The sequence below is a fragment of the Mesorhizobium sp. M0496 genome (assembly GCF_040321205.1).
In the GTDB taxonomy this organism is placed as follows: domain Bacteria; phylum Pseudomonadota; class Alphaproteobacteria; order Rhizobiales; family Rhizobiaceae; genus Mesorhizobium.
The window spans coordinates 56,951-112,857 of record NZ_JAMYRC010000004.1; the positions used below are offsets into that span (position 1 = coordinate 56,951).

At 61.8% G+C, this 55,907-nt stretch carries 55 protein-coding genes and 2 tRNA genes; 37 read left to right on the forward strand and 20 right to left on the reverse strand.

Annotated elements, in window-relative coordinates; all coding sequences use genetic code 11:
* Positions 1–217 precede the first annotated feature (217 nt).
* The 3 genes from NKI73_RS06280 (at position 218) to NKI73_RS06290 (ending at position 2,900) form a co-directional block, all read left to right on the forward strand.
* Complete coding sequence (locus tag NKI73_RS06280) at positions 218–598, forward strand: c-type cytochrome (RefSeq protein WP_352627986.1); 381 nt, start codon at positions 218–220, stop codon at positions 596–598.
* 81 nt (positions 599–679) lie between these two features.
* Positions 680–1,615, forward strand: coding sequence for a heme o synthase (locus tag NKI73_RS06285; RefSeq protein WP_352627987.1), 936 nt, complete (start codon positions 680–682; stop codon positions 1,613–1,615).
* A 472-nt stretch (positions 1,616–2,087) separates the two neighbouring features.
* Positions 2,088–2,900: a DUF2189 domain-containing protein gene (locus NKI73_RS06290; protein ID WP_352628139.1), complete on the forward strand. Its 813-nt coding sequence runs from the start codon at positions 2,088–2,090 to the stop codon at positions 2,898–2,900.
* 56 nt (positions 2,901–2,956) lie between these two features.
* On the opposite strand, the gene NKI73_RS06295 is transcribed toward NKI73_RS06290, so the two are convergent.
* From NKI73_RS06295 to NKI73_RS06325, 7 genes are all read right to left on the reverse strand, one after another.
* Positions 2,957–3,430 carry an aminoacyl-tRNA deacylase gene (locus tag NKI73_RS06295; RefSeq protein ID WP_352627988.1) on the reverse strand — a complete coding sequence of 158 codons (474 nt, stop codon included), beginning with the start codon at positions 3,428–3,430 and terminating at the stop codon, positions 2,957–2,959.
* Between the two features lie 196 nt (positions 3,431–3,626).
* Positions 3,627–4,022: a cytochrome C oxidase subunit IV family protein gene (locus NKI73_RS06300; protein WP_352627989.1), complete on the reverse strand. Its 396-nt coding sequence runs from the start codon at positions 4,020–4,022 to the stop codon at positions 3,627–3,629.
* A 9-nt stretch (positions 4,023–4,031) separates the two neighbouring features.
* Positions 4,032–4,751, reverse strand: a complete 720-nt coding sequence (locus NKI73_RS06305; RefSeq protein WP_352627990.1) for a heme-copper oxidase subunit III family protein — start codon at positions 4,749–4,751, stop codon at positions 4,032–4,034.
* A 13-nt stretch (positions 4,752–4,764) separates the two neighbouring features.
* Complete coding sequence (locus NKI73_RS06310; RefSeq protein ID WP_352627991.1) at positions 4,765–5,469, reverse strand: cytochrome c oxidase subunit 3; 705 nt, start codon at positions 5,467–5,469, stop codon at positions 4,765–4,767.
* Complete coding sequence (gene ctaD / locus NKI73_RS06315) at positions 5,466–7,235, reverse strand: cytochrome c oxidase subunit I (RefSeq protein WP_352627992.1); 1,770 nt, start codon at positions 7,233–7,235, stop codon at positions 5,466–5,468. The genes NKI73_RS06310 and ctaD overlap by 4 nt, the downstream gene beginning before the upstream one ends.
* A 21-nt stretch (positions 7,236–7,256) precedes the next feature.
* Complete coding sequence (locus tag NKI73_RS06320) at positions 7,257–8,159, reverse strand: cytochrome c oxidase subunit II (RefSeq protein WP_352627993.1); 903 nt, start codon at positions 8,157–8,159, stop codon at positions 7,257–7,259.
* A 526-nt stretch (positions 8,160–8,685) separates the two neighbouring features.
* On the reverse strand, positions 8,686–9,330 hold the full coding sequence (locus tag NKI73_RS06325) for a hydrolase (protein ID WP_352628140.1): 645 nt from the start codon (positions 9,328–9,330) through the stop codon (positions 8,686–8,688).
* A 156-nt stretch (positions 9,331–9,486) separates the two neighbouring features.
* On the opposite strand from NKI73_RS06325, the gene NKI73_RS06330 reads away from it, so the two are divergent.
* The 3 genes from NKI73_RS06330 to NKI73_RS06340 all read left to right on the forward strand — a co-directional run bounded on the left by NKI73_RS06330 (position 9,487) and on the right by NKI73_RS06340 (position 11,409).
* Positions 9,487–10,380, forward strand: coding sequence for a LysR family transcriptional regulator (locus NKI73_RS06330; RefSeq protein ID WP_352627994.1), 894 nt, complete (start codon positions 9,487–9,489; stop codon positions 10,378–10,380).
* A gap of 358 nt (positions 10,381–10,738) precedes the next feature.
* Positions 10,739–10,960 (forward strand): hypothetical protein, encoded by a 222-nt coding sequence (locus NKI73_RS06335; protein WP_352627995.1) that lies wholly within the window; start codon positions 10,739–10,741, stop codon positions 10,958–10,960.
* Positions 10,961–11,097: 137 nt separating this feature from the next.
* Positions 11,098–11,409 carry a hypothetical protein gene (locus tag NKI73_RS06340; protein WP_352627996.1) on the forward strand — a complete coding sequence of 104 codons (312 nt, stop codon included), beginning with the start codon at positions 11,098–11,100 and terminating at the stop codon, positions 11,407–11,409.
* Positions 11,410–11,779: 370 nt separating this feature from the next.
* Here NKI73_RS06340 and NKI73_RS06345 read toward each other — a convergent pair.
* Positions 11,780–11,854: transfer RNA gene (locus tag NKI73_RS06345), tRNA-Asn, on the reverse strand.
* A gap of 223 nt (positions 11,855–12,077) precedes the next feature.
* On the opposite strand from NKI73_RS06345, the gene NKI73_RS06350 reads away from it, so the two are divergent.
* The 9 genes from NKI73_RS06350 to NKI73_RS06390 all read left to right on the forward strand — a co-directional run bounded on the left by NKI73_RS06350 (position 12,078) and on the right by NKI73_RS06390 (position 23,688).
* Complete coding sequence (locus NKI73_RS06350; RefSeq protein ID WP_352627997.1) at positions 12,078–12,335, forward strand: hypothetical protein; 258 nt, start codon at positions 12,078–12,080, stop codon at positions 12,333–12,335.
* 305 nt (positions 12,336–12,640) lie between these two features.
* Positions 12,641–12,714: transfer RNA gene (locus tag NKI73_RS06355), tRNA-Cys, on the forward strand.
* A 90-nt stretch (positions 12,715–12,804) separates the two neighbouring features.
* Positions 12,805–13,473, forward strand: coding sequence for a protein-L-isoaspartate O-methyltransferase family protein (locus NKI73_RS06360; protein WP_352627998.1), 669 nt, complete (start codon positions 12,805–12,807; stop codon positions 13,471–13,473).
* 184 nt (positions 13,474–13,657) lie between these two features.
* Positions 13,658–15,046: a TolC family outer membrane protein gene (locus tag NKI73_RS06365; RefSeq protein WP_352627999.1), complete on the forward strand. Its 1,389-nt coding sequence runs from the start codon at positions 13,658–13,660 to the stop codon at positions 15,044–15,046.
* Between the two features lie 210 nt (positions 15,047–15,256).
* Entirely contained in the window at positions 15,257–16,063 is an 807-nt protein-coding gene (locus tag NKI73_RS06370; RefSeq protein ID WP_352628000.1) for a PopZ family protein, read from the forward strand.
* Between the two features lie 367 nt (positions 16,064–16,430).
* On the forward strand, positions 16,431–19,214 hold the full coding sequence (locus tag NKI73_RS06375) for a valine--tRNA ligase (RefSeq protein ID WP_352628001.1): 2,784 nt from the start codon (positions 16,431–16,433) through the stop codon (positions 19,212–19,214).
* Between the two features lie 357 nt (positions 19,215–19,571).
* The gene (locus NKI73_RS06380) at positions 19,572–20,819 is read left to right on the forward strand and encodes an outer membrane protein transport protein (RefSeq protein WP_352628002.1); all 1,248 of its coding nucleotides are present in this window, start codon (positions 19,572–19,574) and stop codon (positions 20,817–20,819) included.
* A 318-nt stretch (positions 20,820–21,137) separates the two neighbouring features.
* On the forward strand, positions 21,138–22,862 hold the full coding sequence (ilvD, locus tag NKI73_RS06385) for a dihydroxy-acid dehydratase (RefSeq protein WP_352628003.1): 1,725 nt from the start codon (positions 21,138–21,140) through the stop codon (positions 22,860–22,862).
* Positions 22,849–23,688 (forward strand): tetratricopeptide repeat protein, encoded by an 840-nt coding sequence (locus NKI73_RS06390; RefSeq protein ID WP_352628004.1) that lies wholly within the window; start codon positions 22,849–22,851, stop codon positions 23,686–23,688. Before ilvD ends, NKI73_RS06390 begins: the two co-directional genes overlap by 14 nt.
* Before the next feature lie 125 nt (positions 23,689–23,813).
* On the opposite strand, the gene NKI73_RS06395 is transcribed toward NKI73_RS06390, so the two are convergent.
* The 5 genes from NKI73_RS06395 to erpA form a co-directional block, all read right to left on the reverse strand.
* On the reverse strand, positions 23,814–24,188 hold the full coding sequence (locus NKI73_RS06395; protein ID WP_502905616.1) for an endonuclease domain-containing protein: 375 nt from the start codon (positions 24,186–24,188) through the stop codon (positions 23,814–23,816).
* A gap of 89 nt (positions 24,189–24,277) precedes the next feature.
* On the reverse strand, positions 24,278–24,595 hold the full coding sequence (locus tag NKI73_RS06400) for a hypothetical protein (protein WP_352628006.1): 318 nt from the start codon (positions 24,593–24,595) through the stop codon (positions 24,278–24,280).
* Positions 24,596–24,673: 78 nt separating this feature from the next.
* Entirely contained in the window at positions 24,674–25,468 is a 795-nt protein-coding gene (gene xth, locus NKI73_RS06405; RefSeq protein WP_352628007.1) for an exodeoxyribonuclease III, read from the reverse strand.
* A 17-nt stretch (positions 25,469–25,485) separates the two neighbouring features.
* Entirely contained in the window at positions 25,486–25,881 is a 396-nt protein-coding gene (locus tag NKI73_RS06410; protein ID WP_352628008.1) for a VOC family protein, read from the reverse strand.
* 1 nt (position 25,882) lies between these two features.
* Positions 25,883–26,230 carry an iron-sulfur cluster insertion protein ErpA gene (gene erpA, locus NKI73_RS06415; RefSeq protein WP_352628009.1) on the reverse strand — a complete coding sequence of 116 codons (348 nt, stop codon included), beginning with the start codon at positions 26,228–26,230 and terminating at the stop codon, positions 25,883–25,885.
* A gap of 105 nt (positions 26,231–26,335) precedes the next feature.
* Here erpA and NKI73_RS06420 point away from each other — a divergent pair, with 105 nt between their 5' ends.
* The 13 genes from NKI73_RS06420 to NKI73_RS06480 all read left to right on the forward strand — a co-directional run bounded on the left by NKI73_RS06420 (position 26,336) and on the right by NKI73_RS06480 (position 42,298).
* The gene (locus NKI73_RS06420; protein ID WP_352628010.1) at positions 26,336–27,550 is read left to right on the forward strand and encodes a deoxyguanosinetriphosphate triphosphohydrolase; all 1,215 of its coding nucleotides are present in this window, start codon (positions 26,336–26,338) and stop codon (positions 27,548–27,550) included.
* Positions 27,551–27,612: 62 nt separating this feature from the next.
* Positions 27,613–29,370 (forward strand): arginine--tRNA ligase, encoded by a 1,758-nt coding sequence (gene argS / locus NKI73_RS06425; protein WP_352628011.1) that lies wholly within the window; start codon positions 27,613–27,615, stop codon positions 29,368–29,370.
* A 102-nt stretch (positions 29,371–29,472) separates the two neighbouring features.
* Entirely contained in the window at positions 29,473–32,922 is a 3,450-nt protein-coding gene (locus NKI73_RS06430; protein ID WP_352628012.1) for an SPOR domain-containing protein, read from the forward strand.
* A 133-nt stretch (positions 32,923–33,055) separates the two neighbouring features.
* Positions 33,056–34,075 (forward strand): beta-N-acetylhexosaminidase, encoded by a 1,020-nt coding sequence (gene nagZ / locus NKI73_RS06435; RefSeq protein WP_352628013.1) that lies wholly within the window; start codon positions 33,056–33,058, stop codon positions 34,073–34,075.
* A 61-nt stretch (positions 34,076–34,136) separates the two neighbouring features.
* Complete coding sequence (locus NKI73_RS06440; RefSeq protein ID WP_352628141.1) at positions 34,137–34,937, forward strand: segregation and condensation protein A; 801 nt, start codon at positions 34,137–34,139, stop codon at positions 34,935–34,937.
* Positions 34,934–35,701: an SMC-Scp complex subunit ScpB gene (gene scpB / locus NKI73_RS06445; protein WP_352628014.1), complete on the forward strand. Its 768-nt coding sequence runs from the start codon at positions 34,934–34,936 to the stop codon at positions 35,699–35,701. The genes NKI73_RS06440 and scpB overlap by 4 nt, the downstream gene beginning before the upstream one ends.
* Before the next feature lie 169 nt (positions 35,702–35,870).
* Complete coding sequence (locus NKI73_RS06450) at positions 35,871–36,092, forward strand: twin-arginine translocase TatA/TatE family subunit (protein ID WP_352628015.1); 222 nt, start codon at positions 35,871–35,873, stop codon at positions 36,090–36,092.
* Between the two features lie 29 nt (positions 36,093–36,121).
* Entirely contained in the window at positions 36,122–36,874 is a 753-nt protein-coding gene (gene tatB / locus NKI73_RS06455; protein ID WP_352628016.1) for a Sec-independent protein translocase protein TatB, read from the forward strand.
* Positions 36,871–37,746, forward strand: a complete 876-nt coding sequence (gene tatC, locus NKI73_RS06460) for a twin-arginine translocase subunit TatC (RefSeq protein ID WP_352628017.1) — start codon at positions 36,871–36,873, stop codon at positions 37,744–37,746. The genes tatB and tatC overlap by 4 nt, the downstream gene beginning before the upstream one ends.
* A gap of 110 nt (positions 37,747–37,856) precedes the next feature.
* Positions 37,857–39,161: a serine--tRNA ligase gene (serS, locus tag NKI73_RS06465; RefSeq protein WP_352628018.1), complete on the forward strand. Its 1,305-nt coding sequence runs from the start codon at positions 37,857–37,859 to the stop codon at positions 39,159–39,161.
* A complete protein-coding gene (surE, locus tag NKI73_RS06470) occupies positions 39,161–39,919 on the forward strand; it encodes a 5'/3'-nucleotidase SurE (protein ID WP_352628019.1) in 759 nt (252 codons plus the stop codon). The genes serS and surE overlap by 1 nt, the downstream gene beginning before the upstream one ends.
* Positions 39,916–40,569, forward strand: coding sequence for a protein-L-isoaspartate(D-aspartate) O-methyltransferase (locus NKI73_RS06475; protein ID WP_352628020.1), 654 nt, complete (start codon positions 39,916–39,918; stop codon positions 40,567–40,569). The genes surE and NKI73_RS06475 overlap by 4 nt, the downstream gene beginning before the upstream one ends.
* 208 nt (positions 40,570–40,777) lie before the next feature.
* Positions 40,778–42,298 carry a peptidoglycan DD-metalloendopeptidase family protein gene (locus NKI73_RS06480; RefSeq protein WP_352628021.1) on the forward strand — a complete coding sequence of 507 codons (1,521 nt, stop codon included), beginning with the start codon at positions 40,778–40,780 and terminating at the stop codon, positions 42,296–42,298.
* Between the two features lie 132 nt (positions 42,299–42,430).
* On the opposite strand, the gene NKI73_RS06485 is transcribed toward NKI73_RS06480, so the two are convergent.
* Entirely contained in the window at positions 42,431–43,321 is an 891-nt protein-coding gene (locus NKI73_RS06485; RefSeq protein ID WP_352628022.1) for an NAD-dependent epimerase/dehydratase family protein, read from the reverse strand.
* Between the two features lie 96 nt (positions 43,322–43,417).
* On the opposite strand from NKI73_RS06485, the gene NKI73_RS06490 reads away from it, so the two are divergent.
* Positions 43,418–44,254: a helix-turn-helix domain-containing protein gene (locus NKI73_RS06490; protein ID WP_502905644.1), complete on the forward strand. Its 837-nt coding sequence runs from the start codon at positions 43,418–43,420 to the stop codon at positions 44,252–44,254.
* 39 nt (positions 44,255–44,293) lie between these two features.
* Here NKI73_RS06490 and NKI73_RS06495 read toward each other — a convergent pair whose 3' ends face one another.
* Positions 44,294–45,169, reverse strand: coding sequence for an ATP-binding protein (locus NKI73_RS06495; protein WP_352628023.1), 876 nt, complete (start codon positions 45,167–45,169; stop codon positions 44,294–44,296).
* Between the two features lie 284 nt (positions 45,170–45,453).
* Between NKI73_RS06495 and yajC the strand changes: the two genes are divergently transcribed.
* The 6 genes from yajC (at position 45,454) to NKI73_RS06525 (ending at position 51,123) form a co-directional block, all read left to right on the forward strand.
* Complete coding sequence (yajC, locus tag NKI73_RS06500) at positions 45,454–45,792, forward strand: preprotein translocase subunit YajC (protein ID WP_027024896.1); 339 nt, start codon at positions 45,454–45,456, stop codon at positions 45,790–45,792.
* 51 nt (positions 45,793–45,843) lie between these two features.
* Complete coding sequence (secDF, locus tag NKI73_RS06505) at positions 45,844–48,393, forward strand: protein translocase subunit SecDF (RefSeq protein WP_352628024.1); 2,550 nt, start codon at positions 45,844–45,846, stop codon at positions 48,391–48,393.
* Positions 48,394–48,421: 28 nt separating this feature from the next.
* Positions 48,422–48,814, forward strand: coding sequence for an Mth938-like domain-containing protein (locus tag NKI73_RS06510; protein WP_352628025.1), 393 nt, complete (start codon positions 48,422–48,424; stop codon positions 48,812–48,814).
* Position 48,815: 1 nt separating this feature from the next.
* On the forward strand, positions 48,816–49,658 hold the full coding sequence (locus tag NKI73_RS06515) for a phytoene/squalene synthase family protein (RefSeq protein ID WP_352628026.1): 843 nt from the start codon (positions 48,816–48,818) through the stop codon (positions 49,656–49,658).
* A gap of 95 nt (positions 49,659–49,753) precedes the next feature.
* Positions 49,754–50,173 carry a hypothetical protein gene (locus NKI73_RS06520; protein ID WP_352628027.1) on the forward strand — a complete coding sequence of 140 codons (420 nt, stop codon included), beginning with the start codon at positions 49,754–49,756 and terminating at the stop codon, positions 50,171–50,173.
* On the forward strand, positions 50,173–51,123 hold the full coding sequence (locus NKI73_RS06525) for a sterol desaturase family protein (RefSeq protein WP_352628143.1): 951 nt from the start codon (positions 50,173–50,175) through the stop codon (positions 51,121–51,123). Before NKI73_RS06520 ends, NKI73_RS06525 begins: the two co-directional genes overlap by 1 nt.
* An 8-nt stretch (positions 51,124–51,131) precedes the next feature.
* Here the strand turns inward: NKI73_RS06525 and NKI73_RS06530 are convergent, their stop codons facing one another.
* From NKI73_RS06530 to NKI73_RS06550, 5 genes are all read right to left on the reverse strand, one after another.
* Positions 51,132–51,464, reverse strand: coding sequence for a type II toxin-antitoxin system RelE/ParE family toxin (locus NKI73_RS06530; protein WP_352628028.1), 333 nt, complete (start codon positions 51,462–51,464; stop codon positions 51,132–51,134).
* A complete protein-coding gene (locus NKI73_RS06535) occupies positions 51,448–51,738 on the reverse strand; it encodes a type II toxin-antitoxin system ParD family antitoxin (protein WP_352628029.1) in 291 nt (96 codons plus the stop codon). Before NKI73_RS06535 ends, NKI73_RS06530 begins: the two co-directional genes overlap by 17 nt.
* 73 nt (positions 51,739–51,811) lie before the next feature.
* Positions 51,812–53,230, reverse strand: a complete 1,419-nt coding sequence (gene trmFO / locus NKI73_RS06540) for a methylenetetrahydrofolate--tRNA-(uracil(54)-C(5))-methyltransferase (FADH(2)-oxidizing) TrmFO (protein ID WP_352628030.1) — start codon at positions 53,228–53,230, stop codon at positions 51,812–51,814.
* 392 nt (positions 53,231–53,622) lie between these two features.
* The gene (locus NKI73_RS06545; protein ID WP_013895120.1) at positions 53,623–53,763 is read right to left on the reverse strand and encodes a DUF1127 domain-containing protein; all 141 of its coding nucleotides are present in this window, start codon (positions 53,761–53,763) and stop codon (positions 53,623–53,625) included.
* A gap of 49 nt (positions 53,764–53,812) precedes the next feature.
* Entirely contained in the window at positions 53,813–53,953 is a 141-nt protein-coding gene (locus tag NKI73_RS06550; protein ID WP_013531315.1) for a DUF1127 domain-containing protein, read from the reverse strand.
* 236 nt (positions 53,954–54,189) lie between these two features.
* On the opposite strand from NKI73_RS06550, the gene NKI73_RS06555 reads away from it, so the two are divergent.
* Positions 54,190–55,308, forward strand: a complete 1,119-nt coding sequence (locus NKI73_RS06555; protein WP_352628031.1) for a DUF2157 domain-containing protein — start codon at positions 54,190–54,192, stop codon at positions 55,306–55,308.
* On the forward strand, positions 55,305–55,889 hold the full coding sequence (locus tag NKI73_RS06560; protein WP_352628032.1) for a GDYXXLXY domain-containing protein: 585 nt from the start codon (positions 55,305–55,307) through the stop codon (positions 55,887–55,889). The genes NKI73_RS06555 and NKI73_RS06560 overlap by 4 nt, the downstream gene beginning before the upstream one ends.
* Positions 55,890–55,907 lie beyond the last annotated feature (18 nt).

Genomic DNA, 55,907 nt, shown 5'->3' on the forward strand with positions numbered 1-55,907 from the left:
TGAAAACGCGGCCGTCCGGCGTCGCGACATCATCTACAAATGCGCTGGATCAGCCCGAGGCCTCTTCTACCTACCGGTCAGATTCTGTGGTATATAGGTGCCGCAATTCCATGTGGGGAGAAGTGAATAATCTGTTCTGCCGTACAAGGCGCATCGCTGGTGGTACCGGCATGCGCAGATCATCTCAGGCACATTTGACGATCAGGGAGGAAATGCCATGCGCTTGGCCGCGTTTTTCGCCGTCGTGTCTGTTGCAACCTTCGCCGCCAATCCGTCGCAGGCTCAGGATGCTGCGGCTGGCGAGAAGGTCTTCACCAAATGCAAGGTCTGCCACATCGCAGACGAGGATAAGAACAAGATCGGCCCATCACTGCACGGTGTCATCGGCCGGACGGCCGGTACGCATCCGGATTTCAAATATTCCGATGCCATGATTGCCGCCGGCAAATCCGGCGTCAAATGGGACGAACCAACACTGACGACCTACCTTCACGATCCCAAGGCCATGGTCAAAGGGACCAAGATGGCGTTTGCCGGCCTCAAGAACGATGCAGACGTGGCCAACGTCATTGCCTACCTGAAAACGTTCTCCAAGTGACCTGGCTCCCCCGCCATACGTCTCAAAACCGGACCAATTTTGAGCGACACGCATTAGGTCGCCTGCTTCCATCGGCCTGAGATGTCGACTAGGGAAAGCCGCCTCAAGGATACCGGCATCCGCCTGTCGGAAGCGACGGCGGGTGATTTCTTCGCGCTTTTGAAGCCGCGGGTCATGGCGCTTGCCGTATTCACTGCTTTCGTTGGCCTGATGGCGGCGCCTGGCGCGATGAATCCGGTCATCGCCGTGATCGCAATCGGTGCGATTGCGATCGGAGCCGGAGCGGCCGGGGCCCTCAACATGTGGTACGACGCCGATATCGACGCGCTGATGTCTCGCACATCAAAGCGGCCAGTTCCGTCGGGCCGCGTCACGCCGGGTGAAGCTCTCGGCTTTGGCCTGGTGCTTTCCGCCCTTTCGGTCATGACGCTCGGCGTGCTGGTGGGCTGGCTTGCCGCATCGCTGCTGGCCTTCACCATCTTCTTCTACGTCGTCATCTATACGATGTGGCTGAAGCGATCGACGCCGCAGAACATCGTCATCGGCGGCGCGGCGGGTGCCCTTCCTCCTGTCATTGGCTGGGCGGCCGCCACGGGCGCGATCGGCATCGAAAGCGTCATCCTGTTCCTGATCATCTTTCTGTGGACGCCGCCGCATTTCTGGGCGCTCGCGCTGTTCAAGGTCGGCGACTACGCAGCTGCCGGCATCCCGATGATGCCGAACGTGGCTGGCCAGGCTTCGACCAGAAGACAGATACTCGCCTATTCACTGCTCTTGGCGCCAATCGGCGTGCTGCCCTGGGCGTTCGGATTCGCGAGCGGGTTCTATGGACTTGTTTCGGCCGCTTTGGGCGCGGGTTTCATCTGGCACGCCTGGAAGGTCCTGGTCGCTCCAGACCGAGAGATGAAGCCTGAAAAGGCGCTGTTCGCCTTCTCGATTTTCTATCTTTTCGCGATCTTTGCCATGCTGCTTGCCGACACCATCGCAGTGCGAGCGTTCACGTCAGTCGGAGGTTGATGGCATGACCACTGTTCTTGGACGGGCCGAGAGGGCTGATCGGTAATTGTTGCATTGAAGACATTGCACGCCGGGACAGGCTCGAACATCACGATGGTATTGCACAGAATCCCAGGATCAGCAGCGCGACTATGCCAAGGCCGAGTATGAGAAGCGTCCTTCCATCCATGACCTTCACCTTTGACCCCGCGCACGACCCCGAAAATCGGGATCGATTTTCGGAAAGGATCATGCGCCGATCAACGTGGCCCAGCGTCCTTTGCGCACCCAAGAAGGGCGCGTGGAGCTGTACGAGACTACCGAAAAAAGACCACCAGAGCTAGCCGCCGGAGTTCTTCCGACAAAGGGCGACAAGTCCTTGGCAAAAGAGTATGTTGGTTGTGGTGCAGGTCGCGGTTTTGCGTGGCCAGTCATGCAGAACGGCAGCACCGTGAAACCGCGACCTTACCGGACCCGATCTGGAGGAACGGTCATGGCAAGTTTTCATGTTGTAGCAGGCGCCAGCGAGACGCTGGAACATACCAAAATTCGAAAAATCGGTGTTTCCGACCTTTTCGACGCGCTCAAGCGGGGCGTCGAAGATTTCATGGTCAAACCGTCGCACATCGTCTTTCTCTGCCTGCTCTATCCGCTCGTGGGCGTCGTGCTCGCCGCCTGGACTTCGGGCGCCAACGCCTTGCCGTTGTTGTTTCCGCTGGTCTCTGGTTTTGCGCTGATCGGCCCATTCGCGGCGATAGGCCTCTATGAAATCAGCCGCAGACGGGAAGCCGGACTCGACACCTCCTGGAGGCACGCTTTCGAGGTCAGGAATTCTCCGGCGCTGCCAGCCATCGCGGCGGTCGGGATCATGCTGCTGGCAATCTTCATCAGTTGGCTTCTGACCGCTCAGCTATTTTACCAGTATCTCTTCGGCCCGGCGCCGCCGGAATCGATATCCGGCTTCATCAATGAAATATTCGCCACCGGACGCGGCTGGACGCTTATTATCCTGGGTCACGCCATCGGCTTCGCCTTCGCTGTGGTGGTGCTGTGCACAACGGTCGTCGCCTTCCCATTGTTGCTCGACCGCGACGTCGGCGCCTACGAAGCCATCCACACCTCGGTGCGTGCGGTGCTGGCGAACCCGATCACCATGGCTGTCTGGGGACTGATTGTCGCCGTCGCCCTGATCATCGGCTCGCTGCCGGTGTTCGCCGGGCTGGCCGTCGTGTTGCCGATCCTCGGTCATGCCACCTGGCATGTCTACCGCAAGGTCGTGGAGCCGCCCGCCAGATCGGCGAGTTGAGGACGTTCTGCCTCACCGCACCAGCGAGGGTGCCGTTGCGGGTTTGATCGAAGCCGTCAGTAAGCCGGATGGCTGAAGCGGGCCTGGTATGCGCCCATGGTCAGGTTGCGGAAATCCTTGCCGCTGACATGCACCAGCGTTTTATGATCGCCGCCTTCGAAGTAGACGTCGGTGGCGTCGCCAAGGCTTTCATCGACGATCACCGGTACATTGTAGGCCGCGCCGATGGGCGGGATGGCGCCAGTGTCGCAATCACCGAAGAGCGAAATCATCTCGTCTTCGGAGGCGAGTCCGAGACGTTTGTCCATGACGTCTTGCAATGTGCCGAGCTCGATCCTGTGGGTGCTCGGAACCACGGCCACTGCATAGCCAAGTTCGTGGTGAACGACCACGGATTTCGCCATGATACTGCCGGGCACATGCGCGGCTATTGCCGCCTGCCGGCTTGTCGAAGTGCGATGATGAGCGACGGTGTCGTAGGGAATTCCCTTGCCGTCGATGAAGTCCTTCAGTCTGTTTGCGATCGTCATCTTGGCCTCCCTTGTTTGAGCATGATCTTTCCGAATCGAAGGTCAGCGCAGCAAAAACCGGATCCGCTTTTCGGGATCATGCTTTAACAAAAATGGACCAGCTGCCGATTGTTTCAAGGCGCCGGCAACGGAACTGGACGCACGCCGCATGTGTGGGTCCCGACCGGAAATGTCCTAGGCAAATCCGGTTTGCGCTTCAGGGTCCGGATCCGAAAAACGCCAGCCGGGTGAAAAGCGTGTAATCCGCTTCGAGGACCATCATCGTCACGAACACCAGCACCAATATCGGCGGCAGGATGATCGCGTAGGTCAGCGCCAGCCGTTCCCAGGCCATGTGCATGAAGACAGCGACGATCAGCCCTGCCTTGAGGATCATGAAGATCAGGATCAGCGACCATCTGAGATAGCCGTGAAGGCCGAAATAATCGACCAGGTAGGAGCATGTGCTGAGAATGAACAGCCATGCCCAGACCACCAGATAGAGCTTGATCGGATGTTCCTGATGCGCGTCGGCATGGGCCACGGCCGCCGGCGCTTCATGCGCAGCGTGAAGTGCGTGTTGTCCGAGGCCGTTTGCGGTTGCTTCACCCATGTCTGCCTCTCACCAAAGATAGAAGAATGCGAAGATGAACACCCAGACCAAATCGACGAAGTGCCAGTACAGCCCCATGATCTCGACATTCTCATAGCGCCCCGTGCGGCTGGTGAAGAAGCCGCGCCGTCCGGTGTCGAAATCTCCGCGCCATACCTTGCGCGCCACGATGATCAGGAAGATCACCCCGATCGTCACATGGGTGCCGTGGAAACCGGTGATCATGAAGAAAGTCGAACCGAATTGTGCGGCGCCCCAGGGGTTGCCCCAGGGCCGCACGCCTTCGGTGATCAGCTTGGTCCATTCGAAGGCCTGCATGCCGACAAAGGTCGCGCCGAGTGCCGCGGTCAGAAGCATGAGGATTGCCGTCTTGCGGCGGTCGCGGCGATAGCCGAAATTGACCGCCATGGCCATTGTTCCACTGCTTGAGATCAGCACGAAGGTCATGATGGCAATAAGGATCAGCGGGATATCCGAGCCGCCGATGCGAAGCGCAAAGACCTCGCTCGGATTGGGCCACGGCACGCGTGTAGAAATGCGCGCGGTCATGTAGGAGAGCAGGAAGCAGCCGAAGATGAAGGTATCGCTGAGCAGGAAGATCCACATCATGGCCTTGCCCCAGGACACGTTCTTGAACGCCCGCTGATCCGAGGACCAGTCGGCGGCTATGCCTTGCCAGCCCACGGGTCGTGGCTCCGTCTGGCCGATATGCGTGACTGTCTCTGCCATCCGCTTGATCCCCTTAGGTCAGCAACTGTCGGCAAATGTCGATGAACGTCGCGGCCCAACCCGCCAGCAATGCGAAGATGGCGAGCCACACGAAGAGCAGGAAATGCCAATACATGGCGCACAGTTCGATGCCGAGTCGAAGCCGCTCCGGCCGCGCTCCATTCCAGGCGCCGGCGGTCGTTCTGCCGAGGCCCACCAGCCCGCCCAATATGTGCAGGCCATGCATGCCGGTAATCAGGTAGAAAAAACTGTTGGCCGGATTGGAACTCAGCAGATAGCCATCTTCGGTCAGCTGCCGCCATGCCATGAACTGACCGACCAGGAAGGCGAGCGCCGTGAGCCCGGCCGTGGCGAGGCCGAGCCTGACCATGTCGATCTGCCGCTTGCGCGCGGCGACGACGGCGCATTGCAGCGCGACGCTGCTCAAGACCAGCACGCCGGTGTTGAGCCAGAGCAGCCGCGGCAGCGGCAGCGGCTGCCAGTCCGACACCGCCATCCGCATGAAATACGCGCTGGTGAAGAGCGCGAACAGGCAGCCGACGACGGCGAGGAAGACACCTAGGCCGATTTTGGCGGTGGGTAGCGCCGACCGGTCGAGGGCGACAAAATCCCCGGCCAGACCTTGCTCGAGCCATGGCTTCGACATCAGCCCCTGGTGGGAAAGCCACCATCCGGCAAAGCCGACGATGACGAGCAGGAAGACTATGATGACGCTCATGCCGGCTCCCTCGAGGGGCCGAAGGAGCCAGGCATGTTCTGCGGGATGAAGTCCTCCTTGGCACCTGGAACGCTGTAATCATAAGCCCAGCGATAGACGATCGGCAGGTCCTTGCCGAAATTGCCGTGGGCCGGCGGTGTTTGCGGCGTCTGCCATTCGAGGGTCGTGGCTCGCCACGGGTTGCCGCCGGCCTCGCGGCCATGGCGGATGCTCCAGATCAGATTGAACAGGAACACCATCTGGGCAAAGCCGACGATGAACGCCATGACGCTGATGAACGAGTTCAGGTGGTGGGCCGACTCCGTCATGACAGTCATATCGGTCAGTTCAGCATAGCGCCTCGGCACGCCCATCAGGCCGAGATAGTGCATGGGGAAGAAAATCAGGTAAGCGCCGAGGAAGGTGACCCAGAAATGGAACCGGCCCAGCGTTTCGTTGAGCATCCGGCCTGTGACCTTCGGGTACCAATGATAGATCGCGCCAAAAACCACGAGGATCGGGGCGACACCCATGACCATGTGGAAGTGGGCGACGACGAACATCGTGTCGGACAGCGGAACATCGACGACGACATTGCCGAGAAACAACCCGGTCAGCCCACCGTTGACGAAGGTGACGATGAAGGCCAGGGCAAAGAGCATCGGTATGGTGAGATGGATGTCGCCGCGCCATAAGGTCAGCACCCAATTGTAGACCTTGATGGCGGTCGGAATGGCGATGATCAGCGTCGTGGTGGCGAAGAAGAAGCCGAAATAGGGGTGCATGCCGCTGACATACATGTGGTGCGCCCAGACCACGAAGCTCAGCGCGCCAATGCCGACGATGGCCCAAACCATCATCCGATAACCGAAGATGTTCTTGCGTGCATGGGTGCTGATCAGGTCGGATACGATGCCGAAGGCCGGCAACGCCACGATGTAGACCTCGGGATGGCCGAAGAACCAGAACAGGTGCTGGAACAGGATCGGGCTGCCGCCATTGTGCTGCAGTTGTTCGCCCATCTCGGAGATCGCCGGCATGAAGAAGCTGGTGCCGAGGGCGCGATCAAGCAGCATCATCACGCAGGCGACGAACAGCGCCGGAAAGGCGAGCAGCGCCATGACAGTCGCGGTGAAGATGCCCCAGACGGTCAGCGGCAGGCGCATCATCGTCATGCCGCGCGTGCGGCCCTGCAGCACCGTCACCACATAGTTCAGGCCGCCCATCGTGAACCCGATGATGAACAGGATCAGCGAGGAGAGCATCAGGATGATGCCCCAGTCCTGGCCGCCCGGCGTGCCGCTCATGATGGCCTGCGGCGGGTAGAGCGTCCAGCCCGCACCTGTCGGTCCGCCCGGTGCAAAGAAGCTGGACACCAGGACCAGCACGGCGAGCAGGTAGATCCAGTAGCTCAGCATGTTGACATAGGGGAAAACCATGTCGCGCGCGCCGACCATCAGCGGGATCAGGTAGTTGCCGAAGCCGCCGAGGAAGAGGGCGGTGAGCAGGTAGATCACCATGATCATGCCGTGCATGGTGATGAACTGGTAGTAGGCTTCCGGGGTGATGAAGTCGAACGTGCCGGGGAAGCCGAGTTGCAGCCGCATCAGCCATGATAGCACCAGGGCGACCAGGCCGATTCCCGTTGCCGTCGCCGAATACTGGATGGCGATGACCTTGGCGTCCTGCGAGAAGACATATTTCGTCCACCAGCTGTGCGGATGGTAGAGTTCCATTTCCGCGACTTCGGCTGGGGGGATGCCATCTGCAGGCGTGATGTCGACCATAGGAACACCTCCGTGTCCTTTTCAGCGAGACCCGACCGTTTCGAGCTTTGCTGCAATTTTCAAACCTGACGCTATCGTCTTGCCCGGCGCAATCGTCTTGCCCGGCGCGTTGTCTGCCGCGCCCGTTTGCTGGGGTACCGACAACTGCGCGAAAGTCTGCTGCTGGCCGAGCCAGGCCACATAGTCTTGCTGCGTGTCGACCATGACCACACCATGCATCAAAGGATGCCCTTGGCCGCAAAGTTCGGCGCACAGAACCTGAAAGGTTCCGGTCTTGGTCGGGGTGAACCAGAAATAGGTGACCGAGCCCGGGATCATGTCCATCTTGGCGCGGAATTCCGGCACATAGAAATCATGCAGCACATCGATCGAGCGGAGCAGCATCTTGACCGGTTTGCCGACCGGCAGATGCAGATCAGCCGCTTCGACCACGACATCGTCCTGACCATTGGGATCGCTGGCGATCACGCCCAACGGATTTTCGGCGGTGACGTCGCGGGTGTCGGATGTGCCAAGCTTGCCGTCCTTGCCGGGCAGACGGAAACTCCACTGCCACTGCTGGCCGACGACTTCGACGTCGGTTGCGTCGCTCGGGACGTTGACGAATCGGCTCCAGACGAACAGGCCGGGAACCAGCAACGCCGTGACCCCGACCGCGGTGACGATCGTCAGCCACGATTCGAGCCGCTTGTTCTCCGGCTCGTAGGCAGCCTGGTTCCCTTCCCGATGACGGAAGCGGAAGACGCAATAGGCCATGAATAGAACCACGGCGGCGAAGACGACGCCGGTAATCCAGAAGGTGATGATGATGGTGTTGTCGATATAGTCCCAGTTCGAGGCAATCGGCGTCCACCACCATGGGCTCAGGAGGTGAAACAACACCGAGCCCACGACGACCAAAACGAGTACAAGCGCTACGGCCATGCATCGTTCCTCCCGGCATTCGGGCGCGCGAAGCTGTCCCGGCGAATGCCAAGATCATCATAGCTCTTTTTTCGGTCGAAATTCCAGAGCCGACTATCTTGACGGGAAAAATGCCGTCGAAAATCGAACTTCTGGAGATGCTCGCTGTGGAGGAAGGAGTATCTGGAGTGCAACTGCGCGCAGGCGGCGCTCGCAGTTTTGATTGAAATGGCTCCCCGGAGTCGATGAAGCTGAAAAATACGAATTCGCCATCACCTTGCGCCAGAATGCGCCACATTCACCGAAAATGCGCAAACGTGACCGGGACCGCACCAAAGCCCCGCGCCTCGCCGGCGGGCCGACACCGATGCTCAGGGAGCGGCCGTCGCTCTGGCGCGAGAGCGGGACGAGGTGCGCACAGCTGAACTCACGGCCACCGGGATCCCCCCGATGCTATCCGCTATCGTGCCGTCCTTCCGAAGGCCGCTTGACCTGTCGCGCGGGGCCGTGTGCTAACCGTTTGGTTCGCTCGCCATTCCGGCCGGGATCAGCCGGCTACTGGCGTGTTGAGAAGCTGCTGCTCCCAAAGATACGCGATGCCGCTGCCGCCGAAGTGCTGGATAAGAATCTCGGTCAGCTCCTCGACATGCTCGGTGCGCGCCCAATCGCGTTGCCATTCGCCAGCGAGCGCCATCACGGTCATCACGTTCGCGCCGGCCGTGATCATTCGCTGGATGGCAACTTCGTGAGACTCCTTCGAAATCCCGCCCGACGCGTCGGTGATCACGGTCACGTCCCAGCCTTCGCCGGCGGCCTGGATCACAGGCATTGCGACGCAGACCTCCGTCCACAGGCCGGCGATGATCAGCTGCTTGCGGCCGGTCGCCTTGACGACGCTCACCACATTCTCGTCCTGCCAGGTGTTCACCCAGGTGCGATCGATGACTTCCTGGTCCGGAAATACGTCGGTGATCTGCTTGAAGAGAAGTCCACCGCGCGCCGCGATCACGCTGGTGAGAATGGTCGGAACATCGAAGGCTTTTGCCAGCTTTGCCAGCGCGGTCGTGTTGTTGACCACCATGTGCGGATCGTGGCTGTTCAGGCTTGCGAGCTGATAAGGCTGGTGGTCGATCAGAACGAGTACCGAGTCTTCAGGACGAAGAAGCGAATCGAGGCCGTTACGAAGGGTCATCAAGACTTCCTTTCTCTGCCGCCATGGACGGCAATGGGGTTCACGGGAGACATGCGCCCAGCGGGCGACGTTGCCTGGACGCAATTTGCCGTTCCTTTTGGTGATGCAGTAGTGCCATTATCAGGCAAGCTGTGTCGCGAAATGAGGAACGCTGAATTGGACATCGAAGATCTACAGACATTCGTCGCAGTGGCCGATGCAGGGGGCGTATCGGCCGCCGCGCGCCGGCTCGGCGTCTCCAAGTCAATCGTCAGCCGGCGGCTCTTTCGGGTTGAAGCGGAACTTGGCGTCCAGCTTGTTGCACGAACGACCCGCGGCGCCGCGCTCACGGAAGCGGGAATCACGTTCAGAGACCATGCGGCCCGGGCCAGCGCAGAGATCGATACCGCCAGGGAAACGATCCTCCCGACTGGCGACCTGCGCGGCCGCCTGAGAGTTGCCATGCCGCTTACTTTCGGCCCAACCCACTTCGCCCCCGTGCTCGCGGAAATGGCGCGCCTGCACCCGAAGCTTCAAATCCATACCTCCTACAGCGATCGCTTCGTCGATCTGATCGCCGAAGGTTTCGATTGCGCGATCCGGGGCGCCTACCTTCAGGACTCCAACTTGATCGCGAAGCGCGTTGGGCCGATCCATGGAAAGCTTGTCGCAAGCCCGGATTATATCGAGGTGCACGGGTCACCCGAGACCCCGGACGAACTCGTCAGCCATCAGGCCCTCATGCAGGGAACAGAAGCCTGGCAGTTCCTGGATGGCAGAAAGACTGTTACGGTCCAGCCGCAGGGCCAATTCAAGGCCGACAGCGCCACGGCGCTTGCCGCCGCGGCGGCGGCAGGTCTCGGCATCGCCTGGCTCCCCGATTGCGTCACACATGAATATGTGGCCTCCGGCGCGCTGGTCCCGATCATGACACGCTATCCGGTACCTCCGGGGGCCGCGTATGTCGTACGCCCGCCGGGTCAGCATCCTGCGCGGAAAGTGCGGGTGCTCACCGAAATGCTAACTGAGTATTTCAAACGGAACCCGGAACTTTGGGGTCTCGACAGCTAGTAGGTGCCTGATTGGTTCCATGCATCAGGATCTCGTCGGGCTCTTCGGCTGCTCGGATTGCAAGGCTGCGGGCCGCGATCGCCGGCCGGGCCTTCTTCACCGTTGTGCCTGACTAGGAAGGCCAACAGCGGGAGCGAAACCGCGACTGGAAGCCGACTTTCGGGATGCCTCCTTAGAGCCCGATAAGCCTCCAGGGATTTCTGGCGCGAGAGGCGGCTTCGTTAAGCGATAGCTAATATAGATGAGCCCGCGTCATCCAATCGAGGGATGGCGCGACTTAATCCCCCGCTCCACCTAATGGCAAGGCAAAGGGTGGCAACCCCGGTTTTGCCGCCCAAGGGCCTGCTGGGGGCTAAATATGAGCAAGACGACTCTCGTACTCGCTATCCTCGCTATCAGCATCAGCTATGCCGATGCCAAGGGCCATAAGGTGAACCTGCCGGTTTGCACCGCGTCAAGCTCACTCGCCGAAGTCCTGGGGGACAAGTGTTTTCTCGTCAAAGGTTCGAAGATCTATGGCGACATCGCCGATCTTTCCCAGATAATCACTTGGGCTGGTGGCGGAGCTGGCGGTCTGTGATGGGTGCCCTTGGGCAGTGCGACGACCGCGAGGAAGACGGCCGAGCCGGACAACGACGGCGAACACGTCATGTGGCGCGATGATCTGACTGGTCAGACCGTGCTGGTGCGGCTGTGAAGGGAAATATCGCTGTCTACATGCAGAGAACCGAGCGCTTCGAGGCTATCGTCCCGACGGTCGATCTCGCGAACGGCGATATGATCGTTGTGCTTCGGACCGAAGACTCCAGCGGCGGACGCTCGTTTCGCATGTCGCCAGAACTGGGCGCGGAGTTCCGGTCCTATTTTTTCCGAGATGATCCGCCAGAAGGCGAACTGATCAAACCTGCAAACTTGCAGGATTGGCCCGCTGCCGATGGTGGCGGGCTTTCTTTATCTTGTGGCAGAAAAGTCACGCAGCTGGAATATGCTGAGCTTCAACCGGCGCGAGCTTATTGTCCAGCCAAGTGAGGCGTACCGTTGTTTCGCGGGCAAAGGGGATGCCCGACACTCCTCCCGAACTAGGCCCGCTGCCCGCAAAGGCGGCGGGCCTATTTATTCAGCTTGTAGTCCGCTACGAAAGCCCTCGCTCATTGAGCAGATGGTTGCTTTTCACTTCTAGGATGTGAGTCCGCCAGTAGAGGACGTGTCCAACAATGAAGACCCCACGATTGGCTGATCCGTCCACATCGAAATCCCAGCACAAACGACTGCCGACAAAAACACGAGTGTTGACGTTTTCATTTGCTCCCCCCTTGCAGATGTAGCCCGAAACGTAGCCCAGCACAGAACATCGGCAAATTTGCCGACCTAAGAAATTTGGTTAAGTGCTTGAAATGATTGGCTCCCCGGGCCGGATTCGAACCAGCGACCAACCGGTTAACAGCCGGTTGCTCTACCACTGAGCTACCGGGGAACGGAGGCTCTTATGCGAGTGGGGGAGCGTATAGCTGCCCTTTTCGGCTTTGCAAAGAAGCAATTCGCATTTTTCCGAGGCTTTTTCGCACAGGCGTTTCTCGCAATCGTCGAGAGATGTCCTCATATTAGCAGTCTTGGCAGGGATACGGAACCGAAAGCGCGGCCGCGCCTGGGTTCGCTGATGCTTCTGAACGATCAAAACGGGTCAATCTTTCGAGACGATGACAGCACAAGACAACCAGATGCCGGCGCGCAAAATCTCAGTTTTCGGGCGCGAGTTCAAAATGCCGCGCTCGCGCGGGCTCAGAATCGCCATCGGTATCCTGCTGACCATGGGCGGTATCCTCGGCTTCCTGCCGATCCTCGGTTTCTGGATGGTTCCGCTCGGATTGCTAGTGCTTTCTTATGAATTCGCCATGGTGCGGCGCCACCGGCGCCGCTTTGTCGTCTGGTGGGAACGGCGACGCCGGCCGGATTGACGGCCATGACGCAGGCACGCCTCAGCGGGCGGCGTGCTCTTCCAGTGTCTCGCGGATCTGCTTGAGAATCGCCGCGGCTGAGGCAAGCCTTGCCCTGTCGAGCGGCGACAGGTTGCCCGCGCTTCGATGGACAGGCCGTCGACTGCGTGGCGCAAAAGCTCTCCGCACTGCGGCAGGCCCGGGCCTGACGATTGGCGGGGTGTGCCCGGGTTGGCGCAGAGGAAACCGTTCGGAATGCACGGTGGCCGCTTGACGGCATTTTCGCCGCAACCTATTGGAACCGGGTGGAACGCCGGGAGCAACGAGGCCTCGTGGCGGAGTGGTTACGCAGAGGACTGCAAATCCTTGCACCCCGGTTCGATTCCGGGCGAGGCCTCCAATGCCCGGGCCCCCGCGCTACAGCGCTGGGGCCTGAAGTTCCTGACATAATGAACCGCGGTTCTGGCGCGGCAAGCGGATTGGTTGGGACATGAGCGCTGATTTCTCCGAGCTTCGCGTCAAGATGGTCGACGGCCAGGTTCGCACCACCGATGTGACCAGCGCGCCGCTGCTCGACGCCATGCTTGTCGTGCCAAGAGAAGCCTTTGTCGGCGCCGCCCAGCGCGATCTTGCCTATATCGACGAGGACATCCGCATTGCCGCGGGCGCGGACGGCGCGCGCTACCTGATGGAAGCCTCGCCGCTGGCCAAGCTCATCCAGCTGGCCGAGATCAACCCGACCGATTCGGCGCTCGATGTCGGCTGCGGCACCGGCTACGCTTCGGCCATCCTGTCGCGGCTGGCCAGGTCCGTGGTGGCGCTCGAAAGCGATTCTGCGCTGGCGGAAACCGCCAGGTCGACGCTTTCATCGCTTGGTTGCGGCAATGTGACCGTCGTCCAGGGGGCGTTGCCGCAGGGGCATGCCGCCCAGGCGCCTTATGATGTCATCTTCGTCGGCGGCAGCGTCGCGGAAGTCCCAGTGCCGCTGCTCGATCAGCTTGCTGAAGGCGGCCGACTCGTCGCCGTCGAAGGGCAAGGCAATTCCGGAGTGGCACGACTTTTTTTCAAAGCCGGGGGGGTTGTAACCGGAAGACGCGCGTTTAATGCGGCAATTAAGCCACTACCGGGATTTGAACGTATTCGTGCTTTCGAGTTCTGAATGATTTTGCCTTGCAGCAGAGGCTTTGTCATGGTCGCTTGCATTTGAACAATCGTTGCTGATCCGCAAACTGGGGGCACTTTGGGGCTTGAGCAGCAGGGAACATCGAACACGCGGCGCCGGCTGATCAGAATGAGAAGCCGGTGCGGCGCAGTTCCCATGGAAAACGAATGAGGGTTTAACCGTGCCGTCTGTAAGCAAGTCACTTTTCACCGCCGTCCTCGTTTCGGCGACCATGCTGTCCCCGCTGGCCGCTTCGGCGGAAACCATTTCCGGCGCGCTTGCAAAGGCCTATCAATACAATTCTTCACTGAATTCGGCCCGCGCCGGCGTCCGTGTCACCGATGAGAGTGTCGCCATCGCCAAGTCGGGCTATCGTCCGATCGTCACCGGCTCGGCGGAAATCGATTATTCGAGCAGTCATCTCAACGGTACGGATCGGAGCGTGCGCCTGACCACCGGCAATTTTGGCGTCCAGATCAATCAGACGCTGTTCGACGGCTTTCAGACCCGGAACAATGTCGCTGCCGCCGAATCACAGGTTCGCGCTTCGGTCGAAAGCCTGCGCAACACCGAAGAGAATACCCTGTTCAGCGCGGCGCAGGCGTATATGAACGTGATTCGCGACCGGCAGGTCGCAGTGCTGACCGAGCAGAATCTGCAATTCCTGACCGAAACGGCGCGCGCTGCGCGTTCGCGCTTCGAAGTTGGCGAAGGCACGCGCACCGACGTCGCGCAGGCCGACGCTTCGCGGGCCGCCGCGGTGGCATCGCTGAGTGCCGCCCGGGCGCAGGCGTTGGCAAGTGCGGCGAGCTATCGCCAGATCGTCGGCGACGAACCAGGCAAGCTCAAAGGCCCTTCGCCGCTGGCAAAGCTGTTGCCGTCGAGCCTCGCCGCCGCCATCGGGGTGGCCTCGAACGAGCACCCGGCCATCCTTGCCACCCAGCACCTGGTCGACGCCGCCGCGTTTTCGGTGAAATCGGCCGAAGGCGCGCTGCTGCCGCAGCTGTCGGCTTCCGCCGGCGTCTCGAGCGCCTATCGCAACACTGTGCCGGGTGCCTTCTCGACGCAGGACGGCACCACCAACTCGGCCAGTGTCGGGGCAACGCTGACCATCCCGATCTATTCAGGCGGCCGCACCTCGGCGATCGTGCGTCAGGACAAGGAATCGCTCAGCCAGGCCCGCATCGAGGTCGATGTCAGCCGCGACCAGGTGCGCCAGGCCGTCACCGCCGCCTGGACCGAGTACACCGCAGCCCAGCAGCAGCTGACGGCCAACAGGCAAGTCATCGAGGCCGCGAAGCTTGCGTTGAACGGCGTCATCGAAGAACGCAATGTCGGCCAGCGCACCACGCTCGACGTCCTCAATGCACAGGCTACGGTCATCACCGCCCAGATCAACCAGGCCGGTTATGAGCATGATGTGGTGGTGGCGAGCTACGCCATCCTGCAGGCGACCGGCCGCCTGTCCGTCGACCGCCTTGGCCTGCAGGTGGCGAAATACAAGCCTGAAGAGCATTACAACGCTGTCAAGGACAAGTGGTACGGCCTGCGCACGCCGGACGGCCGCTGAGGGCGTTCGGTTAGCCGTCTCGCCGTTTGAGCAGGATTTTTTGCTCCGCTGCTCTTGGCTTTCAAGATCGCGCTAATCTGTTGAAATCCCACAAGTCCCCAGATTGGGGATTCTCGTGCGGCGATCCGTCGGTTACGCTGTCGCCATGATTCGATCCGGCTTTGCCGGAGCGGAAATCCCACAGGGGTCACAAAGGCGGCGGATGTGACGATGGCGACGGCAAGCAGTGTACAGCGCGAACCTTCCATGGAAGAGATACTGGCTTCCATCAGGCGGATCATTGAGGACAGCGACGGCGGTCGCAAGCAGCCGGGCGACGCTGATGAGTTGCGCCAGGATCTGGAGCCGGCGCCGAACGCCGATGCTGCCCCCGACGTTGACGCATTCCGTGCCGACCTGCATGCCGCTTCCGAGGTCAGGAAGCCGGTCACGCTGGCGGAAGTCCAGGCGCAGCTGCCGGCGGCCGAGCCGGTGATCGCGCGTACGGAAACGCCGGTGCGCCCCGATCCAGCCCCGGCAAAGCCATCTATGACACTTGCCGAGGTCAGCGCCCGGGTTGGCGCCGAGCCGGCCAACGCGCCGGCACCGCGTCCCGTCACTGCCCCCGACGCCCCCGTTGCCGATTGGCGGCGTGAGATCGCCGCGGTTGGTGAGCAGGCCAAAATGGTGTCGGACAGGGCCGAGGCACGCAAGCCGGTTGCCCAGCCGCCAGTGGACAACTCAAGGGACGAAGCGAGCGCGAAAGCCTCTGAGCCGCCTCGTCCAGACGTGGTGCGGCCAGCCGCGGCCAGTGATGCGCCGCGTCCGGCCATCGTTTCCGAGCACACCGGCCGGCAGGTTGCCGCCGCCTTTGGCGAGCTTTCCGATGCGTTCGCCAGCCGCGGCAAGAAGACATTCGACGAGATGGCCGAAGAGATGCTGCGCCCGATGCTGCAGGATTGGCTCGACAACAATCTGCCGACACTGGTCGAAAGGCTGGTGCGCGAGGAGATCGAGCGCGTGGCGCGCGGCGCGTAATAATTCTCCATACCGGGTTACCAAAAGAACCGGCGCCTTCGTGGCGCCGTTTCTTTTTGTGAGGTCAACTCGCGCCGGTCGCGAAGCAGACAGGCTTCCGCCGGAAACGCTGACGATTATTGACCGTGGCGACATCTTCTACGTTCGCCGCTCCAACTACGGCCCCGACTGCCCGGCATGTGGAAAGCCGTATCGGACGCCGCGGGCAAAGTTTTGCGACGAGTGCGGGCACGGCCTTCCGTTGAAATGAACAAGGCCACGCCTATTTGACGTCGAGGGTCAGAGACAGCCCTTGCGGTTGACTTGGCCAAAACCTTCCGATTTACACCGGACCAGCAAAACTCCCGACAGCGCGGACCATTTTCCCATGCTTGAAAAGACCTACGACGCCAAAACCGTCGAGCCGAAGATCGCCAAAATCTGGGAAGAGGCCGACGCGTTTCGCGCCGGTGCCGGGGCCGAGGAGGGGGCGGAAGCCTTCACCATCGTCATCCCGCCGCCGAACGTCACCGGTTCGCTGCATATGGGGCACGCGCTAAACAACACGCTGCAAGACATTTTGGTACGCTTCGAGCGCATGCGCGGCAAGAACGTCTTGTGGCAGCCGGGCATGGACCATGCCGGCATCGCCACGCAGATGGTGGTCGAGCGCCAGCTTATGGAAAAGCAGATCCACCGCCGCGACCTGACCCGCGAACAGTTCATCGAGAAAGTGTGGGAGTGGAAGGCCGAATCCGGTGGCGCGATCTTCAACCAGCTGAAGCGGCTCGGTGCCTCTGCCGACTGGTCACGCGAACGCTTCACCATGGACGAAGGCCTGTCCAAGGCCGTCCTCGAAGTGTTCGTCACGCTCTACAAGGAAGGGCTGATCTACAAGGACAAGCGCCTTGTGAACTGGGATCCCAAGCTGCTCACCGCGATCTCCGATCTCGAGGTCGAGCAACAGGAGGTCAACGGCAATCTCTGGCACTTCCGCTATCCCATCGAGGGCCAGGTCTTCGACCCGGAGAATCCGAAAACCTTCATCACCGTGGCGACGACGCGCCCCGAGACGATGCTGGGCGACACGGCCGTTGCCGTGCATCCCGACGACGAGCGTTTCCGGCATCTGATCGGCAAGAACATCGTTCTGCCGATCGTCGGCCGCAAGATTCCCGTGGTGGCGGATGATTATTCCGACCCTGAGAAGGGCTCCGGCGCGGTCAAGATCACACCGGCGCACGACTTCAACGACTTCGAAGTCGGCAAGCGCCACAAGCTGCCGGCGATCAATATCCTGACCACGGCAGCGGCGGTAAGTCTTAGGGATAATGAGGATTTTCTTGCCGGTCTTGAGGTGACGCCGGAGCGCCAGGCGGTCTGGGATGAACTCAACGGCCTCGACCGCTTCGTCGCGCGCAAGAAGATTGTCGAGCTGATGGAAGAAGGCGGCTTCCTCGAAAAGGTCGAGCCGCATCGCCACGCCGTGCCGCATGGCGATCGCGGCGGCGTGCCGATCGAGCCGTTCCTGACCGAGCAGTGGTATGCCAACGCGGCGCAACTGGCCAAACCGGCGATCGCATCGGTGCGTGAGGGCCGCACCAACTTCGTGCCGAAGAACTGGGAAAAGACCTATTTCGACTGGATGGAGAACATCCAGCCCTGGTGCATCTCGCGCCAGCTCTGGTGGGGTCACCAGATCCCAGCCTGGTACGGGCCGGACGGGCGCGTCTTCGTCGAGAAGACCGAGGAAGAGGCGCTGAGCGCGGCGATCGAATATTATCTGGCGCTGGAAGGGCCGTGGAAGGCCTGGGTCGAGGACAAGCTCGAGAATTTCCAGCCGGGCGAGATCCTGACCCGCGATGAGGATGTGCTCGATACATGGTTCTCATCGGCGCTATGGCCGTTCTCGACGCTCGGCTGGCCGGATGAGACGCCCGAGTTGAAGACCTACTACCAGACCGACGTGCTGGTGACCGGCTTCGACATCATCTTCTTCTGGGTCGCCCGCATGATGATGATGGGCCTGCACTTCATGGACGAGGAGCCGTTCCACACCGTCTATGTCCATGCGCTGGTGCGCGACAAGAACGGGCAGAAGATGTCGAAGTCGAAAGGCAACGTCATCGACCCGCTCGACCTCATCGACGAATACGGCGCCGATGCGCTGCGCTTCACCCTGACGGTTATGGCGGCGCAAGGCCGCGACGTGAAGCTCGACCCGGCGCGCATAGCCGGCTATCGCAATTTCGGCACCAAGCTGTGGAACGCGACGCGTTTTGCCGAGATGAACGAGGTCGCGCGCAACGACGATTTCTGGCTGAACGACGCCAAGCTGGCGGTCAATCGCTGGATCCTCACCGAATTGACGCGTGCCGCGCGAGAGATCACCGACGGCATCACCTCATACCGCTTCAACGAAGCTGCGGGGGCTGCCTACCGCTTCGTCTGGAACCTGTTCTGCGACTGGTACCTGGAACTGCTGAAGCCGGTGTTCATGGGCGCCGACGAGGCGGCCAAGACCGAAAGCCGCGCCTGCGTCGCCTTCGTGCTGGATGAAATCTACAAGCTGCTGCACCCGATGATGCCGTTCATGACGGAGGAGCTGTGGGCGCAGACCGCTGGCGAAGGCAAGGAACGGGCCTCGCTGCTGTGCCATGCCGCATGGCCATCGCCGGATTTCGAAGACGCGGATGCCGCCGCCGACATCAACTGGCTGGTCGACCTCGTCTCGGGCATCCGTTCCGTGCGCTCGGAGATGAACGTGCCGCCGGCAGCCATTGCACCGCTGGTGGTGGTCGGCGCCAACGGTGTGACTCGTGAACGGCTTGTTCGTGAGGACTCGGCGATCAAGCGGCTGGCGCGGGTCGGCGACATCTCGCTGGCCGATGTCGCTCCAAAGGGTTCGGCGCAGATCGTGCTCAACGAGGCGACGATCTGCCTGCCGCTCGGCAGCCTGATCGATCTCGCCGCCGAGGCTGCACGGCTGCAGAAGGAACTGGCCAAGGTGACGGAGGAAATCGCGCGCCTGCACAAGAAGCTGTCGAACGAAAGATTCGTCGCCAGCGCGCCGGCCGAGATCGTCGAAGCCGAGCGTGAAAAGCTCGCCGAATACCGTGACGCGCAGGAGAAGCTTTCGGTCGCGTTGACCAGGGTTCGCGACGCCGGTTGAGGGTAGATTCGCGAGACTTTAGAACGCTCTAAAATGGGACCGTTTTTACCCCGAAAGTCGACATTCCGTAGCGTTAATGTTGACGTAAACGGAAGTTTTTGCCCCATTGTTGCCATAATGTAACAATGGGGCCTTTGCTCCCCAAAAAGCACTGTTCTTGAGCCTTTTTGGGCGTTTTTTCTCGTTTTTTTGGGGACGATACCCCCGGATGGGCCGTTTTTCGGCTCTGCTGCGTCCGGTTGCATTTTGTCGAAAGTGCGCCTGGCGAATATGTACATGTACGCCCTTGAATTCGTTGTTGCACCGTTAACCTGAATTGGTTCTAGCTCGATACACTCGAATTCGGGGAGGACATTCATGACTATTCTGCGACTGAAAACGCTGCTGGGGGCAGGGTGCTTTTCGCTTGCTTTGATCGGAACGGCGATGAGTTCGGCGCATGCCGGCGGCATCGAGCGCGGCGGCTACGACATCGATCTTTTGTTCGATCCGGCTCCGTTCGCTACGGAAGCCGAAGCGACCTACGTGATGCCGCAACGCAAACTCAAGAATGCGGTGGACACCGATCCGAGCGACGGCAATGTGACATTCCTCGGCAGCACGGCGAACGACAGCGAGAGCTACTGGGTGCCGCGTATCGGCGTCAAGGCCGAGCTCGTCAAAGGCGTCGACTGTATGTTCGACTATTCCCAGCCGTGGGGGGCGCATACAAATCCGGGTTTGTGGGCCGGTGCCGAGTCCAACATGGAAACCGACATCAAGAGCAACAACTACGCCACGACCTGCTCCTACAAGATGGATGCCGGCAAAGGCCAGGTTCGCTTCATCGGTGGCGTCTACTACCAGGAAGTCTATGGCTTCAAGCAAGACCTGGTGTCGCCGTTGGTGCCGGGCTTCCAGGGCACCGGCCGTGTCGATCTCAAGGGCACCGGCTGGGGCTGGCGCGCCGGCCTCGCCTATGAAATCCCAGAGATCGCGCTGCGCGCGAGCCTCGTCTACAATTCGCGGGTCAAGCTCGACAACATCTCGGGCACACTGGACTTGACGCGTGTTGGCCTTGTCGTGCTGCCGATCTATGGTGCGACGGAGTACATGCCGGACACGGTAGAATTGAAGTTGCAGTCAGGTATTGCGCCGGACTGGCTCGCCTTCGGTTCGCTGAAGTGGGTCAACTGGAGCCTGCTGCAGAGTGTTCCGATTTGCGTCGTAGGTACTCCTGCCGCGGCATGCGTTACGGGTGATGTCCTGCATTCAGGCCAGATCACCTCACTGGACCTGATGTACCGTGACGGCTGGACCGTCACCGGCGGCCTCGGCCACAAGTTCAACGACCAGTGGAGTGCGGCCGGCCAGCTTTCCTGGGATCGCGGCACGTCGCATGGCTACGGTTCGCAGACTGATACCTGGACACTGGGAGGCGGCGTCGCCTACACGCCCAAGCCAAACATCGAGGTTCGTCTGGCCGGTGCGATCGGCGTGCTGACCAGTGGCCACTCAGGGACGGTGGCTGGTGACAATGGCTACGTGGCCGGCGAGGAAGTCAGCTATGACTTCGGCAACGATCTGGTCACTGCGATTTCAGGCGGTCTCAAGATCAAGTTCTAAACCTCTGTAAAGACGAATAAAAAGGCCGGGCATTGCCCGGCCTTTTTATTGTTACCGGCTCGGAAGGAGCGGACTCGCGGCTGCAGCGGCTTAGCTGCGTTGCATATTAGCCGCACCAGTTCCGCCTCATGCGATTGTGACGTTTTGGCAACACTTTCTGAACAACCCCTGCGCTGGAAGTCAGGCCGGGGGATTTGCCCATTTCCCGCCATAAACCCGGCGCACCTCGATCTTGTCTCGGGATACGCGCCAGAAGGCTCGGCGATGGGGCAGGCCGCACCACCCCCTTTGCAGGGAAGATGTGGGGCAAGGAAGAGTATGGACGCCAAAGTCATTTCCAAGGCCAAGCTCCCCAGCCGCTATGTGACCGTCGGTCCGGCGCGTGCGCCGCACCGTTCCTATCTCTATGCGATGGGCTTGTCGGCGGCCGAGATCGCGCAGCCGCTGGTCGGCGTCGCGTCCTGCTGGAACGAGGCGGCGCCCTGCAACATTTCGCTGATGCGCCAGGCGCAGGTGGTCAAGAAGGGCGTCGCGGCCGCTAGCGGCACGCCGCGCGAATTCTGCACCATCACCGTCACCGACGGCATAGCCATGGGCCACCAGGGGATGAAATCGTCGCTGGTGTCGCGCGAGGTCATCGCCGATTCGGTCGAGCTCACCATGCGCGGCCATTGCTACGATGCGTTGGTCGGGCTGGCCGGTTGCGACAAGTCGCTGCCCGGCATGATGATGGCCATGGTGCGCCTCAACGTGCCGTCGATCTTCATCTATGGCGGTTCGATCCTGCCCGGCAGCTATCGCGGCCGCCAGATCACCGTGCAGGATGTGTTCGAGGCCGTCGGCCAACACTCGGTCGGCACGATCGATGATGCCGAACTGCTTGAAATCGAGCAGGCCGCCTGTCCGTCGGCCGGCTCCTGCGGCGCCCAGTTCACCGCCAACACCATGGCCACCGTCGCCGAGGCGATCGGCCTGGCGCTGCCCTACTCCTGCGGCGCGCCGGCGCCTTACGAGATGCGCGACCGTTTCAATTTCGCCTCGGGCGAAAAGATCATGGAGCTGATCGCGAAAAATATTCGGCCGCGCGACATCGTCACGCTGAAGGCGCTGGAGAATGCGGCGACCGTGGTGTCGGCAACCGGCGGCTCGACCAACGCAGCATTGCATCTGCCGGCGATCGCGCACGAGGCCGGCATCAAATTCGACCTGTTCGACGTGGCGAAGATTTTCGAGAAGACGCCTTACATCGCCGATCTCAAGCCGGGCGGCAAATATGTCGCCAAGGACATGTTCGAGGCCGGCGGCATTCCGCTGTTGATGAAGACGCTGCTCGACCATGGCTATCTGCATGGCGACTGCATGACCGTGACTGGCCGCACTTTGGCCGAAAACATGCAGCACGTTGCCTGGAATGAGCATCAGGATGTGGTCCGCCCGGCCAACAGACCCATTACCCAAACCGGCGGTGTCGTGGGCTTGAAGGGAAACCTTGCCCCCGAAGGCGCGATTGTGAAGGTCGCGGGCATGACGGAGCTGAAGTTCTCCGGTCCGGCGCGCTGCTTCGATTCGGAAGAGGGATGTTTCGAGGCGGTGACGCATCGCAACTACAGGGAAGGCGAGGTTCTCGTCATTCGTTACGAAGGGCCGCGCGGCGGCCCCGGCATGCGCGAGATGCTGTCGACGACGGCAGCGCTCTACGGCCAGGGCATGGGCGGCAAGGTGGCGCTGATCACCGACGGGCGCTTCTCGGGCGCGACGCGCGGTTTCTGCATCGGCCATGTCGGGCCCGAGGCAGCCGTCGGCGGTCCGATCGGGCTGCTCAGGGATGGCGATTTGATCTCAATCGACGCGGTGAACGGCACGATAGATGTGGCGTTGTCCGATAGCGAACTGGCGGCGAGGGCAAAGAATTGGAAGGCGCGCACGACCGACTATCAGTCGGGCGCGATTTGGAAATATGCACAGACGGTTGGGCCGGCGCGCGATGGCGCGGTGACCCATCCGGGCGGTGCGAAAGAAACACATTGCTATGCGGACATCTGAGTTGCTGAGGTCGTCTGTCTTTTCGGCACTGGTCGTGGCCGCCACTTTTGGCGCGACCTTTGGCGCCGTGGGCCAGGCCATGGCCTTCGACGACAAGGTGTTCGACGACAAGACCGGCGTGAAGCCGCAGTCCAGCCCGTGGGCGGTGTTCCAGTTCGGCTTCTCCGCTTACAAGAACGGGCACAAGGAACAGGCCGCCGAGGCCTACAAATACGCCGCCGAGAACGGCCAGATCGGCGCCACCTGGAAACTCGCCCGCATGTATGCCGAAGGCGATGGCGTGGCGCGCGACGACTATGAGGCGTTCAAGTTCTTCTCGGAGATCGTCGACCAGGATGTCGAGCCCGGCTCTCCCGAGGAAAGCTATGTCTCCGATGCGCTGGTGGCGCTTGGCGACTATCTGCGCAAGGGCATTCCCGGCAGCCCGGTCACCGAGAACGAGGTGGCGGCCCAGGAATATTACATGCGCGCCGCCGCCAACTACCGCAATCCGAACGCACAGTTCGAGATGGGGCAGATGTTCCTGAAAGGCGAGGGCGGCGTGAAGGCCAGCGTCAAGCAGGCCGGGCGCTGGTTCCAGCTCGCCGCCGAGAAGGGCCATGCCGGCGCGCAGGCGACACTAGGCCACCTGCTGTTCCAGAGCGGCAAGATCGTTCGCGGCCTGGCGATGATGACAGCGGCGCTCGAACGCGCTTCGCCGGCCGACCAGCCCTGGATACGCGGCATGCAGGAGGAGGCATTCGCCACCGCCGGCGAAGCCGATCGCCGCACCGCGATCTCGCTGGCCGATGACTTCCTCACCAAGGGCGGCAACGCGGACCAGTAGTCTGGCGGCTGAGTTGCCGGCGCAACATTGGAGATTGGCGAAAACGGTTGCGACAGCCAATCTCCCCCCAAGTGGGGGAGATGTCCGGCAGGACAGAGGGGGGCGCTGTCCCGCCAGCCTTGCTCTTATTCTGACGTACCCGCAACACCAGCCACGATCACAATATGCTGGCAGGCATTGTCGATGTCACCGATGATATCGTCATTCCAAAAGCGCAGGACAGTCCAGCCATCCTGCTCCAGACGCGACGATCTCGCTTCGTCACCCGCGACAGCATCGCCTTCAGCATGTTGGGAGCCATCAACTTCGACGACCAGTTTCTTTTCTGGGCAAGCAAAGTCGACAATGTAGCCGGCGATCGGAAATTGCCGCCGGAAGCCAAGCCCCATCAATCTATGCGCGCGAAGCTCGTTCCAGAGCTTCAACTCGGCGTCGGTCATCACCTTGCGCATCGACCTGGCGTTTGCACGATGGTTTGGAGGCAGAGGCGTGTGAGGCATTCTCGATGCTCGGTTGCTGTTGCGGCTGGCGCTCTACGGCGCCCCCCTCTGTCCTGCCGGACATCTCCCCCACAAGGGGGGAGATTGGCTCACTTTTCGGTCGGTTCCGTCGGCACCAGACTGGGCGCTGGCGTCGAGATCGGCGTGGCGTGCAGGTGCGGCGCCATTGTGTTTGCGGGGCAGCTGTCCCCGACCTTCGTCCACGAGGTGTTGTTGAGCACCATGTCGCAACGGGCAAGATGGCTCTGGTCGGCAACCGTCAGGCAGGCGACCTGGCCGAGCTGATAGGATTTTCCATTGGCCAGGCATTCCTGATCGGCAAGTGCCGCGGCAGGAGCGGCCACCGCAAATGCCAGGCCGATCGGACAAAGATGAAATCGAATGGTCATGGGAACCCCAGCCGCCATGCTGGTCTCCCATCATGCGCCGGAATGTGGCTATATGAGGTCGAGCGCAGGCGCGCCCGGCGTCGGGCCAGGGTTCTCTCAGGCGGGCTGCAGCGCGAGATCGATCGCCACCGGCACATGATCGGAGGGTTTTTCCCAGGCGCGGACATGCTTTTCGATCGAGGCGGATGAGAACCGGTTGGCGGCTTCCGGCGACAGCAGCAGATGGTCGATGCGGATGCCGTTGTTCTTCTGCCAGGCGCCGGCCTGATAGTCCCAGAAGGTATAGGTGTCGGGCGCGTCGGTGACCGCGCGCACCGCTTCGGTGAACCCCAGGTTGAGCAGCCGGCGGAAGGCTTGCCGCGTCTGCGGCTGGAACAGCGCATCGCCCAGCCAGTTCTCCGGAAACCGCGCGTCGATCGGCTCGGGAATGACGTTGTAGTCGCCGGCCAGCACCAGCGCCTCTTCGAGCTCAAGTCGTTCCTGCGCCCAGCGCTCCAGCCGTGCCATCCAGGACAGCTTGTAGGAGAACTTCTTCTCGTCATCGATCGGATTGCCGTTCGGCAGATAGAGCGAGGCGACGCGCAATGCGCCCTTGTCGGTCGAGAAAACGCCTTCGATGAAACGCGCCTGTTCATCGGCATCGTCGCCAGGCAGGCCTCTGATGACCTCGTCGAAGCGCAATTTCGACAGGATGGCGACACCATTGAAACCCTTCTGGCCATGGGTTTCGACGTTGTAGCCAAGCGCCTCGATCTCGGCGCGCGGGAACTGCTCATCGACCGTCTTGATCTCCTGGAGGCAGGCGATATCGGGCGCGCTTTCGGTCAGCCAATGGGTCAGGTTGCCGATGCGGGCGCGCACGCCGTTGATGTTCCAGGTGACGATTTTCATGATGGTCCCGATGCTGTTCAGTTGGGCTCTTGCGGCGGATGGCGTTCGACGAGACCGATCGTATTGCCAGCCGGGTCCTTTAGGAAGGCCATCCATTCGCTTTCCCCCGCTGGACCGAACTGGCCCTCGGTGTCGCGATGGACAAGCATCGGCGGCGCGGTGAAGGGGACGCCGGCGGCGATTGCCGAGGCGTGGAAATCGTCGAGGCCCGATATGTCGAGATAGACGGTTCCGGCTGGTATGCCGTCAGTGAACAGCAACCTGATATCACCGGCCATGATGAAGGCAATGCCCGGCGGATCGAAGCGCGCGTGGACAGCCATACCTAGCACGTCGCGCCAGAAGGCTAGCGTCGTATCGAGGTCGCGGCCGGCCGCCAGCGCGATCTGACGGACCGCGCCGATGGCAGGCATTCTATATGGAAAAACTCGTGCCGCAGCCGCAGGAGGCGACGGCATTGGGGTTCCTGATCTGGAACGACTGGCCCATCAGATCGTCGACGAAATCGATCACCGAACCACCCATATAGACCAGCGACAGATCATCGATCAGCACCGTGGCGCCGTCCTTTTCGATGGCGACGTCATCGTCATTCGCACCTTCGACCAGGTCGAACTTGTAGGAAAAGCCCGAGCAACCGCCGCCTTCGACCGAAACGCGCAGCGCCGTCTTGCCGGCCTCGCCCGAGACAATCTTGGCGATCCGCTTGGCAGCGGCCTCGGTCATATCGACTTTCATGGCAGTCTTGGCATCAGCGCCCATGGGCGTCACCTTGCTTTCGGTTTCACATGATAGGTATGAAGCGCGAGGGGCCAAGTCAACCAGGCCCAAGCCAACTGGACCAAGTCAACTGCGGCAGCATCAGCCATGACCAATGAGTTGGGCGACATCGGATTCGGCTATCGGCCACGCGCCGCCTATGCCTGCGATCCGGCAAAGTCGCGTGGACGGCTTTTCGACGAGGTGGAAAGCCCGACCCGCACGCCGTTCCAGCGCGACCGCGACCGCATCATTCATTCGACGGCCTTCCGCCGGCTCAAACACAAGACGCAGGTCTTCATTGCGCATGAAGGCGACCACTACCGCACCCGGCTGACCCATTCGATCGAAGTGGCGCAGATCGCGCGCGCCCTGGCACGGGCGCTGCGCGGCGACGAGGATCTCGCCGAGGCAGTCGCACTGGTGCATGATTTCGGCCACACGCCTTTCGGCCACACTGGTGAGGACGCGCTGAACGAGAAGATGGCCGCCTGGGGCGGTTTCGACCACAATGCGCAATCGCTGCGCATCGTGACAAGGCTAGAGGCGCGCTACGCCGAATTCGACGGGCTCAACCTGACCTGGGAAACGCTGGAAGGTCTGGTCAAGCACAATGGACCGCTGACGGACGCCAATGGTCAAGGTCTGAAAGGGCCGGTGCCGCAGGCGATCCGTGACTATTCGCAGCTGCATGACCTCGAACTGGACCGGTTTGCCGGCATCGAGGCGCAATGCGCGGCGATCGCTGACGACATCGCCTACAACAACCATGACATCGACGATGGCTTGAGGGCAGGGCTGCTGACGCTGGACATGCTGGAGACGGTTTCGCTGCCCGGAACCATTCTGAGAGGCGTGCGCGCACGCTATCCCTCCCTCGATGATGTGCGCACCGGCCATGAACTGATGCGGCGGCAGATCACCGCCATGGTCGAGGACGTCATCGTCTCCACCACTGCCAATCTGGAGCGCATCAGGCCTCAGAGCGCCGATGCGGTGAGGGCGGCGGGCGAGACTATGGTGACTTTCTCGGCCGAAATGGCCGCCTTCGAGAAAGAACTGAAGGCTTTTCTCTACAAGCATCTCTATCGGCACGCGGAAGTCATGCGGGTGCGCGCGGACGCCGAGCAGATCGTCAAGGATCTGTTCGACGCCTATTTCGCCGATCCGCGCGCCATGCCGGACGGCTGGCGCGAGGGGCTGGATCGGGCCGACGATCGCATCAAGGCGCGCAGCGTCGCCGACTTCCTGGCGGGTATGACCGACACCTATGCGCTCAAGGAGCACCGGCGTTTGTTTGACCATACGCCTGAATTGAGCTAGGGCGGGCTCGATTTTGCCGGCCAACGAGCCGGATTCCCTGCAAAGCCACCAGAGCCAGTCCCATGAACATCTTCGCCGATTTCACCGCGCGAATCATAAAAGCCGTCGAAGCGCTTGATTTGAAAGACAGTAATGGCGTTTCGCCGGACCTGTCGCGCATTGCCGTCGAGCCGCCGCGCGACGCCAGCCATGGCGACTTGGCGACCAATGCGGCAATGGTGCTGGCCAAGCCGACCGGCCAGAATCCGCGCGCGCTGGCCGAGAAACTGGCGCAAGCGCTGCGTGACGACAAGGATGTCGCCGCCACCGACGTGGCCGGTCCGGGTTTCGTCAATCTCCGGCTGAAGGACGGCTTCTGGCAGACGCATCTGACCGAGCTGCTTGGCGAGGGCCGCAACTATGGACGTTCGACCGTTGGCGGCGGCAGGAAGACCAATGTCGAATATGTCTCGGCCAATCCGACGGGGCCGATGCATGTCGGCCACTGCCGGGGTGCTGTGGTCGGCGACGCGCTCGCCAATCTGATGGCCTTCGCCGGCTACGACGTGACCAAGGAATATGTCATCAACGATGCCGGCTCGCAGATCGACGTGCTCGGCCGCTCGGTCATACTGCGCTACCGCGAGGCGCTTGGCGATGATATCGGCGAGATACCGGCTGGGCTTTACCCCGGCGATTATCTCGTCCCTGTCGGTCAGGCGCTGGCCAAGGAGTTCGACCGCTCGCTCCTGCAGATGCCGGACGACGAGGCGCTCGCCATCGTCAAGGACCGCACCATCGATGCGATGATGGCGATGATCCGCGAGGATCTGGCGATGCTCAACGTGCATCACGACGTGTTCTTCTCCGAGCGCACGCTGCACGCCGACAATGCCAAGAAGATCCGTTCGGCGATCAACGATTTGACGCTGAAGGGCCATATCTACAAGGGCAAGCTGCCACCGCCCAAGGGCGAGAAGCCCGACGATTGGGAGGACCGCGAGCAGACGCTGTTCCGCTCGACCGCGGTCGGCGACGACATGGACCGGGCGCTGGTCAAGTCCGATGGCTCCTTCACCTATTTCGCCGCCGACGTCGCCTATCTCAAGGACAAGGTCGATCGCGGCTTCGTCGACCTGATCTATGTGCTCGGCGCGGACCATGGCGGCTATGTCAAGCGGCTGGAAGCTTTGGCGCGGGCCATTGCCGGGGACGAAGTGAAACTTACCGTGCTGCTTTGCCAGCTGGTGAAGCTGTTTCGGGACGGCGAGCCGGTGCGCATGTCGAAGCGGTCCGGCGATTTCGTGACGTTGCGCGAAGTGGTGGAGGAGGTTGGCCGCGACGCGATCCGCTTCATGATGCTCTACCGCAAGAACGATGCGCCGTTGGATTTCGATTTCGCCAAGGTGACCGAGCAGTCCAAGGATAACCCGGTGTTCTATGTGCAGTATGCCTCGGCGCGCTGCCATTCGGTGTTCAGGCAGGCGAGCGAGCAGCTGGGCGAAGCCAATTTCGACCGCAACAGCCTGGCGTCCGCCGTGGCTTTGCTGACCGACGAGGGCGAGATCGGCCTGATCCGCAAGCTTGCCGAATATCCGCGCCTGATCGAGTCGGCAGCACTTGCGCTCGAGCCGCATCGGCTGGCATTTTACCTCTATGATCTGGCTTCCAGCTTCCATGGACACTGGAACCGTGGCACGGATAATCCAGACTTACGTTTTGTTAAGGTTAACGACCGACAATTGACGCATGCCAGACTAGGGCTGGTGCAGGCTGTTTCGGATGTTTTGACGTCCGGCCTGACGTTGATCGGAGCCGCCGCGCCCACCGAAATGCGTTAGGTTTGACTAAAAACCTGTCACCTTTTGCCCACATTGCGCTGGTAAGGGCCAACCCTACGCGACGTCCATGGCGTCCGAATGAGTGCGAGTTCGGGAACAATAATGGCAGACAGAACCCAGCTGAGAGTAGCCGACAACAACGACATCGCTGGCGATGATCCGTTCGCGGAACTGACCAGGATCATGGGGTTCGACCCGCGCCAGCCGGTCAAGCCGCAGCCGCCCGCCCAGCCGAAAGCCCCAGCCGCCGATCACGTGGCGGAAGAGAGCGATTTCGATATCGATCTCGAGAAGGAAATGATGGGCGAGTTCGGCGCTGACGACAGCGACGCCGCTCCGGTTGCCGAGGCTCGTGAGCAGACTTTCGAGCATGAGCCTGCGTTCGAAGCTGCTGATGCCAGCGCAATGGACGACGACGAGCTTGCCGCGTCGCTCGACGACGATTTCCATCTGGACATGACTGATGTCGACGACCATGCCGCCGGCGCCAGCGATACGGCCGCCGCCGAAGCCGCGCCGTCTGTCGAGCCGGCTTTCGACGCTGATTTCGACAATGCCGTCGCCAGTTCGCTTGAGGATGTCTCTCCCTTCGAGGACGACCAGCCGATGGCGGACGAGCTTGCCGCGTCGCTCAACCAGGACTTCCGGATCGACGAGGAAGCCGAAGACGCCCAGCATGCTGTTGCCGTTGCCGACGCGCCTGCTGTCGAGACGGCCGCCCCCGATCATGAAATCGACGAAGCGGTTGCGATCTCGCTCGAAGACGAGCTGATGCTCGACGACCATTCGGTGGCGGAACAGCCCTACACGGCTGCCGATCCCGTCGAGTATCTGCCGGAGCAGGCGGCTGCGCGTGACGGCCGGGCCTCCGACGAGAATCTTGCCTCCGACGAGGATTTTGCCGACCGCCTTGACGATTCCATGGCTGATGTCGACATGGATTTTGACATTCGCGCTGATGAGCCGGTCGCATTCGACGCGCCGGAAGCGCATGATGCGCTTCCCGATAGCGCGGATGCGACGGGCGAGGCTCTCAGCCCCGAAGCGGCGTCGGATGAAGTGGCGTCGGATGATGCTTTCGACCTGAACTTCGACGACACGTTTGCCGAAACAGTCGAAGAACCCGCCGCCGAAATTGCCGCTGCGGCGGTCCAGCCGGCGGCGCCAGAAGCGGCTGCTGCGCCGGCGGTTCAAGCCCCCATATCGGACGAACGAAGCCTGGAAGACGAGTTGAATGCGCTGCTGGGTGCCATGACCGCGCGCACAGCGCCTATGGCCAAGGAGGAGCCCGTCATGGCTCATCCGGCTATCGCTGCTCAGTCGTCTGTCCCCGCAGCTGCAGAGATCACAGAGGAGCCGACCGATCTTGTCGGCGACCTCGACTGGGATCTTGAAGAAACCGCGCCTGAGGCGCCCCACCATCTTGGCGCCGCCCAGGCAGCCGATGCGGATGTCGACGATCTTCTGCTCGATGAACTTGAGGATCAGGATCCGGCCTCGGACGTCGACGGACATGGCGATGTCGATCTCGACAATGATGCGTTCGACGCGGCTTTGGCCAAAAGCCTGGATACGCAGGATAATTCGGCGGATTCTCTCGATTGGCTGGCGGAGCGTTCCACGCCGCCCGAGCCGGCACGTTCGTGGAGCCGCGTGACGCCGGTTCCGCAGCAGCCGTCATTTAGCGCTCAGCCTGCGTTTAGCGCTCAGCCGGCCGCTTCGATGGCCTCCATGGCTGCGGCGCCGGCAGTCGCTGCGGTACCGTCCTACCGTTCGGCCGAGCCGGTCGAGACCGTCGCCCCTGTATCCGCGCCGCCATCGCGCCAGTCCGCGCGTTATGAAGACATGCCCGATGTCGAGACGGTCGATGTGCCCGAGCGCGTCGTGGCGCTGGCGGACGATCTCGATATTCCGGAACTGCACTTCGAGGAAGATCAGCCGGCGTCGCCTGGCTATGACGATCTCGATGCCGAGTTCTCCAGCCTTCTCTCCGAGATGAACGCGGTGGAGGTCGCTGCCGCTCCCGCAAGCAACGTGGCCGGCGCGTCTTACGATGATGACGCCTACGCCGCGGGCTTCAAGCCGAGCTATGACGGGGTCAAGCCGGGCTATGACAGCGTCAAGCAGGGTTATGAAAGCGTCAAGCGGGGTTATGACGGGGTCACGCAGGGCTATGACAGCGTCAAGCCAGGCTATGACAGCGTCAAGCCGGGCTATGAGCCGGAAGCTCGGACCTATGCGGCGCGTCCGATGGAAGTGTCTGCCCGCGCGGCGGCGCCCACCGGCTATGCCGATGCCGCCGATGGCTTCGATCTCGACAATCTGCCCGGCAGCCAGCCGGCTTCACAGGCGGATGATTTCACCGTCGATGAACTCGACTACGATCCTGAACTCGATGAGGCGATGGCTGTTCCAGGTCTCGACGAGCGTGAGGCTGCGAAGCCTTCGCGCGGACGTGGCCTGTTCATCGCCGCGATTGTCGGCGCGGTGGCGATCGCAGGCGGCCTCGGTGCCTTTGCGCTGTCTTTCGGCGGCAAGGGCGGCAGCGAAGCGCCTGTCATCGTCAAGGCGGACAACGCGCCAATCAAGGTCAAGCCGGAGAATCCGGGTGGGGCTGTGGTGCCGAACCAGGACAACAAGGTCTATGACGCGGTCAGGGGCGCGAAGGCCGCTGAGCCGGTCCAGGAAAAGCTGGTCACCAACACCGAAGAACCGGTGGACGTCCAGGCGAAGGATCCGGCCCGCGCCATCGATCTTTCGCCGGACCAGAACGCAGCCGCCGCAGCCGTCGTTGGAACCGATGACGGCAACGCCGCGCCGACCGCCGTAGCCGCTTCGGCCGACAACATGGCGGCCGCGCCCAAGTCCGAGGATCGTATCGCGCAGGTGCTGCAGGATGCCGACAAGGGCACAAATGCCGATGTCGTCGCCGTTGCGCCGCGCAAGGTGAGGACCATGGTGGTCAAATCGGACGGTTCGCTGGTGCCGCGTGAAGATCCGGCGCCCGCCGCCCCGCAGGTGGCCGCAACGGAGCCGGTCGATCCGGCGCCGCAGCATGTTGCCCCGTTGGCGCAAGCTGTTGCGGACCAGACCGGGACCGTGGCGCCTGCCGCTGCCCAGGCGAACGACGAGCCGGCCCTCAAGCCGGCAGCCAAGCCCAAGGCTGAGGCTAAGGCCCAATCGGCCAACACGCCGGCCAAGGTTCCGCTCGCGCCGCAGCGCCCGTCCGACCAGCCGGTCGATGTCGTCGGCGAGGTCAAGCCCGATCAGGTTGCGTCCATCGATCCGGCATCGACCGCGACTGGTGGTGGTTCGTGGTCGATGCAGATCGCTTCACAACCGACGGTCGAAAGCGCCCAGTCCAGCTATCAGGATCTGCAGCGCCGCTACGGCAGCGTGCTTGCCGGCCATACAGCCAACATCGTCAAGGCCGAGATCGCCGGCAAGGGCACGTTCTACCGTGTGCGCGTGCCGGCTCAGTCGCGCAACGACGCGATCAATTTGTGCACCAGCTACAAGGCCGCCGGCGGCAACTGCTTCGTCTCGCGCTAGAGCCGGAGCCAACCAATCAAAAAGCCGGCGCGGTCATCGCGCCGGCTTTTTTCATGGGGAAAGCAGATCTGGCGTTTGACCGCTTGTGATCCGGATGATTCCCTTTGATCGCGCGAAGCTTTAGACTCCTGATATGACCGAATCAAAATCCATGATCCTCGGCTGTGCCGGGAAATCGCTCACTCGCGAAGAAATCAATTTCTATCGCAATGAATGCCCGTGGGCCTTCATCCTGTTTGCGCGCAACATCGGCGAGACGGAACAGATCCGCGATCTGGTCGCCGAGATGCGTGACTGCATCGGGCGTCCGGACGCGCTGGTGTTCATCGACCAGGAAGGCGGCCGTGTGCAACGCCTGAGGCCGCCACTGGCGCCGAACTATCCGGCCGGCGGCGCGCTTGGCGCGCTGTGGCGCGACGACCATGATGCCGGCGCTCGCGCCGCCTGGCTGATGGCGCGGCTGCATGCATTCGATCTGCTGCGCTACGGCATCACTGCCGATTGTCTGCCGGTGCTCGACGTGCCGATCGAGGGCGCCAGCGACGTCATCGGTGCACGTGCCTATGGCAAGGACCCGCGACCGGTGATTGAACTCGGCCGCGCCGCGGCGGAAGGACTGATGTCAGGCGGGGTACTGCCCGTCATGAAGCACATTCCGGGACATGGCCGGGCCTCTGCCGACACGCATTTCGAATTGCCTGTCGTCAATGCCTCGCTCAGCGATCTGCAGCGGCATGATTTCGCCCCGTTCAAGGAGCTTAGCCATCTGCCGATGGCGATGACGGCGCATGTCGTCTACAGCGCGATCGACCCCAACAATCCGGCGACCACCTCCGGCAAGGTCATCGACGAGATCATCCGGCGCGAGATCGGTTTCGACGGGTTGCTGATGAGCGACGACACTTCGATGAAGGCACTTTCTGGGGATTTCCCGACAAAGGCGGCCTCGATCCTTGCGGCGGGCTGCGATCTGGTCCTTCACTGCAACGGCGTTTTCGAGGAGATGGCCGGCATTGCATCGCGAACCACGGGGCTCGAGGGCACGTCGCTGGAGCGCGCAAAGCGGGCGCTGACCTATATTAAGAAACACGACACGGTGGAAGAAACCGAGATACGCGCTGAATTCGCCACCTATTTCGACGCGGTGGCTTAACAAAGGGAAGTGAGAGGAAGTGGCGGAAACATTGGAAAGCAAGGCCGCGAAGGCCGCACCGATGGACCGTCTGTGGGCCGAGAATGACGATTCACGCGTCACCGGCGATCCGTCGCTGGTCGTCGACGTGGCCGGCTTCGAAGGTCCACTCGATCTTCTGCTGCATCTGGCCCGCACCCAGAAAGTCGATCTGGCGCGGATTTCGATCCTGGCGCTGGTCGAGCAATACCTGACCTTTGTCGAGACGGCGAGGGCGCTCAGGCTCGAGCTTGCCGCCGACTATCTGGTGATGGCGGCGTGGCTGGCCTTCCTCAAGTCGAAGCTACTGATCCCCAAGCAGCCGGGCGACGAGGGCGAAAGCGGTGAGGAACTGGCGGCGGTGCTGCAGTTCCGGCTGAAGCGGCTGGAAGCCATGCGCGACGCCTCGGCGCGCCTGGTCAACCGCAACCGGCTCGGCCGTGACGTGTTCGCGCGCGGCATGCCGGAAATGGTCATCATCGAAAAGCGTAACGCCTATTCGGCCTCGCTTTACGATCTACTCACTGCCTATGCCCAGCAACGGCAGAAGCAGGCGATCAACAATGTGACGATCGCCAGGCGCGGCGTCTGGTCGCTCAAGGACGCGCGCGATATCCTGACCCGCATGGTTGGGGCTCTGCACGACTGGGCGACGCTGGAAAGTTTTCTGATCGTGTACATGACCAGCCCCGAGGAGCGGCGCACGGCGATCGCCAGCTCTTTCGCGGCCACGCTGGAACTGGTGCGCGAAGGCACGATGGACATGCGGCAGGACGAAGTCTTCGCGCCGATCTATCTGCGCGGCCGCGCGCAGGCAATCAAGGCAGTCGAGGTGGCATCATGAGCGAACGCGCCAACGCTTCGGTTATCCCGTTCAAGGTCGGCGATGAAGCGGAAGAGGAGTCGCTCTCCCAGAACCCGGCCGAGCAACAGGTACAGAATCCGGCCGAGCGGCTGCATCTGGCCGAAGCCGTGCGCATGGCCGAAGCGATCGTGTTCGCCAGTGCTGAACCGGTCAGCGAAAAGCAGCTTGCGGCACGTCTGCCGGACGGCATCAACATCGCCCTGGCCATGGCCGAGCTGCAGCAGATCTATGCGCGGCGCGGCGTCAATCTGGTGCGTATCGGCGACGCCTGGGCGTTCCGCACGGCCGGCGATCTCGCTTTCCTGATGAGCCGGGATACTGTCCAACAAAGGAAGCTCTCCCGCGCGGCGCTCGAAGTGCTAGCGATCATCGCCTATCACCAGCCGGTGACGCGCGCCGAGATCGAGGACATCCGGGGCGTCGAAACCTCGAAAGGCACGCTCGACACGCTGTTGGAAACGGAATGGGTGCGCATGCGCGGCCGGCGCAAAACGCCGGGACGCCCTGTCACCTACGGCACCACCGACACCTTCCTCGACCATTTCGCGCTGGAGGAGATCCGCGATCTTCCTGGCATGGAGGAACTGAAGGGGGCCGGACTGCTTTCGGGCCGCATGCCGTCGAATTTCTCCATTCCACAGCCGCCGGCCGATCCCGATGCATTGACCGACGACGAGGAAGCGCTGACCGACATCGACCTCGAGGAACTCGGCCTGCTGACGCCGCGCGTCACGGAAGATTGACTGGCATTAGCCGCCGATCTGTCGAGGATGCGCGGATTCGTAGCGGGCCATCACGTTGAAAATGCGTGACATCCGCCACCCTTTCATAAACTCTGTCGCAGTTGTGTTTGAATCCCTACGCGAAAGCGCATAGATCATCGCCAGGGAAAACGTTCGAGAGAGATTTGCTATGGGTTCATTTTCGATTTGGCATTGGATGATCGTGCTGGTGATCGTGCTGCTGGTGTTCGGCCGCGGCAAGATTCCCGAGCTGATGGGCGATATGGCCAAGGGCATCAAGAGCTTCAAGAAGGGCATGGCCGACGACGACGTTGCCGAAGACAAGCGCACCGTCGAACATCGCGCCGACGAGACCGTTACGGCCGCGAAGGAAAAAGCCAGCAAGAGCTGAGCCACAGGTTCTAGTCGGAACAGAGTGCCATGTTTGAAGTCGGCTGGACCGAAATGCTGGTCATCGCGATCGTCATGATCGTGGTCGTCGGGCCCAAGGATTTGCCCAATATGCTGCGTACCTTCGGCCGCACGACGGCGAAGCTGCGCGCCATGGCGTCCGATTTCCAAAAGCAGTTCAACGAAGCGCTGAAGGAAGCCGAGCTCGACGACGTCAAGAAGTCGGTAGACGAGCTCAGAGGCCTCAGCCCGATGGCCGAGATCAGGAAGCAACTCAATCCGTTCGAACAGGCCGCGGCCGACGTTCGCTCCGGCGTCGACGCGGCGATGAAGCCGAAGCCGGCGGCGGACCCAGCAACGCCTGCCGCTTCGATACCGCTGGCGGCGGAGCCGTTGAAGAATGGCGCAACGACCATGCCTGGCGTCAACGGGCCGGAAGCAGTACCGGCAGCGCCGATTTTCCCGGCAATGACCGATGAATCGGTGGTGACGGCGTCAGTGCCGACAGAACCGGCGCAGAAGGCGCCCGCGACAAAGAAAGTAGCCAAGCCTGCGCCGGCAAAGGCGGTGCCGGTGGTAAAAGCGCCGGCCAAGGCTTCGGCTAATGGTGCAAAGGCGCCTGCATCGGCGAAGACCGCGACGGCGGCAAAGGCTGAAACGCCCAAAGCCGCGAAGCCCGTTGCGGCCAAGGCCCTCGCGACCAAGACCGTGGCGAAAGCCGATCCGAAGCCTGCTCCGGCGAAGAAGCCGACAGCTAAGAAGACGGCGGGAGCCGCCAAGTGAGCGTTTCGGACAAGGAAAAGGACGAGATCGAGAAATCGTCGGCGCCGCTGATGGAGCATCTGATCGAGTTGCGCCGGCGGCTGATCTGGTCGCTCGGAGGCTTCTTCGTTGCCTTCCTGGTCTGTTTCTTCTTCGCCAAGAAGCTGTTCAACCTTCTGGTCGTCCCGTTCAAATGGGCGACGCAATGGGCAGGGCTCGATCCGCACAAGGTCGAGCTGATCTACACCGCGCCGCAGGAATTCTTCTTCACCCAGGTCAAGCTCGCAATGTTCGGCGGCATGGTGATCGCGTTTCCGCTGATCGCCACGCAGATCTACAAGTTCATCGCGCCTGGCCTCTACAAGAACGAGCGCAACGCCTTCCTACCGTTCCTGATCGCGTCGCCGATCCTGTTCCTGATGGGTGCGTCGCTGGTTTATTTCTTCTTCACGCCGATGGTGATGTGGTTCTTCCTCGCCATGCAGCAGGCCGGCACCGACGATCAGGTGCAGATCTCGCTGCTGCCGAAAGTGTCGGAATATCTCAGCCTGATCATGACGCTGATCTTCTCCTTCGGCCTGGTATTCCAACTGCCGGTGGTCACCAGCCTGATGACGCGGGTCGGCATGCTGTCGTCCAAGGCGCTGGCCGAGAAGCGCAAATGGGCGATCGTCATCGCCTTCGTCGTCGCAGCCGTGCTGACGCCTCCCGATCCGATGAGCCAGATCGGCTTGGCCATTCCGACCATCCTTCTCTACGAGGTCTCCATCTGGGCTGCCCGATTGATCGAGCGCGATCAGGAAAAGCAGCGTGTGGCGCGTGAGAAGCAGGACGCGGCGGAAACCGTGGCGGACAAAGCCCCAGACGAGCCTCCGGCGCCGGCAGCCTCGTAGGCAACAGAGCGGCGGCAGCGGCGGAAAAAGACGGTCGCCGCCCAGCCTATCTTGCATCGATCTCAGATGCGGTTTACGCCCCTTTGGCCTAGCTTGAGGACGGATAGACCATGCTTGACATCAAATGGATTCGCGACAACCCGAAGGCCCTTGTCGAGGCGCTGATGAAGCGCTCGTGGTCGGCGGGTGAGGCGCAGTCCACGGTCGACGGGCTGATCGCCTCGGACGAGGCGCGGCGCGAACACGTCACCGAGTTGCAGACCAGGCAGGAGCGCCGCAATGCCGCCTCGAAGGAGATCGGCAACGCCATGCGTTCGGGCGATGCGGCACTTGCCGAGAAGCTGAAAGCCGAGGTCAGCGAGATAAAAACTTTCATCCAGAATGGCGAAGCGCGCGAGCGCGACCTCGATAAGGCGCTGAATGATGCGCTGGCGGTGCTGCCCAACGTGCCGTTCGACGACGTGCCTGTCGGCAAGGATGAGCACGACAATGTCGTCAAGCATATCGTCGGCAAGGTGCCGACGCGCCCGAACTGGGTGAAGGAGCATTTCGAGATCGGCGAAGCGCTCGGCATGATGGATTTCGAGCGTGCGGCGAAACTGTCAGGCTCGCGCTTCACCGTGCTGAAAAGCGGCTTGGCGCGGATGGAACGTGCGCTTGGTCAGTTCATGCTCGATCTGCACACGACCGAGCATGGCTACGAAGAAGTCATCCCGCCACTGATGGTCAAGGACGACGTTCTTTTCGGCACCAACCAGTTGCCGAAGTTCGAGGAAGATCTGTTCTTCACCTCGCACGGGGAGGGTCGACTTGGCCTGATCCCGACCGCCGAGGTGCCGCTCACCAATCTAGTGCGCGAGGAAATCACCGCGCATGAAAAACTGCCGCTGCGCTATACGGCGCTGACGCCGTGCTTCCGTTCCGAAGCGGGCTCGGCGGGGCGCGACACGCGCGGCATGCTGCGCCAGCACCAGTTCTACAAGGTCGAGCTGGTGTCGATCACCGATCAGGAATCGTCACTCGCCGAGCACGAGCGGATGACGCAATGCGCCGAGGAAGTGCTCAAGCGCCTCGGCCTGCCGTTCCGCACCATGACGCTGTGCACCGGCGACATGGGCTTTGGCGCGCGCAAGACCTATGACATCGAGGTCTGGCTGCCCGGCCAGAACGCCTATCGCGAAATCTCGTCCTGTTCGGTGTGCGGTGATTTCCAGGCGCGCCGCATGGACGCCCGCTATAAGGACAGGGACGGCAAGGGCAACCGCTTCGTCCACACGCTCAACGGTTCGGGCACCGCCGTCGGCCGCGCGCTCATTGCTGTCATCGAGAATTACCAGAATGAGGATGGCAGCGTAACCATTCCTGAAGTGCTGCGGCCTTACATGGGCGGTCTGGAAAAGATCGAAGCGAAATAATGCGCATCCTCCTGACCAATGACGACGGCATTCATGCCGAAGGCCTGGCGTCGCTCGAACGCGTCGCGCGCACATTGTCCGACGATGTCTGGGTGGTCGCGCCGGAGCAGGACCAGTCCGGCTATGCGCATTCGCTGTCGATCTCGGAGCCGCTGCGGCTGCGCAAGATCGGCGAGAAGCACTTTGCCGTGCGCGGCACGCCGACCGATTGCGTCATCATGGGTGTCAAGAAGATCCTGCCCGGCGCACCCGACCTGATCCTGTCCGGCATCAATTCCGGCGCCAACATTGCCGACGACGTCACCTATTCCGGCACCGTCGCCGGCGCCATGGAAGGCGCGCTGCTCGGCATCCGCTCGATCGCGCTCAGCCAGGGCTACAGCTATGTCGGCGAGGATCGTGTCGTCCCCTACGAGACGACCGAGGCGCTGGCGCCGGCGCTGTTGAAGAAGCTGGTGGCGACGCCGCTGCCGGACGGTGTGCTGCTCAACGTCAATTTTCCGAACTGCCTTCCCGAAGAGGTCGCCGGCACAGTGGTCACCTCGCAAGGCAAGCTGGTGCACAGCCTATGGGTCGACGAGCGCCGTGACGGGCGCGGCCTGCCTTATTACTGGCTGCGCTTCGGCCGCGAGCCGGTCGAAGGCAAGCAAGGCACCGACCTCTTCGCTCTGCGCAACAGGCTGGTGTCGGTGACGCCGCTGCAACTCGACCTCACCGCGCATGAAATCCGTGACCAGCTGAGCAAGGCGCTTGCATGAACCAGGGGATCGATGACCGCGAAGGCTTTGCCGCCTTTCTGCTACGCCTGCGCGGCCGGGGGACGGTGCCGAAGGCATTGATCGCGGCCTTCGAGGCGACGCCGCGGCGCGGTTTCCTGGCCGCGCAGTTCCATTCCATTGCCTGGTCGGACCGCATGCTGCCGATCGAATGCGGCGAGGCGATCGAAGGCGCCGACATGCAGGCGGCGGTGATCGCCGCACTCGCCATCGAGCAGGGCAACCGCGTGCTCGAGATCGGCACCGGCTCCGGCTATACCTCGGCGGTGATGTCGCGGCTGGCCGCGCGGGTCGTCACCACTGATCGCTACAAGACGCTCGTCGAGCAAGCCAGGCAGCGCTTCGAGGCGCTCGGCATCGGTAATGTCATCGTGCGCCACGCCGATGGTTCGGGCGGCCTGCCGAATGAAGGGCCATTCGATCGCATCGTTGCCTGGGCCGCCTTCGACAGCCTGCCGCGCTTCCTGCTCGACCAATTGTCGAGCGGCGGCATCGTCATCGCGCCGATCGGACCCGAGGAGGGCGAACAGGTGCTGGCCAAGCTGACCAAGGTCGGCAGCCGGTTCGAGCGTGAAGACATCGGCCTTGTCCGCCTGCAGCCGATCCTGAACAGCGTGGCCGCCGTCATTTAGGGGGCGTTGAGGGTCAGGTAATGCCGGCCTGCAAACGGTAGGTCGCGCCCGTCTTTGGCTCCGGCTCGGCCTGACCTAAAATCTCCCCTCGGCGCGCCCTCTAATATTTTAAGAAAAATTGCATCGGATTCCATGAGGTTAACCGTCGAGTAACATTAACGCGCTTTAATCATGCCTAGTTTGTACCGGGTATGTGCGGGTTAGTGCGATGCAACTCAGTGTTTTGAAGACAAACGGACGCAATCTGCTGCGGGGTTGCGCTGTCCTCATGGTCGCCGGTGCTGCGGCGGGGTGCAGTTCCCAGGTTTCGCGGTTCAATGGCGTCGATGACGTCTTTACATCCTCGACCAACAATCAGCGCACCATCATCAACAAGCAGGATGCCGTACAGCAGCCCTATCCGGGCGATGTCGCGGCCGCTGCCATCGATGGCAGCCACACACAGTCGGTCAGCCGCTCCAGCCTCGAGCCGGTCTCGACGCGGCCGCTGCCGCCACCCGTTGCCCAGGCGCAGCCGGCTCCCGCACTGGCGCCCGCCGCAAAGCCGACGCGCACCGCATTGGCTCCGGCGCCGCATGTCGACAGGACCACGACCGGTACCGTCGGTCCGGCCGCATCGCCGTTCAAGGTTGCGCAGCCCGATGCCCCGCGCGTGGCAGCGGCCGGCACGCCGCATGCGACCGAGATCGTCGTCAGGGACGGTGAAACGATTTCCGGCATAGCTCAGCACTACAAGGTGCCGGCCGACGTGATCATGAAGGTCAACGGACTGAGCGCCACCAAGGGTCTGAAGACCGGCCAGAAGCTGGTCATCCCGGCCTATGCCTACTCGAGCAAAGGCGAGCCGAAAGTCGCCGACGCCAAGCCGGCGAAAGACGGCAAGCATGACCTGCCGGCCACGGCACCCGACAAGGTCGCGGTGCTGCCACAGCAGCCGAAGCTGAAGGAGGGCAAGTCCGCCGCTCAGGTCGACACGTCGGCTGCCGCAAACCAGCCCAAGGAGCCCAAGCCGCAGATGGCCGCCGCCAAGGCGACTGGCGCTGCCGGCACCTACACGGTCCAGTCGGGCGATACGATGTCTTCGATTGCGAGGAAGACCGGCGTTGGCGTCGTTGCTCTAAAGCAGGCCAACGAGATGAAGGATGGACTGCTCAAGATCGGCCAGACCCTGAAGGTGCCGACTGGTGGGGCCGCGACGGTCGCCAGCGCCAAGCCTGCCAAGATCGATCCTGTGACCACGGCCACCACGCAGCCAGCGGCAAAGACCACGCCGTCGGAAACGCTGGCGTCCTACACGCCGCCGAAGAAAGATTCGAAGGTCATCCAGCAGGCCGAGGACGACGACGCCGTCGCGCCTGACGCCACCGGCATCGGCAAGATGCGCTGGCCAGTGCGCGGCCGCGTGATCTCCGGTTTCGGTTCCGGCAAGGACGGCGTCGACATCGCCGTGCCGGCGGGAACGCCGGTCAAGGCGGCCGAAAACGGTGTCGTCATCTATGCCGGCGACGGGCTCAAGGAATTCGGCAACACGGTGCTGGTGCGTCACGAGAATGGCTTGGTCACCGTCTATGGCCACGCCAGCTCGATCGAGGTGCAGCGCGGCCAGAAGGTCAAGCGCGGCCAGGAAATCGCGCTGTCGGGCATGAGCGGCACGACGGACTCGCCAAAGCTGCACTTCGAAGTGCGCAAGAATTCGGCTCCGGTCGATCCGTCCGGCTATCTCGAATAGTCGAGGCTATCTCGAATAGAAGAAAAAAAGCAATTTGCGGGCCGTCTGACCTCCAGTCCGGCCCGCCGGCTCAGCCCGTTGCGCAAGGAGCGGGCTTTTTCAGTTGGTTGCTAGATGCTTGTTCCTCAAGACTCAAAGATGATCGCGGAGCGTGTCGGCGATCATCACTTCAAGGCTGTTGGCCTTCACCCCTAAGAGTGCCTCTGCGTCGGAGGAATCGACCAGCAAGGGCCTTTCGAAGAGGTAGCTCATCTCGATAAGCTCATGCATGCCCAATGCTTCCATCTCGGAGACCGAATAGGAACGTACTTCTGAAACCTCCCGGCGAAGCATCGCTGCGGTTTTCAAGATGAGTTCCCGGGGGGAGGCGTGTTGCGAGGGAACATGAAACGCCCGTCCCCATTCACCCGTGTAGCGGGAGGCCGCGACAAGTGTCCTGGCGACGTCCTTGGTGAAGCTCCAGGCATGAGTTGCGTCGAGGTCTCCAATGAAGGCGGTAGGCTTGCCCTCGATAATGGAGGGCAGCGCGACCAGTGAGAAATAGCTGATTGCGCCCTGTCCCAGATAGTCGCTGGACCGTACTTCGATCGCCGGCACATTGGCACGGACCGCCCGCTGCCACATGATGGTCCTGGCGGTTCCTTTCTTCGAAGTCGGGTCCAGGGACAGGTCGGAGCGAAGCGGGCTATCGGCATTTTCCCCATAACCATAGAGGTTTCCGAGCACGATGAGCTTCGCGCCGACCGCTTCCGCCGCGCGAACGGTGCCGTCGATGATGGGGAAAAAGTCGGTTGGCCACCGATGATATGTGGCCATGGCACACATGAAGATGGCATCGGCGCCTCGGCAGATATGTGACAGTTCCGAGGCATCCGTGGCGTCGGCTTGTATGGCCCGCACGTTCTGCAACGTGTTCGAGCCGACGCTTCGGCTTGTGAGAACGACATCATGTCCTTCCTCGCCAAGAAGGCGAGCGGTCTCGCTTCCAACCGGCCCTGCACCGACAACAACATAGAAACTCATCGCAACCTCTCTTTCAACCTTGATGGAGAGGCGGAAGTACAGGTTCGCGGCATTGAAAATCGCGCGAGAATTGCCAAATCTTCAACAGATTTTGCCATGAATCGAGAGAGCATGCGTTCGCAATTCGCTTCGGACCAATCCTCGTCCCACGTAACGATGGTTTCCCGGCATGTCGAAGCAGGCGTCCATCGTCTGTCGCGGGTGTCACACCATCGCATCATGGTGCATGCAAGCGCGGCGACGCGCTCTTACTGCAATGAGGTTGGACGATATTTCGTGAGGCGAGCCGGCGATATCGACCTGGTACCCGCCGGCCAAGAGGGCGGTTTCGAGGCCGAAACCCCGTTCGACACCGTTGAGATTGCATTGCGGCCGGCCTTGATGGAAAGGGTGGCGGCGGAACTTGGTGGCAAGGCGCGAGCATTGCGGCTCGACACACGCCACCTGCTTCGGGACCCGCGCATCGAACATCTTGCTCGAGCACTCGAGAGCGATCTCAATGCAAACGCGCCGAGTGGTTCCTTGTTTGCCGACAGCATTGGCGCCGCACTCGCGGTGAGGCTGCTTGGCCTCGATGATCCTGGTATCGATCGAACGAACCGGTTGTCGGATACCCAGCTCAAGCGCGTGTTGGAGCACATTGAGGCCGCATTACACGAGCCCCTCTCGGTCGATCGACTAAGCCGGGTTGCCGGCGCGAGCAGTTCGCATTTGCGGACATGGTTCAAGGTGGCGACGGGCTTTACCCTGCACCGCTACGTGTTACGACGTCGCGTCGAACGCGCACGCGTCCTGTTGCAGCGAGGCGATCTCAGCACAAGCGAGGTGGCGGAGTTGACGGGCTTCGCACATCAGTCACATCTGGCGCATTGGATGCGCCGCGAGATCGGCCAAACGCCGCGTGACTTGCGACGGGCACCGCGGCCCAAATGACCTTGCCGTTGGATTGCGTTGGTGACGCAATCCAACGCATCAATCCTTCAGCGGCTTGCCGAGCCGGCCGGCCAGATCCTGGGTGAACTGCCAGGCGACGCGGCCCGAGCGGCTGCCTCGGGTAGTCGCCCATTCCAATGCTTCGGCGCGCAGCTGGTCGGGATCCATGACAAGGCCATGGTGCCGGACATAGCCGTCGATCATATCGAGATACTCGTCCTGCGAACATTTGTGGAAGCCGAGCCACAGGCCGAACCGGTCGGACAGAGAAACCTTCTCCTCGACCGCTTCGGACGGGTTGATGGCGGTCGAGCGCTCATTGTCGATCATGTCGCGCGGCAACAGGTGGCGGCGGTTCGAGGTGGCATAGAAGATGACATTGGCCGGGCGGCCCTCGACGCCGCCTTCGAGCGCTGCCTTGAGCGATTTGTAGGAGGTGTCGTCATGGTCGAAGGAGAGGTCGTCGCAAAACAGGATGAAGCGGAAGGGGGCTGCCTTGAGCAAGCCCATCAGCTTCGGCAGCGTGTCGATGTCCTCACGGTGGATTTCGATCAGCTTCAACGGCATGTCGGACTTGGCCTTGGCGTTGATCTGAGCATGCACGGCCTTGACCAGCGACGATTTGCCCATGCCGCGCGCGCCCCACAACAACACATTGTTGGCGGGATAGCCGGCGGCGAAGCGTTCCGTGTTGTCGACAAGAATGTCGCGGACACGGTCGACGCCACGGATCAGGCCGATGTCTACGCGGTTAACCCTGCGTACCGGCTCCAGATAGCCCGGATCGGCCTGCCATACGAAGCAATCGGCCTCGCCGAGGTCGGTTTGGGGCACCGGCGGCGGGGCGAGGCGGGTCACCGCCTCGATCAGCCGGTCGAGTTTCTGGTTCAAGGCTTCAATGCTGCTGTCGGTCATGTCGGTCTTTTGTTTTCTCGTTTTTGACGTGCGGGAGCGTGAGGCTGTCCGATTCCGCCTGATACAAAACCGGTTGCAACCTTTTGTTCGAGCGTGATCTTTTCGCAAAACCGGCTCGCGCTTTTTGCGATCATGCTCTAACACGGCTCAACAGGCCGGAAAAGCAGCCGATTTGGCCGGCCGCGCAGTTGCATTGACAACTTTACCGACTATATTCCGGCCAAATTTCAAGGGGCCGCCAAACCATGGTTTGGCGGCTGTTTTCAAAATTCAGGAGTACCTCGATGTTCGTGACACCGGCATACGCCCAAGGTATCGGCGCTTCTCCCGACATGTTCATCAGCATTTTGCCGTTTGTCCTGATTTTCGTGATCATGTATTTTCTGATCATCCGGCCGCAGCGTACGCAGCTCAAGAAGCGCGGCGAGATGCTGGCCGCGGTCCGTCGCGGCGATACGGTCGTCACTGGCGGCGGATTCGTCGGCAAGGTGACCAAGGTGATCGACGACAATGAGCTCGAGATCGACCTCGGCGGCGGCACCAAGGTGACCGCGCTGCGCTCGACGATCGCCGATGTGCGCGTCAAGGGCGAGCCGGTGGCCAACCAGAACGCCAAGAAATAACCGAATTGTAGGCGGAGCGATCCGCGGACACGCTCTGACGGACGACGCCATATGTTGTATTTTTCGCGCTTCAAGATGATCCTGATCTGGGTGGCCGTTGCCATCACGGTGATCCTCGCCGCGCCCAATCTCATCCCTGCAAGTACCTTGGCCAAGCTTCCCGACTGGGTGCCGAAGCGCCAGATGACGCTCGGCCTCGATCTGCAGGGCGGTTCGCACATCCTGCTGGAGATGAATCAGAACGATCTGATCAAGGACCGGCTGGAGACGACGCGCGACGAAATCCGCACATTGCTGCGTGACGCCAAGATCGGCTATACCGGCCTTGCCGGCACGGGGCGGACCTTGCAGGTCCGCATCACCGATCCCGCCCAGCTCGATGCCGCCAAGACAGCACTGAAGACGCTGACCGATCCGGTCGCTGCCGGCCTGTTCACCGGCGGCTCCATCCAGGAAATGACGCTGGACGATTCCGAGCCCGGCCTGCTCAAGTTCAACGTCACCGACGCCGGCGTCAAATACCGCACATCGACGGCGCTGACGCAGTCGATCGAGGTGGTCGAGCGCCGCGTCAACGAACTGGGCACGACCGAACCTATCGTGCAGCGGCAAGGCGACGACCGTATCCTCGTCCAGGTGCCGGGTCTTCAGGACCCGCAAAGGCTGAAGGAAATCCTTGGCCAGACCGCCAAGCTGACCTTCCAGATGGTCGACCAGTCGATGCCGGTGCAGGACGCGCTCAACGCCCGCCCCCCCGCCGGTTCGTCGGTGCTCTATTCGCAGGACGACCCGCCGGTTCCCTATCTGATCGAAAACCGCGTCATCGTCTCGGGCGAAAACCTCGTCGATGCGCAGGCGACATACAATTCGCAGAACAACGAGCCGGTGGTTTCGTTCCGCTTCGATTCTAAGGGTGCCGCGCGTTTCGGCCAGGCGACCTCACAGAATGTCGGCAAGCTGTTCGCCATCATCCTCGATAACCAGGTGATCTCGGCGCCGCAGATCCGCGAGCCGATCCTTGGCGGCACCGGCCAGATCTCGGGTAACTTCACCGCCCAGAGCGCCAACGACCTTGCCGTGCTGCTGCGCGCCGGCGCCTTGCCCGCGACACTGACGGTGATCGAAGAGCGTACAGTTGGACCGGGTCTCGGCCAGGATTCCATCCATGCCGGCAAGGTCGCCGGCATCATCGGTTCGATCCTGGTCGTCGTTTTCATGTTCGTGGCCTACGGCTTCCTCGGCTTCCTTGCCAACATCGCGCTGGCGGTGCACGTGGCGATGATCGTCGGACTGTTGTCGCTGCTCGGCGCGACGCTGACCTTGCCTGGTATCGCCGGCATCGTGCTGACCATCGGCATGGCGGTCGATTCCAACGTGCTGATCTACGAACGTATCCGCGAGGAACGACGAAACGGCCGCTCGGTGATCCAGGCGATCGATACCGGTTTCACCAAGGCGCTGGCGACCATCGTCGATTCCAACGTCACCTCGCTGATTGCAACCGTGGTGCTGTTCTATCTCGGCACCGGGCCGGTGAAGGGCTTTGCCATCACCTTCGCCATCGGCATCCTGACCACGGTCTTCACCGCCTTCACCTTCACCCGTCTGCTGGTCTCGATCTGGCTGCGCCGGGCCCGCCCGAAGGAGTTGCCGAAGGCGCCGGTAACCTTCATTCCCCCCGGCACGAAGATCCCCTTCATGGGCATCCGCCGCTGGACCTTCGCGCTGTCGAGCATCCTTTCGGTCCTCTCGGTCGTGCTGTTCATGACCGTCGACATCAATTACGGCATCGACTTCAAGGGCGGCTCGCTGATCGAGGTGAAGGCCAAGAGCGGCAACGCCGACATCGCCGATATCCGCGGGCGGCTGACCGAACTCAACATCGGTGAAGTCCAGGTGCAGCAGTTCGGCGATCCGAACGACGTGCTGATCCGTGTCGGCTCGCAGGATGGCGGCGAGAATGCCGAGCAGACCGTCATCGACAAGGTGCGCGGCGAGCTGCAGGACAATTATGATTTCCGCCGCGTCGAAGTGGTGGGGCCGACCGTCTCGGGCGAACTTGCCAAGCAAGGCACGATCGCCATGCTGGTCGCGCTGGTCGGTATCCTGATCTATGTCTGGTTCCGTTTCGAATGGCAGTTCGCGGTCGGCGCTATCGTGGCGACAGTGCACGATGTGGTCATGACACTCGGCTTCTTTGTCATCACCGGCCTCGAATTCAACCAGTCATCGCTGGCGGCTATCCTGACGATTATCGGCTATTCGCTGAACGATACGATCGTGGTCTATGACCGTGTTCGCGAGGATCTGCGAAAATACAAGCGGATGCCGCTGCCGCAACTCTTGAACAACGCCATCAACGAGACGCTGTCGAGAACGACGCTGACCTCGGTGACGACGATCCTGGCGCTGCTGGCGCTGGTGCTGTTCGGCGGCGAGGTCATCCGCTCGTTCACCATGGCGATGCTGTTCGGCGTCGTGTTCGGCACCTACTCGTCGATCTTCATCGCCGCACCGCTGCTGATCCTGTTCAAGCTGCGGCCGCAGGCTTCGGCAGACGAGGAGAAGCCGGCCGGCGGCGGCAAGGCGGTCGCGACCTGACGCGCCGCCCTGAAGGGGTGACAAAACGGTGACCAGCAAAGGCATCGTCATCCGCGAGGCGCATTTTCCTGGCCGCGCGCCGATCGAAGCCTACGGCAATGGCGGGTTCCGCTTTGCCGACATGTCGCATCGCGGCTCGCTGCTCTGTCTGCCATCCGGCATCCATGGCTGGGAACCGGCGGATCCTCTGGCGCTGACGGTGGCGGATTTCGACAAGCTGCTGACTGAGGCCGACAAGGTCGAGATCCTGTTGGTCGGCATGGGCAGGGATCTCAGGCCATTGCCCGCCGCACTGCGGGCCGCGCTGAAGGTGGCCGGCATTGCGTCCGACCCGATGTCGACCGGTGCAGCGGTACGGACCTACAATGTCCTTCTGGCGGAAGAGCGCGCCGTAGCTGCCGCGCTCATAGCCGTCGACTGAGATGTCCGAGAATGCCAAAATCGTCATGGACGCGGTGCGCGCCGCTGACCATGACCGCTATCTCACCGCGCTCTATGCGCCGGCAGACAAGCGCGACGCGCTGTTTTCGCTCTATGCCTTCAATGCCGAAATCGCTGGCATTCGCGATCGCATCCACGAGGCGCTGCCAGGCGAGGTGCGGCTGCAATGGTGGCGCGATGTCATTGCCGCCGGCGGAGAAGCGGGCGTCGGCCATCCCACAGCCGAAGCCTTGAATGCCACCATAGCGACATTCAATCTGCCGAAGCCGGCCTTCGAGAACATGCTCGATGCGCGCATCTTCGACCTTTACGACGACCCGATGCCATCGCGCACCGATCTGGAAGGCTATTGCGGCGAGACGGCCGCCGCACTCATCCAGCTTGCGGCGATGGTGCTCGACCCCGGCGAGGCGCCACGCTTTGCCGAATTGGCGGGCAGGGCCGGCTGCGCGCAGGCGATGACGGGCCTGCTGCTGTTGCTGCCGTTGCACCGCAAACGCGGACAGTGTTTTGTCCCGGCCGATATCCTTGCTGCGGCAGGTTCTTCGCCGCAGGAGTTTCTCACTGGCGACGGCGGTCCTGGCGCCAAACGCGCGGTGGCGGCGATGATGGCGCTGGCGCGGGACCATCTTTCCGCCTTCGAGCAGGGTGCTGCGGCTCTGCCGGTCTCGCTGCGTCCAGCATTTCTGCCGCTGGCCCTGTCGCGCGCCTATCTCACGAAAATGGAGCGCGGCTCGCCGCTCGACGGCGTGGCGCGGCTGTCGGCCTTGCGCCGGCATTGGCTGTTGTTGCGTCGTGCGACCAGGGGCTGGCCGGCATTTTGACGTAAACGTCAATCATGCTAGAGTCCCCGAGCCGAAACTGTTGCCGCAGACGACAGGCCGGCCGGAGGAGATACCCGTTCATGAGCTTGCCTTTGTTGGTCGCGATCGTCGCCCTAGGCATTGCGCTGTCGGTTGCCGCGGTGCATTTGACCGGCGGCAGCAAGACGGCGACGCTAGCCGGCGCCGATCAAGCAATGAGCCGCTTCGCCGAGGATTTTCCTGACGAGAAGGTGACGCTGGTGCGCCTGACGGCGGATGCCAGGACCGCATTTCTGGATATCGGGCTAGGGCGCATCGGGATCGTTCATAGCGTCGGCGACTGCTTTTTGACCCGCATCGTCACGCCCGAAGATGTCGCGGTTTTGAACTTCGGAGATGTGAATACGGTCTCGTTCCGGCTCGCCGATTTCACCTGGAAGGGCGGCTGCTTCCGCTTTGCCAGCGCAGCGGATGCGCAAGGCTTGCTGAAAGCGCTTCAGCCGCAACATCCAAGTTCCGCCAGAGAGGCTGCATGATGGACAGCTATGATTTTCCGCAAGTCACGCAGCTTGCCATCCCGTTCTTCGTTGCCGCGATCCTGATCGAGCTCTGGCTGGTGCGAACCGGCCGCGCCAAGGGATCGTTCGAGACGCGCGACACCTTGACCAGCCTGATGATGGGCACCGGCAATGTCGTTGCCGGGCTGCTGCTTGGCGTCGTGTCCTACTGGGCGCTGCTGTGGCTCTGGCAATTCCGCGTCTTCAATCTCGGCCTGTCGGTCTGGGTGTTCCTCGCCGCCTTCCTGCTCGATGATCTGCGCTACTATTTCTATCACCGCATCGCGCACCGGGTGCGCTGGGTGTGGGCCGAGCACGTCAACCACCATTCCAGCCAGCACTACAATCTGTCGACGGCGCTCAGGCAAAGCTGGACCGGGCTGTTCACCTTCATGTTCGTGCTGCAGGCGCCGCTGGTGCTGCTTGGCTTTCATCCGGCGGTCATTGCCTTCACCTTCGGCTTCAATCTGGTCTGGCAGTTCTGGATCCACACCGAGACCATCGGCAAGATGTGGGGCTGGTTCGAGTTCGTCTTCAACACGCCGTCACACCACCGCGTCCACCACGCCACCAATCCGCGCTATCTCGACGCCAACTACGCCGGCACGCTGATCATCTGGGACCGCATGTTCGGCACCTTCGTCGGGGAACTGGAAGAAGACCGGCCGCGCTATGGCATCGTCAGGAATCTCGGCACCTTCAATCCGCTGAAAGTGGCGTTCCATGAATGGATCGGTATGTTCAGGGACGCCTTCGCGCCCGGCCTGACCTTGAACGAGCGCCTGAATTATCTGATCAAGCCTCCCGGCTGGAGCCATGACGGCTCGCGCGAAACGTCGGAGACGCTGAAGGCTGCCTATGTCAGGCGAAATCCAAGCGAGGCCGGCAAACCGGGGCTGCCGATGGCAGGTGCGGAGCCGGCTGAATAACTATCGCCTCAGGATGGTTCGCTCGATCCGCCATCACGCATCAGAGTCTCATAGTCGCGACCGCCATAGAAGATGTTGACGATGCGGACGAAGTTATCGTCGACGATGTAAGCGATGACTGCAGAGTGCTCGAACGGAACTGTTCGCAATCCTGGCAGGATGTCGTCGCGGGAACGACCGCCGCGAGGCGCGTTGCCGATGCTCTGGCACCGGTCTTCGATGCGCAGAACGAACTTCAGCGCGACGTCAGGACTTCCGCTGGCCTCGACTATATGTCTGAAAATGTTGGCCAAATCATTTCTGGCATCTTCACGATACTCGACCTCAAGCCGCCGAATCATCAGCACGGCTCGAATACTGGGCGAAGAGTCCCCGGAGGTGAGTGCGAACCTCTTCTCCCGAATGGCCCGGCCTTGTATCCTCGATCGACGCCTTCACCCGGGCTCTGATCGACGCCATGCGCTCGGCATGCTCTTCCTCTTCGCGCTGGAAGGCGCGAAGGGCTGCACGGATGACCTCGCTGGCCGATCCGAAGGAGCCATCTTCGACCTTGTCGCGGATCATGCGCGCCATTGCGGGCGTGACGGTGACGGATAGTTTCTCGGCGGATTCCATGGCTGTCTCTCTTAGGCAAGAAGTGGGATAGTATCCTACTTGACGCCTAAGGTCCAATCAGAGAGAAAGCTGGCTACTCCGCCGCTTCGGCCGTTTCCGTTTGCGCCGCCAACCCCAACCATTGCCGGCAATCGGCGTGTGCACGCGATGTGATGGCGTGGCGCTTGGCGACGGTCTTGTCCTTGCCGCGCATGCGTTTGCCCTCGGCTTTAGGGGCTTCGACGGGCGGGAACAGGCCGAAATTGACATTCATCGGCTGGAAGGAACGCTTTCCCGGCTCGTCGTCTGAAACGATGTGGCCGCCGGTGATGTGATTGAGCAAGGCGCCGAAAGCCGTGGTGAGCGGCGGCAGGGACGGTGCCTGGCCGAGCCGCTCAGTGGCCGCGAAGCGCCCGGCGAGCAGGCCGATGGCAGCACTTTCGACATAGCCTTCGCAGCCGGTGATCTGGCCGGCAAAACGCAAGCCCGAACGCGACTTCAGTTGCAGCGAGGCGTCCAGCAAGGTCGGCGAGTTGATGTAGGTGTTGCGGTGCAGGCCGCCGAGGCGGGCGAAATCGGCGTTTTCGAGACCCGGTATGGTGCGGAAGACGCGCACCTGTTCGGCATGCTTCAGCTTGGTTTGAAAACCGACCATGTTGTAGAGCGTACCCAACGCATTGTCCTGTCGTAGCTGGACGACGGCATAGGCCTTTACCGTCGGATTGTGGGCATTGGTGAGCCCCATCGGCTTCATCGGCCCGTAGCGCAGCGTCTCGACGCCGCGCTCGGCCATGATCTCGATCGGCAGGCAGCCGTCGAAATAGGGTGTGCCTTCCCATTGCTTGAATTCGGTCTTCTGGCCGTCGATCAGCGCCTGAACGAAGGCAAGGTACTGGTCCTTGTCCATCGGACAGTTGATGTAGTCCTTGCCGGTGCCGCCGGGCCCGACCTTGTCGTAGCGCGACTGGAACCAGCAGATATCCATGTCGATCGTGTCGAAATGGACGATTGGCGCGATCGCGTCGAAGAAGGCGAGCGCATCGGCGCCGGTTGCTTCGGCGATCGACTGGGCAAGTGAGGGCGCGGTCAATGGACCCGTGGCAATGATCGCCTGATCCCAATCCGCCGGCGGCAAGCCCGGTATTTCCTCGCGCTGGATGGTGATCAGCGGGTGTGCTTCGAGTTTTTTCGTCACCGCGTCGGCGAATCCGTCGCGGTCGACGGCAAGCGCACCGCCGGCCGGAACCTGGTTGGCGTCGCCGGCGCTCATGATCAATGAGCCGGCCAGCCGCATTTCGGCGTGCAACAGGCCGACAGCGTTGTTTTCGGCGTCGTCGGAGCGGAAGGAGTTGGAACAAACCAGCTCGGCCAGGCTATCGGTCTTGTGGGCATCGGTGCCGCGAACGGGCCGCATTTCATGCAGGATGACGGGAACGCCAGCTTGCGCTGCCTGCCAGGCAGCTTCGGAGCCGGCGAGGCCGCCGCCGATGATATGGATGGGATTTTTGCTCATGAGCGCCGGAATAATCGCTTGATGCGGCGATTGCAATTGCCGTGCGTGGTGCGGGGCAAACAGCGGCTCGAAGAATCAACCCCTGAATACAACAACACCCGCCGGGGGAGGAGGTCCGGCGGGTGTCGTTTTGGGGGTCGACCCTCGGGAGGAGGTGAAGGCCGACCGTATTCGTCATTGCCGGGGAGGAGGTCGGCTTTGACGAAATCTCTTCGCTGTTTTTGAAAGGGGCGAAACCCTTTGGGGCAAAATTTGTTTTTGCCCGGGGAAACAGCGCCCGCCGCGGGAGGAGGTGCGGCGGGCGCCGTTTTTGTGGTCAACCCTCGGGAGGAGGTGAAGGTTGACCGGATCCGTCAGGGTCGGGGAGGAGGTCGACCCTGGCGAAATTCTGGTTAGATCGCCCGGCGGGCGACGATCTTGATTTCGTCGCGGACGATACCGAGATCATGCAGCTGGCGGTTCGAAAGGCGACCCAGCTCGGTAACCGTCTCGCGATAAACGCGCCAGTTACGATAGTTGCGGATCAGGTTCATTGTCGTTCTCTTTTTCAAAACTGGTTCGGACCATTTGCGGTCCGAAGAATTAGACCGCCTTGCGAGCGACGTAAGGAATGTCGCTGCGGCTGATGCCGAGGTCGGTCAGTTCACGGTTGCTCAGGCGGCTCAGCTCGGACACGGTGTCCCTGTAGCGGCGCCAGTTGCGGTAGTTGCGGATCAGGTTCATGGTAGTTCTCGTTTCGTCTTTCTTGCGGATCATTCCGTTTGTGTACGAACTATAAATAGGCGGACCCATATCGATTTAAAAGCGCTATGGCTGCATGGCAGCAATGCAAATTGTGCAATGCAGCATTAACGCGCGTTCACGGACCTGACACAAAAAGACCCGAATCGGAAAATGCCGTTGCGTCAACGGTTTGACCGGGTCGGCTGAAAAAAAGACCAAACCGGGGGAGAAGCGACATGGCGGGTTATTCGTCGCGGGTCAGGGCGGATATCGCACGCTGGCAGCAGGCCGGGCTGATCGACGCCACGACGGCCGACGTGCTGGCGCGCGATGTCGAGGCCAACGAGCGCCAGTCGCTCAGCTTCGGCTCGATCCTGGCGATGATGGCTGCCTTGCTGTTCGGCGCCGCCATCCTGATTTTCGTCGCCGCCAACTGGGACGCGATCCCGCGGCTGGCGCGCGTTCTGGCACTCTTCGCGGTCATCCTTGGCGGCTATGTCGGCGGCGCGCTGTTGAAGACGCGCGACCATACGGCGATCGGCGAGGCGCTGTGGATCGTGGCGGCAGCCGCTTTCGGCGGCTCGATCGCGCTGATCGGCCAGATGTATCATCTGTCCGGCGACGAGGCGTCGGCTTTGGTCACCTGGGGCTCCGGCACGGCATTGGCGGCAGTCGCGCTGCGTTCGAACCCGCTGACCGTCGCTTCTGTCGGCATTGCCGATGCCTGGCTGTTCCTGAAAGGCTTCGACTACTACAGCCGCAGCGAATTTCCGCATGCCTTCGTCGTCATGGCGATCGTGCTGTTTGCCGTTTCGTTCTGGACCCGCAGCCAGCCGGCACGGCACCTGATCATCCTGTCGGTGCTGTTCTATCTGGTGCTGCTGGTCACCAACCACGATACGCTGCAGGTGGCGATCCCGCTGGTCATCGTCTCGATGCTCCTGTTCGCGGCCTCTGTCGTCGCACCGGACCCGGTCGACAGAATCGTGCAGCTTGGCGGCCGCTTGCCCTTGCATGCGCTTTTCGGCTTCCTTACCGGCTTGGCGATGATCCAGTTCGAACTGGCTGACGAGAGCACCTATAACAGTGGTTTCGCCATCGCTTCGGTGGTCGCGCTTGCCGGCATCGTCGCGGCAGTCGTCCTGGCAGGACGCGAGAGCCGTGGGTTGCGCTGGCTTGCCTATGCCGGCTTCGCCTTCGAACTCGCCATCATCTATGTGGTGACCTTGCAATCGATGCTCGATACGGCCGGCTTTTTCCTGGCCGCCGCGGTGCTGCTCGGCATCCTTGCGCTGGTCATCATCCGCGTCGAAAAACGTATGAGGGGTCCAGTCACCGGGGGAGCCACGGCATGATGACCGGGAAAAGACTTGTTATCTCGGCGCTGGTGCTGGCGCTCGTCCAGATCGGTTTCCTGAGCTGGATCATCGCCGGCCGGGCGGCGATATTGCGCAACGGCAAGGACGTGCTGCTGAAGGTCGAACCCATCGATCCGCGCGATCTCCTGCGCGGCGACTACATCATCCTCGGCTATGAGATTTCGCGGATACCGGTGAAAATGATCGCTGATATTCCGCCCGATAAATTTTCCAGCGACGACACCCCGATTGTCGTCCGCCTGAAGAAGGGTGCCGATGGCTATTGGCAGCCGACGATGGCCTGGTTAGGCAAGGCGCCAACGCCGGCCACTGCCGACGAAGCCGATATATCAGGCCACGTCGCCGAGGGCTGGGATCTTCGCGGCGAAGCGGCGACCATCGCGCCGGACTACGGCATCGAGCGCTTCTACCTGCCGGAAGGCGAGGGGATGGCGATCCAGAACGACATGCGGGTGCGGCCATTCGGGATCCGGCTCGCGCTCGCTGGTGACGGCACCGCGCAGATCAAGGCGCTGGTGGACGGCGACAAGACGCTGTTCGAGGAACCACTCTATTAGTGTTCGTTGTTAGTGTCC

Bases quoted from the DNA above. Each gene is read 5' to 3' on its own strand.
- NKI73_RS06280 (WP_352627986.1), top strand. From the start codon at position 218: ATGCGCTTGGCCGCGTTTTTCGCCGTCGTGTCTGTTGCAACCTTCGCC.
- NKI73_RS06285 (WP_352627987.1), top strand. From the start codon at position 680: ATGTCGACTAGGGAAAGCCGCCTCAAGGATACCGGCATCCGCCTGTCG.
- NKI73_RS06290 (WP_352628139.1), top strand. From the start codon at position 2,088: ATGGCAAGTTTTCATGTTGTAGCAGGCGCCAGCGAGACGCTGGAACAT.
- NKI73_RS06295 (WP_352627988.1), bottom strand. From the start codon at position 3,430: ATGACGATCGCAAACAGACTGAAGGACTTCATCGACGGCAAGGGAATT.
- NKI73_RS06300 (WP_352627989.1), bottom strand. From the start codon at position 4,022: ATGGGTGAAGCAACCGCAAACGGCCTCGGACAACACGCACTTCACGCT.
- NKI73_RS06305 (WP_352627990.1), bottom strand. From the start codon at position 4,751: ATGGCAGAGACAGTCACGCATATCGGCCAGACGGAGCCACGACCCGTG.
- NKI73_RS06310 (WP_352627991.1), bottom strand. From the start codon at position 5,469: ATGAGCGTCATCATAGTCTTCCTGCTCGTCATCGTCGGCTTTGCCGGA.
- ctaD (WP_352627992.1), bottom strand. From the start codon at position 7,235: ATGGTCGACATCACGCCTGCAGATGGCATCCCCCCAGCCGAAGTCGCG.
- NKI73_RS06320 (WP_352627993.1), bottom strand. From the start codon at position 8,159: ATGGCCGTAGCGCTTGTACTCGTTTTGGTCGTCGTGGGCTCGGTGTTG.
- NKI73_RS06325 (WP_352628140.1), bottom strand. From the start codon at position 9,330: ATGACCCTTCGTAACGGCCTCGATTCGCTTCTTCGTCCTGAAGACTCG.
- NKI73_RS06335 (WP_352627995.1), top strand. From the start codon at position 10,739: ATGAGCAAGACGACTCTCGTACTCGCTATCCTCGCTATCAGCATCAGC.
- NKI73_RS06340 (WP_352627996.1), top strand. From the start codon at position 11,098: ATGCAGAGAACCGAGCGCTTCGAGGCTATCGTCCCGACGGTCGATCTC.
- NKI73_RS06350 (WP_352627997.1), top strand. From the start codon at position 12,078: ATGACAGCACAAGACAACCAGATGCCGGCGCGCAAAATCTCAGTTTTC.
- NKI73_RS06360 (WP_352627998.1), top strand. From the start codon at position 12,805: ATGAGCGCTGATTTCTCCGAGCTTCGCGTCAAGATGGTCGACGGCCAG.
- NKI73_RS06370 (WP_352628000.1), top strand. From the start codon at position 15,257: ATGGCGACGGCAAGCAGTGTACAGCGCGAACCTTCCATGGAAGAGATA.
- NKI73_RS06375 (WP_352628001.1), top strand. From the start codon at position 16,431: ATGCTTGAAAAGACCTACGACGCCAAAACCGTCGAGCCGAAGATCGCC.
- NKI73_RS06380 (WP_352628002.1), top strand. From the start codon at position 19,572: ATGACTATTCTGCGACTGAAAACGCTGCTGGGGGCAGGGTGCTTTTCG.
- ilvD (WP_352628003.1), top strand. From the start codon at position 21,138: ATGGACGCCAAAGTCATTTCCAAGGCCAAGCTCCCCAGCCGCTATGTG.
- NKI73_RS06390 (WP_352628004.1), top strand. From the start codon at position 22,849: ATGCGGACATCTGAGTTGCTGAGGTCGTCTGTCTTTTCGGCACTGGTC.
- NKI73_RS06395 (WP_502905616.1), bottom strand. From the start codon at position 24,188: ATGCCTCACACGCCTCTGCCTCCAAACCATCGTGCAAACGCCAGGTCG.
- NKI73_RS06400 (WP_352628006.1), bottom strand. From the start codon at position 24,595: ATGGCGGCTGGGGTTCCCATGACCATTCGATTTCATCTTTGTCCGATC.
- xth (WP_352628007.1), bottom strand. From the start codon at position 25,468: ATGAAAATCGTCACCTGGAACATCAACGGCGTGCGCGCCCGCATCGGC.
- NKI73_RS06410 (WP_352628008.1), bottom strand. From the start codon at position 25,881: ATGCCTGCCATCGGCGCGGTCCGTCAGATCGCGCTGGCGGCCGGCCGC.
- erpA (WP_352628009.1), bottom strand. From the start codon at position 26,230: ATGGGCGCTGATGCCAAGACTGCCATGAAAGTCGATATGACCGAGGCC.
- NKI73_RS06420 (WP_352628010.1), top strand. From the start codon at position 26,336: ATGACCAATGAGTTGGGCGACATCGGATTCGGCTATCGGCCACGCGCC.
- argS (WP_352628011.1), top strand. From the start codon at position 27,613: ATGAACATCTTCGCCGATTTCACCGCGCGAATCATAAAAGCCGTCGAA.
- NKI73_RS06430 (WP_352628012.1), top strand. From the start codon at position 29,473: ATGGCAGACAGAACCCAGCTGAGAGTAGCCGACAACAACGACATCGCT.
- nagZ (WP_352628013.1), top strand. From the start codon at position 33,056: ATGACCGAATCAAAATCCATGATCCTCGGCTGTGCCGGGAAATCGCTC.
- NKI73_RS06440 (WP_352628141.1), top strand. From the start codon at position 34,137: ATGGACCGTCTGTGGGCCGAGAATGACGATTCACGCGTCACCGGCGAT.
- scpB (WP_352628014.1), top strand. From the start codon at position 34,934: ATGAGCGAACGCGCCAACGCTTCGGTTATCCCGTTCAAGGTCGGCGAT.
- NKI73_RS06450 (WP_352628015.1), top strand. From the start codon at position 35,871: ATGGGTTCATTTTCGATTTGGCATTGGATGATCGTGCTGGTGATCGTG.
- tatB (WP_352628016.1), top strand. From the start codon at position 36,122: ATGTTTGAAGTCGGCTGGACCGAAATGCTGGTCATCGCGATCGTCATG.
- serS (WP_352628018.1), top strand. From the start codon at position 37,857: ATGCTTGACATCAAATGGATTCGCGACAACCCGAAGGCCCTTGTCGAG.
- surE (WP_352628019.1), top strand. From the start codon at position 39,161: ATGCGCATCCTCCTGACCAATGACGACGGCATTCATGCCGAAGGCCTG.
- NKI73_RS06475 (WP_352628020.1), top strand. From the start codon at position 39,916: ATGAACCAGGGGATCGATGACCGCGAAGGCTTTGCCGCCTTTCTGCTA.
- NKI73_RS06480 (WP_352628021.1), top strand. From the start codon at position 40,778: ATGCAACTCAGTGTTTTGAAGACAAACGGACGCAATCTGCTGCGGGGT.
- NKI73_RS06485 (WP_352628022.1), bottom strand. From the start codon at position 43,321: ATGAGTTTCTATGTTGTTGTCGGTGCAGGGCCGGTTGGAAGCGAGACC.
- NKI73_RS06490 (WP_502905644.1), top strand. From the start codon at position 43,418: ATGAATCGAGAGAGCATGCGTTCGCAATTCGCTTCGGACCAATCCTCG.
- NKI73_RS06495 (WP_352628023.1), bottom strand. From the start codon at position 45,169: ATGACCGACAGCAGCATTGAAGCCTTGAACCAGAAACTCGACCGGCTG.
- yajC (WP_027024896.1), top strand. From the start codon at position 45,454: ATGTTCGTGACACCGGCATACGCCCAAGGTATCGGCGCTTCTCCCGAC.
- secDF (WP_352628024.1), top strand. From the start codon at position 45,844: ATGTTGTATTTTTCGCGCTTCAAGATGATCCTGATCTGGGTGGCCGTT.
- NKI73_RS06515 (WP_352628026.1), top strand. From the start codon at position 48,816: ATGTCCGAGAATGCCAAAATCGTCATGGACGCGGTGCGCGCCGCTGAC.
- NKI73_RS06525 (WP_352628143.1), top strand. From the start codon at position 50,173: ATGGACAGCTATGATTTTCCGCAAGTCACGCAGCTTGCCATCCCGTTC.
- NKI73_RS06530 (WP_352628028.1), bottom strand. From the start codon at position 51,464: ATGATTCGGCGGCTTGAGGTCGAGTATCGTGAAGATGCCAGAAATGAT.
- NKI73_RS06535 (WP_352628029.1), bottom strand. From the start codon at position 51,738: ATGGAATCCGCCGAGAAACTATCCGTCACCGTCACGCCCGCAATGGCG.
- trmFO (WP_352628030.1), bottom strand. From the start codon at position 53,230: ATGAGCAAAAATCCCATCCATATCATCGGCGGCGGCCTCGCCGGCTCC.
- NKI73_RS06545 (WP_013895120.1), bottom strand. From the start codon at position 53,763: ATGAACCTGATCCGCAACTATCGTAACTGGCGCGTTTATCGCGAGACG.
- NKI73_RS06550 (WP_013531315.1), bottom strand. From the start codon at position 53,953: ATGAACCTGATCCGCAACTACCGCAACTGGCGCCGCTACAGGGACACC.
- NKI73_RS06555 (WP_352628031.1), top strand. From the start codon at position 54,190: ATGGCGGGTTATTCGTCGCGGGTCAGGGCGGATATCGCACGCTGGCAG.
- NKI73_RS06560 (WP_352628032.1), top strand. From the start codon at position 55,305: ATGATGACCGGGAAAAGACTTGTTATCTCGGCGCTGGTGCTGGCGCTC.